The organism is Micromonospora sp. NPDC047527 (assembly GCF_040643015.1).
In the GTDB taxonomy this organism is placed as follows: Bacteria; Actinomycetota; Actinomycetes; order Mycobacteriales; family Micromonosporaceae; genus Micromonospora.
In genome coordinates, this window is record NZ_JBEYTK010000001.1 from 1 (window position 1) to 55,289 (window position 55,289).

Annotated in this window: 57 protein-coding genes and 5 pseudogenes (1 of these 62 running past the window's edge); 27 read left to right on the forward strand and 35 right to left on the reverse strand. The window is 67.8% G+C overall.

Annotation, left to right across the window (positions count from 1 at the left end; genetic code table 11):
* Positions 1-182: pseudogene (locus ABZ808_RS00005) on the reverse strand (IS256 family transposase); the annotation flags it as partial.
* Positions 183-255: 73 nt separating this feature from the next.
* Between ABZ808_RS00005 and ABZ808_RS00010 the strand changes: the two are divergent.
* Positions 256-1,347, forward strand: coding sequence for an IS630 family transposase (locus ABZ808_RS00010; RefSeq protein ID WP_356998593.1), 1,092 nt, complete (start codon positions 256-258; stop codon positions 1,345-1,347).
* A 376-nt stretch (positions 1,348-1,723) separates the two neighbouring features.
* On the opposite strand, the gene ABZ808_RS00015 is transcribed toward ABZ808_RS00010, so the two are convergent.
* Positions 1,724-2,404, reverse strand: a complete 681-nt coding sequence (locus ABZ808_RS00015) for a Shedu anti-phage system protein SduA domain-containing protein (RefSeq protein ID WP_356998595.1) — start codon at positions 2,402-2,404, stop codon at positions 1,724-1,726.
* 132 nt (positions 2,405-2,536) lie between these two features.
* On the opposite strand from ABZ808_RS00015, the gene ABZ808_RS00020 reads away from it, so the two are divergent.
* Positions 2,537-2,734, forward strand: coding sequence for a transposase domain-containing protein (locus ABZ808_RS00020; RefSeq protein WP_357002676.1), 198 nt, complete (start codon positions 2,537-2,539; stop codon positions 2,732-2,734).
* Between the two features lie 70 nt (positions 2,735-2,804).
* Positions 2,805-2,903: a transposase domain-containing protein gene (locus ABZ808_RS00025; protein ID WP_356998599.1), complete on the forward strand. Its 99-nt coding sequence runs from the start codon at positions 2,805-2,807 to the stop codon at positions 2,901-2,903.
* A 31-nt stretch (positions 2,904-2,934) separates the two neighbouring features.
* Here the strand turns inward: ABZ808_RS00025 and ABZ808_RS00030 are convergent, their stop codons facing one another.
* The 7 genes from ABZ808_RS00030 to ABZ808_RS00060 all read right to left on the reverse strand — a co-directional run bounded on the left by ABZ808_RS00030 (position 2,935) and on the right by ABZ808_RS00060 (position 11,052).
* The gene (locus ABZ808_RS00030) at positions 2,935-4,350 is read right to left on the reverse strand and encodes a phosphotransferase (protein ID WP_356998602.1); all 1,416 of its coding nucleotides are present in this window, start codon (positions 4,348-4,350) and stop codon (positions 2,935-2,937) included.
* Positions 4,351-4,359: 9 nt separating this feature from the next.
* Entirely contained in the window at positions 4,360-4,845 is a 486-nt protein-coding gene (locus ABZ808_RS00035) for an adenylyltransferase/cytidyltransferase family protein (RefSeq protein ID WP_356998605.1), read from the reverse strand.
* Positions 4,842-8,684 (reverse strand): SUMF1/EgtB/PvdO family nonheme iron enzyme, encoded by a 3,843-nt coding sequence (locus tag ABZ808_RS00040; protein ID WP_356998608.1) that lies wholly within the window; start codon positions 8,682-8,684, stop codon positions 4,842-4,844. Before ABZ808_RS00040 ends, ABZ808_RS00035 begins: the two co-directional genes overlap by 4 nt.
* 652 nt (positions 8,685-9,336) lie before the next feature.
* Positions 9,337-10,056 (reverse strand): DUF2637 domain-containing protein, encoded by a 720-nt coding sequence (locus ABZ808_RS00045; protein WP_356998611.1) that lies wholly within the window; start codon positions 10,054-10,056, stop codon positions 9,337-9,339.
* Positions 10,053-10,442, reverse strand: coding sequence for a hypothetical protein (locus tag ABZ808_RS00050; protein ID WP_356998614.1), 390 nt, complete (start codon positions 10,440-10,442; stop codon positions 10,053-10,055). The genes ABZ808_RS00045 and ABZ808_RS00050 overlap by 4 nt, the downstream gene beginning before the upstream one ends.
* Positions 10,439-10,693, reverse strand: coding sequence for a hypothetical protein (locus ABZ808_RS00055; protein ID WP_356998616.1), 255 nt, complete (start codon positions 10,691-10,693; stop codon positions 10,439-10,441). Before ABZ808_RS00055 ends, ABZ808_RS00050 begins: the two co-directional genes overlap by 4 nt.
* 125 nt (positions 10,694-10,818) lie before the next feature.
* Positions 10,819-11,052, reverse strand: a complete 234-nt coding sequence (locus ABZ808_RS00060; RefSeq protein ID WP_356998618.1) for a hypothetical protein — start codon at positions 11,050-11,052, stop codon at positions 10,819-10,821.
* Positions 11,053-11,175: 123 nt separating this feature from the next.
* Between ABZ808_RS00060 and ABZ808_RS00065 the strand changes: the two genes are divergently transcribed.
* The 6 genes from ABZ808_RS00065 to ABZ808_RS00090 all read left to right on the forward strand — a co-directional run bounded on the left by ABZ808_RS00065 (position 11,176) and on the right by ABZ808_RS00090 (position 13,556).
* Entirely contained in the window at positions 11,176-11,334 is a 159-nt protein-coding gene (locus tag ABZ808_RS00065) for a hypothetical protein (RefSeq protein WP_356998620.1), read from the forward strand.
* A gap of 23 nt (positions 11,335-11,357) precedes the next feature.
* Positions 11,358-11,804: a major capsid protein gene (locus tag ABZ808_RS00070; protein WP_356998622.1), complete on the forward strand. Its 447-nt coding sequence runs from the start codon at positions 11,358-11,360 to the stop codon at positions 11,802-11,804.
* A 64-nt stretch (positions 11,805-11,868) separates the two neighbouring features.
* Complete coding sequence (locus tag ABZ808_RS00075) at positions 11,869-12,102, forward strand: hypothetical protein (RefSeq protein ID WP_356998625.1); 234 nt, start codon at positions 11,869-11,871, stop codon at positions 12,100-12,102.
* Positions 12,099-12,407, forward strand: a complete 309-nt coding sequence (locus ABZ808_RS00080) for a hypothetical protein (RefSeq protein ID WP_356998627.1) — start codon at positions 12,099-12,101, stop codon at positions 12,405-12,407. The genes ABZ808_RS00075 and ABZ808_RS00080 overlap by 4 nt, the downstream gene beginning before the upstream one ends.
* A 138-nt stretch (positions 12,408-12,545) precedes the next feature.
* Positions 12,546-12,878 carry a hypothetical protein gene (locus ABZ808_RS00085; protein WP_356998629.1) on the forward strand — a complete coding sequence of 111 codons (333 nt, stop codon included), beginning with the start codon at positions 12,546-12,548 and terminating at the stop codon, positions 12,876-12,878.
* A 480-nt stretch (positions 12,879-13,358) separates the two neighbouring features.
* Positions 13,359-13,556, forward strand: coding sequence for a hypothetical protein (locus ABZ808_RS00090; protein ID WP_356998631.1), 198 nt, complete (start codon positions 13,359-13,361; stop codon positions 13,554-13,556).
* Here the strand turns inward: ABZ808_RS00090 and ABZ808_RS00095 are convergent.
* The 3 genes and pseudogenes from ABZ808_RS00095 to ABZ808_RS00105 all read right to left on the reverse strand — a co-directional run.
* Positions 13,543-14,064, reverse strand: coding sequence for a hypothetical protein (locus ABZ808_RS00095; RefSeq protein ID WP_356998634.1), 522 nt, complete (start codon positions 14,062-14,064; stop codon positions 13,543-13,545). The genes ABZ808_RS00090 and ABZ808_RS00095 overlap by 14 nt on opposite strands.
* Before the next feature lie 529 nt (positions 14,065-14,593).
* Complete coding sequence (locus tag ABZ808_RS00100; RefSeq protein WP_356998637.1) at positions 14,594-15,163, reverse strand: N-acetylmuramoyl-L-alanine amidase; 570 nt, start codon at positions 15,161-15,163, stop codon at positions 14,594-14,596.
* Positions 15,164-15,532: 369 nt separating this feature from the next.
* Positions 15,533-15,781: pseudogene (locus ABZ808_RS00105) on the reverse strand (inositol monophosphatase family protein); the annotation flags it as partial.
* A 200-nt stretch (positions 15,782-15,981) separates the two neighbouring features.
* On the opposite strand from ABZ808_RS00105, the gene ABZ808_RS00110 reads away from it, so the two are divergent.
* Positions 15,982-16,662, forward strand: coding sequence for a hypothetical protein (locus tag ABZ808_RS00110; RefSeq protein WP_356998640.1), 681 nt, complete (start codon positions 15,982-15,984; stop codon positions 16,660-16,662).
* 409 nt (positions 16,663-17,071) lie between these two features.
* Here the strand turns inward: ABZ808_RS00110 and ABZ808_RS00115 are convergent, their stop codons facing one another.
* Both ABZ808_RS00115 and ABZ808_RS00120 read right to left on the reverse strand, forming a co-directional pair.
* Positions 17,072-17,371, reverse strand: a complete 300-nt coding sequence (locus ABZ808_RS00115; RefSeq protein ID WP_356998642.1) for a DDE-type integrase/transposase/recombinase — start codon at positions 17,369-17,371, stop codon at positions 17,072-17,074.
* A gap of 221 nt (positions 17,372-17,592) precedes the next feature.
* Positions 17,593-17,928, reverse strand: a pseudogene (locus ABZ808_RS00120) (hypothetical protein); the annotation flags it as partial.
* Positions 17,929-18,165: 237 nt separating this feature from the next.
* Between ABZ808_RS00120 and ABZ808_RS00125 the strand changes: the two are divergent.
* Both ABZ808_RS00125 and ABZ808_RS00130 read left to right on the forward strand, forming a co-directional pair.
* The gene (locus ABZ808_RS00125) at positions 18,166-20,385 is read left to right on the forward strand and encodes a hypothetical protein (RefSeq protein WP_356998644.1); all 2,220 of its coding nucleotides are present in this window, start codon (positions 18,166-18,168) and stop codon (positions 20,383-20,385) included.
* Positions 20,386-21,354: a hypothetical protein gene (locus ABZ808_RS00130; protein ID WP_356998646.1), complete on the forward strand. Its 969-nt coding sequence runs from the start codon at positions 20,386-20,388 to the stop codon at positions 21,352-21,354.
* A 165-nt stretch (positions 21,355-21,519) separates the two neighbouring features.
* Here the strand turns inward: ABZ808_RS00130 and ABZ808_RS00135 are convergent, their stop codons facing one another.
* The 5 genes from ABZ808_RS00135 to ABZ808_RS00155 all read right to left on the reverse strand — a co-directional run bounded on the left by ABZ808_RS00135 (position 21,520) and on the right by ABZ808_RS00155 (position 25,714).
* On the reverse strand, positions 21,520-22,386 hold the full coding sequence (locus ABZ808_RS00135) for a transposase (RefSeq protein ID WP_356998649.1): 867 nt from the start codon (positions 22,384-22,386) through the stop codon (positions 21,520-21,522).
* Between the two features lie 83 nt (positions 22,387-22,469).
* Positions 22,470-23,359, reverse strand: a protein-coding gene (locus tag ABZ808_RS00140; RefSeq protein ID WP_357002678.1) for an IS5 family transposase whose coding sequence is annotated in 2 segments (ribosomal slippage) — positions 22,470-23,020 and positions 23,020-23,359 — 891 coding nt in all. Because the reading frame shifts where the segments join, the coding sequence is not laid out codon by codon here.
* 50 nt (positions 23,360-23,409) lie between these two features.
* Positions 23,410-24,090 carry a GPP34 family phosphoprotein gene (locus tag ABZ808_RS00145; RefSeq protein ID WP_356998652.1) on the reverse strand — a complete coding sequence of 227 codons (681 nt, stop codon included), beginning with the start codon at positions 24,088-24,090 and terminating at the stop codon, positions 23,410-23,412.
* Entirely contained in the window at positions 24,087-24,806 is a 720-nt protein-coding gene (locus ABZ808_RS00150; RefSeq protein ID WP_356998654.1) for an ABC transporter permease, read from the reverse strand. The genes ABZ808_RS00145 and ABZ808_RS00150 overlap by 4 nt, the downstream gene beginning before the upstream one ends.
* A gap of 26 nt (positions 24,807-24,832) precedes the next feature.
* Positions 24,833-25,714: an ABC transporter ATP-binding protein gene (locus ABZ808_RS00155; RefSeq protein WP_356998657.1), complete on the reverse strand. Its 882-nt coding sequence runs from the start codon at positions 25,712-25,714 to the stop codon at positions 24,833-24,835.
* A 107-nt stretch (positions 25,715-25,821) separates the two neighbouring features.
* Between ABZ808_RS00155 and ABZ808_RS00160 the strand changes: the two genes are divergently transcribed.
* On the forward strand, positions 25,822-26,964 hold the full coding sequence (locus tag ABZ808_RS00160; protein WP_356998659.1) for a histidine kinase: 1,143 nt from the start codon (positions 25,822-25,824) through the stop codon (positions 26,962-26,964).
* Positions 26,961-27,563 carry a response regulator transcription factor gene (locus tag ABZ808_RS00165; RefSeq protein ID WP_356998661.1) on the forward strand — a complete coding sequence of 201 codons (603 nt, stop codon included), beginning with the start codon at positions 26,961-26,963 and terminating at the stop codon, positions 27,561-27,563. Before ABZ808_RS00160 ends, ABZ808_RS00165 begins: the two co-directional genes overlap by 4 nt.
* Positions 27,564-27,676: 113 nt before the next feature.
* Here the strand turns inward: ABZ808_RS00165 and ABZ808_RS00170 are convergent, their stop codons facing one another.
* From ABZ808_RS00170 to ABZ808_RS00185, 4 genes are all read right to left on the reverse strand, one after another.
* Positions 27,677-28,078, reverse strand: a complete 402-nt coding sequence (locus ABZ808_RS00170) for a DUF4260 domain-containing protein (RefSeq protein WP_356998664.1) — start codon at positions 28,076-28,078, stop codon at positions 27,677-27,679.
* A 465-nt stretch (positions 28,079-28,543) separates the two neighbouring features.
* Positions 28,544-28,684, reverse strand: a complete 141-nt coding sequence (locus tag ABZ808_RS00175; RefSeq protein ID WP_356998667.1) for a CDGSH iron-sulfur domain-containing protein — start codon at positions 28,682-28,684, stop codon at positions 28,544-28,546.
* A 2-nt stretch (positions 28,685-28,686) separates the two neighbouring features.
* Positions 28,687-28,968, reverse strand: coding sequence for a (4Fe-4S)-binding protein (locus ABZ808_RS00180; protein ID WP_356998670.1), 282 nt, complete (start codon positions 28,966-28,968; stop codon positions 28,687-28,689).
* A gap of 39 nt (positions 28,969-29,007) precedes the next feature.
* Positions 29,008-29,316 carry a GNAT family N-acetyltransferase gene (locus tag ABZ808_RS00185; protein ID WP_356998673.1) on the reverse strand — a complete coding sequence of 103 codons (309 nt, stop codon included), beginning with the start codon at positions 29,314-29,316 and terminating at the stop codon, positions 29,008-29,010.
* A gap of 363 nt (positions 29,317-29,679) precedes the next feature.
* On the opposite strand from ABZ808_RS00185, the gene ABZ808_RS00190 reads away from it, so the two are divergent.
* The gene (locus ABZ808_RS00190; RefSeq protein WP_356998675.1) at positions 29,680-29,931 is read left to right on the forward strand and encodes a hypothetical protein; all 252 of its coding nucleotides are present in this window, start codon (positions 29,680-29,682) and stop codon (positions 29,929-29,931) included.
* A gap of 134 nt (positions 29,932-30,065) precedes the next feature.
* On the opposite strand, the gene ABZ808_RS00195 is transcribed toward ABZ808_RS00190, so the two are convergent.
* Entirely contained in the window at positions 30,066-32,222 is a 2,157-nt protein-coding gene (locus ABZ808_RS00195; protein WP_356998678.1) for a hypothetical protein, read from the reverse strand.
* Between the two features lie 573 nt (positions 32,223-32,795).
* On the opposite strand from ABZ808_RS00195, the gene ABZ808_RS00200 reads away from it, so the two are divergent.
* Positions 32,796-33,326: a hypothetical protein gene (locus ABZ808_RS00200; protein ID WP_356998680.1), complete on the forward strand. Its 531-nt coding sequence runs from the start codon at positions 32,796-32,798 to the stop codon at positions 33,324-33,326.
* On the opposite strand, the gene ABZ808_RS00205 is transcribed toward ABZ808_RS00200, so the two are convergent.
* A complete protein-coding gene (locus tag ABZ808_RS00205) occupies positions 33,235-34,947 on the reverse strand; it encodes a carboxylesterase family protein (protein WP_356998683.1) in 1,713 nt (570 codons plus the stop codon). The two genes, ABZ808_RS00200 and ABZ808_RS00205, sit on opposite strands and share 92 nt — an antisense overlap.
* A 1,129-nt stretch (positions 34,948-36,076) precedes the next feature.
* Here ABZ808_RS00205 and ABZ808_RS00210 point away from each other — a divergent pair.
* The gene (locus ABZ808_RS00210) at positions 36,077-37,060 is read left to right on the forward strand and encodes a hypothetical protein (protein ID WP_356998686.1); all 984 of its coding nucleotides are present in this window, start codon (positions 36,077-36,079) and stop codon (positions 37,058-37,060) included.
* Positions 36,969-37,331 carry an EamA family transporter gene (locus ABZ808_RS00215; protein ID WP_357002680.1) on the forward strand — a complete coding sequence of 121 codons (363 nt, stop codon included), beginning with the start codon at positions 36,969-36,971 and terminating at the stop codon, positions 37,329-37,331. Before ABZ808_RS00210 ends, ABZ808_RS00215 begins: the two co-directional genes overlap by 92 nt.
* A 41-nt stretch (positions 37,332-37,372) precedes the next feature.
* On the opposite strand, the gene ABZ808_RS00220 is transcribed toward ABZ808_RS00215, so the two are convergent.
* Entirely contained in the window at positions 37,373-38,200 is an 828-nt protein-coding gene (locus tag ABZ808_RS00220; protein ID WP_356998688.1) for a helix-turn-helix transcriptional regulator, read from the reverse strand.
* Between the two features lie 132 nt (positions 38,201-38,332).
* On the opposite strand from ABZ808_RS00220, the gene ABZ808_RS00225 reads away from it, so the two are divergent.
* Positions 38,333-39,061 carry an Atu4866 domain-containing protein gene (locus tag ABZ808_RS00225; RefSeq protein ID WP_356998691.1) on the forward strand — a complete coding sequence of 243 codons (729 nt, stop codon included), beginning with the start codon at positions 38,333-38,335 and terminating at the stop codon, positions 39,059-39,061.
* 26 nt (positions 39,062-39,087) lie between these two features.
* Positions 39,088-40,425, forward strand: a complete 1,338-nt coding sequence (locus ABZ808_RS00230) for an amidohydrolase family protein (RefSeq protein ID WP_356998694.1) — start codon at positions 39,088-39,090, stop codon at positions 40,423-40,425.
* A gap of 347 nt (positions 40,426-40,772) precedes the next feature.
* Here ABZ808_RS00230 and ABZ808_RS00235 read toward each other — a convergent pair whose 3' ends face one another.
* From ABZ808_RS00235 to ABZ808_RS00250, 4 genes are all read right to left on the reverse strand, one after another.
* Positions 40,773-41,840, reverse strand: coding sequence for a glycoside hydrolase domain-containing protein (locus ABZ808_RS00235; protein ID WP_356998696.1), 1,068 nt, complete (start codon positions 41,838-41,840; stop codon positions 40,773-40,775).
* A 314-nt stretch (positions 41,841-42,154) separates the two neighbouring features.
* Positions 42,155-43,219, reverse strand: a complete 1,065-nt coding sequence (locus tag ABZ808_RS00240; RefSeq protein ID WP_356998699.1) for a PHB depolymerase family esterase — start codon at positions 43,217-43,219, stop codon at positions 42,155-42,157.
* Between the two features lie 342 nt (positions 43,220-43,561).
* Positions 43,562-44,281, reverse strand: coding sequence for an ABC transporter permease (locus tag ABZ808_RS00245; protein ID WP_356998702.1), 720 nt, complete (start codon positions 44,279-44,281; stop codon positions 43,562-43,564).
* Between the two features lie 26 nt (positions 44,282-44,307).
* Positions 44,308-45,189 carry an ABC transporter ATP-binding protein gene (locus tag ABZ808_RS00250; protein ID WP_356998705.1) on the reverse strand — a complete coding sequence of 294 codons (882 nt, stop codon included), beginning with the start codon at positions 45,187-45,189 and terminating at the stop codon, positions 44,308-44,310.
* A gap of 107 nt (positions 45,190-45,296) precedes the next feature.
* On the opposite strand from ABZ808_RS00250, the gene ABZ808_RS00255 reads away from it, so the two are divergent.
* The 5 genes and pseudogenes from ABZ808_RS00255 (at position 45,297) to ABZ808_RS00275 (ending at position 50,226) form a co-directional block, all read left to right on the forward strand.
* On the forward strand, positions 45,297-46,451 hold the full coding sequence (locus tag ABZ808_RS00255) for a histidine kinase (protein ID WP_356998709.1): 1,155 nt from the start codon (positions 45,297-45,299) through the stop codon (positions 46,449-46,451).
* Positions 46,448-47,050, forward strand: a complete 603-nt coding sequence (locus ABZ808_RS00260; protein WP_184684924.1) for a response regulator transcription factor — start codon at positions 46,448-46,450, stop codon at positions 47,048-47,050. Before ABZ808_RS00255 ends, ABZ808_RS00260 begins: the two co-directional genes overlap by 4 nt.
* A gap of 137 nt (positions 47,051-47,187) precedes the next feature.
* Positions 47,188-47,330: pseudogene (locus tag ABZ808_RS00265) on the forward strand (class A beta-lactamase); the annotation flags it as partial.
* A 367-nt stretch (positions 47,331-47,697) separates the two neighbouring features.
* Entirely contained in the window at positions 47,698-49,197 is a 1,500-nt protein-coding gene (locus ABZ808_RS00270; protein WP_356998712.1) for an alpha/beta hydrolase, read from the forward strand.
* A 378-nt stretch (positions 49,198-49,575) separates the two neighbouring features.
* A complete protein-coding gene (locus ABZ808_RS00275) occupies positions 49,576-50,226 on the forward strand; it encodes an NAD(P)H-binding protein (protein ID WP_356998715.1) in 651 nt (216 codons plus the stop codon).
* Between the two features lie 87 nt (positions 50,227-50,313).
* On the opposite strand, the pseudogene ABZ808_RS00280 reads toward ABZ808_RS00275, so the two are convergent.
* The 5 genes and pseudogenes from ABZ808_RS00280 to ABZ808_RS00300 form a co-directional block, all read right to left on the reverse strand.
* Positions 50,314-50,553: pseudogene (locus ABZ808_RS00280) on the reverse strand (N-acetyltransferase); the annotation flags it as partial.
* Between the two features lie 226 nt (positions 50,554-50,779).
* Positions 50,780-51,451: a hydrolase gene (locus ABZ808_RS00285; RefSeq protein WP_356998718.1), complete on the reverse strand. Its 672-nt coding sequence runs from the start codon at positions 51,449-51,451 to the stop codon at positions 50,780-50,782.
* A 29-nt stretch (positions 51,452-51,480) separates the two neighbouring features.
* Entirely contained in the window at positions 51,481-52,338 is an 858-nt protein-coding gene (locus ABZ808_RS00290; protein ID WP_082377653.1) for an NAD(P)-binding domain-containing protein, read from the reverse strand.
* A gap of 259 nt (positions 52,339-52,597) precedes the next feature.
* Positions 52,598-53,263: a GPP34 family phosphoprotein gene (locus ABZ808_RS00295; protein WP_356998721.1), complete on the reverse strand. Its 666-nt coding sequence runs from the start codon at positions 53,261-53,263 to the stop codon at positions 52,598-52,600.
* A gap of 49 nt (positions 53,264-53,312) precedes the next feature.
* Positions 53,313-54,152: an alpha/beta hydrolase gene (locus ABZ808_RS00300; protein ID WP_356998724.1), complete on the reverse strand. Its 840-nt coding sequence runs from the start codon at positions 54,150-54,152 to the stop codon at positions 53,313-53,315.
* Between ABZ808_RS00300 and ABZ808_RS00305 the strand changes: the two genes are divergently transcribed.
* Together ABZ808_RS00305 and ABZ808_RS00310 are read left to right on the forward strand one after the other, a co-directional pair.
* Positions 54,151-54,369: a hypothetical protein gene (locus tag ABZ808_RS00305; protein WP_356998727.1), complete on the forward strand. Its 219-nt coding sequence runs from the start codon at positions 54,151-54,153 to the stop codon at positions 54,367-54,369. The two genes, ABZ808_RS00300 and ABZ808_RS00305, sit on opposite strands and share 2 nt — an antisense overlap.
* 90 nt (positions 54,370-54,459) lie before the next feature.
* On the forward strand, positions 54,460-55,289 hold the 5' end (the start) of the coding sequence (locus tag ABZ808_RS00310) for an AAA family ATPase (RefSeq protein ID WP_356998730.1). Its footprint extends 2,092 nt past the window's final position; only the first 830 of its 2,922 coding nucleotides appear in the window; it begins with the start codon at positions 54,460-54,462; the stop codon falls past the right edge of the window.

The window sequence follows — 55,289 nt, forward strand, 5'->3', positions numbered from 1 at the left end:
ATCTCCTCGTTCAGCGCCGTCTCCAGGACCGTCTTGGTCAACTGCCTGAGCAGCCCATCCGGGCCGGTCAGCGACAGGCCCTGCTCCTTCGCGGCCCTGACCAGCTCGACGGCGGCCTTCGCCTCCGCCGACGGCTCAGGCCGCTTCTTCCGTCCGGTCTGGTCGTTCAGTGTCGCGGTCATCACGGCACCCTCCTCACCAGGCACAACGCCCGGCAGGTCAGGCCGGAAACACCTTTAGATCCACAGACCCTTGGTGGCGAGTCGGGGACGGCCGAAGGCCGAGTTGGTGCTCAGTGATGCCGAGCGGGAGGCGTTGCTGAGCTGGTCGCGGCGGGCGAAGTCGGCGCAGGCTCTGGCGTTGCGGTGCCGCATCGTGCTGGCGTGCGCGGATGGTTTGTCTAATGTGGAAGTCGCGGCGCGGTTGGGTGTCGCCAGGCCGACCGTGGGTAAGTGGCGCTCGCGGTTCGTAGCGCGCCGGCTGGAGGGACTGGTGGACGAGGACCGGCCGGGCCGGCCGGCGTCGATCACCTTGGACCAGGTGGAAGACGTGGTAGTGACCACCCTTGAACAGACGCCCCGCAGCGCCACGCACTGGTCGCGGGCGTCAATGGCCGCACGGTCGGGACTGTCGAAGTCCACGATCGGACGGATCTGGCGCGACTTCGGGCTCAAGCCCCACCGAACCGACACGTTCAAGCTCTCGACGGACCCGCTGTTCGTGGACAAGGTTGTCGACGTGGTCGGGCTCTACCACAACCCGCCGCAGCGGGCGGTGGTGCTGTGCGTCGATGAGAAGTCCCAGATGCAGGCCCTGGACCGGTCGCAGCCGGTGCTACCAATGATGCCGGGCATGCCCGAACGACGCACCCACGACTACGTGCGGCACGGGACCACCAGCCTGTTCGCCGCGTTCAACATCGCCGACGGCACCGTCATCAGCCAACTACACCGCCAGCACCGCGCTATCGAGTTCAAGAAGTTCCTCACCGCCATCGACAAGGCCGTACCCGCCGACCTCGACGTCCACGTGATCTGCGACAACTACGGCACCCACAAGACCCCCGCGATCAAGGCCTGGCTAGCCAGCCATCCCCGCTTCCACATGCACTTCACGCCGACCGGCAGCTCGTGGATCAACCAAGTGGAACGCTGGTTCGGGTTCCTGACCGATCAGATGATCCGCCGCGGCGTCCACAAGAGCGTTGCCGCACTGGAGAACGACACCCGGGCCTGGATCAAAGACTGGAACCAGAACCCGAAACCGTTCGTGTGGACCAAGACCGCCGAGGAGATCCTCGACTCCCTCGCCAAATATTGTCAGCGGATTTCAGGCGCGGGACACTAGAGGTTCAAGGTCAACGGGCCGCCTTGGGCGGCGATCTACAGCTCGACGTGGGCTAACGTGTCAGCTCAAGCAGGAGTAGCGATGAGTCTGGTCGTCCATGGGTGTAGCCCCGGCTTGCGTCGTGCAACGTCGATCTGCAGAACTAGACTCGGGGGGCCGGCCCGCCGTCGGCGCCGCTGGACGAACGCCACGCCAACGGCGGCGAGGAACGCGACCGTCGAGACGGCGCGTGGTCCAGTCACCGACCGGCCAGCCCACGCAGCCCCGGCCGAACTAAAGAGGGTTTATGATCAAATTATATACGCTCCTTCCGCGCATCCGTTGTGCAGCAACGGAAGCGCCATCGCTCGCCCGTCAATTCGATCATGAACCCTCTTCAACTGGTCGTTACGCACTCATCGCAGACTGAGCCGAATCTTTCCCGGAATTCTCGACGCTTCGTCACTTCGCGGGTGAGCCAATCGTATGAACGTATGTTGATCATGTTTTGGGCCATGAGTTGGTTGAGTCTTGGCCGAACGTCGTCGGTTCGGTCGCTCGCACGTCCGATTATCAGCAAGCCAGGGGTTATATAACCCTCGATGCCGATCAAGCCAAGTCCATGCTCCGACCGCGGGCGCCGTGCCATATCCTGGTTATTGCCCAGCCAGCTGCGCCAATCGCTGATCTGGGCAATCCCTTTAGCCAACTGCCTGGCGGGCGTTCCGTCCCGTGTGAACAGTTTCTCCACCCGCGGACTTTCAAGTTCGATCAGCGTCCACTTAACGCCTGTGCTGTCTAGCCGCGCTGTCAGGAAGTCGGGCACGTACTTGCCTGCTAGAGTCACCCGCGGAAGCACCCAGCGGCACTGTGGACCAAGTTCTCCGACGAGCATGGCTGGATGCTTCTCGAGAAAGCCCTGCATGGGTGATTCATCCATGGCTCGGTCGAGTTCGGCCCGATATTCCGCGACTAGGGCATCGTCTACGTCGCCAACCGCATCATGAGCGCACATCTTTCGGTGGCCAGCGCGCCCAAACTCTGCATGGACTCGCCGCTCGTACTCATCCCAATCCATAGCGCTATCCTCCTCTGCGGCGGTTCCCGGATCTAGACTCAATGCCGTTCAGATAGGCCGTGCGTCGAGGTCATCGTGGTGAGCTGACGTGGATAGTGGTGGCCGGTACGGTGGCTGGCCGTGACGTCATCGGTGGCAGAGGCGGGACCGCGGGATCGGCTGACCGACCATATCGAGCTGGGTGTATTGTCGTCGCGGTTCGGTCGTGACCTCCTCGAAGAGGTCCTCAACCGGAGCGGTCGGCGTGAGCAGCGGCCCCGGCGGCTGCCGGCGCACGTGATGATCCGGGTATGTCATCGCGATGGGCCTGTTCTCGGCCGAGTCGTATGACGAGGTGATGCGCCGGTTGGTCGGGAACCTGCGCAGGCTCGGTTCCTGGGACGACAGCTGACAGGTCCCCGTGAAATCGGCGATCACCCAGGCCCGGCAGCGACTCGGGCCGCAACCGGTACGAGCGCTGTTCGAGCGGGCGGCGATGGCGTTGGTGATGACGGCATAGCGCGCAGGCGCCGGCAGCGGCCGTCACGGGATCAGTTTCCGGGGACCCTATGCACCACGACGCCGGCCGCGAGGAGGTAGTCGAGCCCCTTGGTGTCGATGTAGTCGTCGATATAGAGGACCTCGCGCAGTCCGGCCCGGACGATGTGTCGGGCGCATTCCAAACACGGACAAGTGCTGCAGATCATGGTGAGGTCATGCAGCGACATCCCGCGAGCGGCGGCTGACCTGATTGCGTTTGCCTCCGCGTGCCGGGCGGGGCAACGGGGACCATCCCGGTCCAGAACCGCGCCGGTACACCAACACTGACCGTCCTCGGGCCGAAGGTCGTTTATCCCCGCCGTGACTTCGTTGCCATCTGGGTCGAAAATTGCCGCGCCTACCTGCCGCACTCGGCAGGTAGATCCTTGTGCGAGCTCTAGTGTCCGCCGAACCGCGGCCGAGCGAGCGTCGCCGGATCGTCCGGCGGGGTCCATGGCAAGAGCGCGGTACAGCCTCGCGACGTGCTGCCATGCCCTGTGCTCCGTGGTGGCCATGGCGTAAACGTCCCGGAGTGGATCCCGGGCCAGGTCCACTGCCACAGATAAATCCGTGACGACCTCGGCCCTGACTATGTTCGCCCGGAACGCTTCGACTGCTAGTGTTGAGCGTTGCACTCGTGCGTAACTTTCCATCAGTGCAGCGGTGAAGACATTGGCCCGTTCGCCGCTCACGACGGAGGATTTTACGAAATCGTATTCGGCAGCGCCGAGCGTGCTGTGTTCGAAGTCGACTAGGGCCACCAGGCGGGGTACGGGACTGGTATGGACGATGATGTTGTCCCACCCGAGGTCGCCGTGCAACAGCACCGAAGGGCGGCGCTCAATCGACGCTGACCCCCACCGCACGACCAGCACGTTTTGGTCATCCGTCAGCACTCCTACGGCCCGCGCCTGATCGGCCAACTGGGCGAGCGAAGTGCTGCGCTGTCGGGGGATGCGTCGTATCCGCCGGTCTTCCGGCGATGCGCTCAGCCGGTGGGCAAGTGCGTGCAGACGATCGAGCAGGATGCCTGTCTGCGCCCCGATGGACGCGACCTGGTCCATGGTCAGCAGGTTGATGACTTCGTCCAACGGCGTGCCGTCCACGCCGGTCATGACGACATATGAGATCGGTCGATCCGCGGCCAAGTCGTCGGCGCCGCCCCATGCGACCGGCTCCGGCACCCCTATGTCGGAATGGTCGTGCGCAAGCGACATGACCGAGAACTCCGCGGCGGCCCGCTGTTGATGTCGGTCACCCGAATATATTTTGATAACGTATCGACGCTCCCGGCATGTCAGCCAGTATTTGATGTTGGAGATGCCTCGGTTGATCCTCTGGACATCGTTGCCGACGAAGTCGGGAAACACCGTCTGGATGATTTCCGCCACTGTCTCTTTCTCACGTGGCATGAAGCGTGTGAACATCAGCTGCGGTTATGTATATGGGACGGGACGCGTACGGTCCGCGTCGCGCAGTCGGCCGATGATTAGGGACGTTGAAATGCCAGGCGTGTACGGGACAATACAGATCCTGCCCCCGTAGCTGGCGACCACACCCGCCTCTGGGCCGCGCATGACATCTGCCTGGTTGTCTTTGACGTACACGTCGGGGCGGATTTGCCGCACGAGACCTACGGCGTTACTGTCCGGGCATTCCACCGCCGCATCCACGATTCTGAGGGCACCGACGAGGCGGACTCGATCGACGAATGGAAAGAAAGGACGGCCTCTGCCCTTGTACGCGCGGATGTGCCGATCCAGGTGCACCCCAACGACGAGGACGTCGCCGTGCGTCCGGGCGTTCTCCAAGAATGTGATGTGGCCGGTGTGGAGCAGATCGAACGCGCCGTGTGTAAAGACGATCGAGCGACCCTCCTGGCGGTGGGCTGCGCAGAGGTCGGCGATGTTCTGAGTGGTCATACGATATGCCTTTCGTCGGGCTCACTGATTACACACCGGAAGCCCACGAGGTGGAATTGGCTGCTAATGAAGCTGCGGTGTCTCGCAGCGCCACGCACCCAGAGTCGGTCGGCCGCCCAGCCTCCGCCCTTGCACACCTTCAATTTGAGCCGCTCGTCGAACCAGCTGTCGACCCATTCCCACACGTTCCCGCCCATGTCCCAGCACCCCACCGGGCTAACCCCCCGCGGGAAGGCGTCGACCGGCGTGCTGCCCCCGAGATTCAGATCATCGGTGTTGCAGGCGCCGGAGTCCCACTCTTCCCCCCACGGGTAACGCCGCCCATCCGTACCGCGGGCGGCGCGCTCCCACTCCAGCTCAGTCGGCAACTCCTTGCCCCACCAACGGGCATACGCCTGGGCATGGCCGAAGTTCAGGTTCACAGCGGGGTGCTGATCCGTGTCCTCCGGGAAGGTAAAATTGGGATCGAACTCCTGATACTCCGCGTTGGTCACCGGAAAGACGTCGATCAGGAACGCGCCAAGCCGCTCGGACCGTCTCGGGACTTCGCCCTCGAGACGAGACGGATCGATCGAGTAATGCGATATCAACTGCTCGATCTCCTCGTGAGGCGTCCCAGCGATGAAGGGTCCCGCCTCCACGGCTACCATTCCCTCCCGCGCCCGGGCCCTGATCGCCGATACCGCACGGCGGCTAAACGCTGCGTGGCCAGCGTCCCCTGTTGACGCCAGATGTGTGAGGCGGCCGAACAGGTGAGGATTCCCGTGTGTCCGCAGGACTGCCAGCGCCTGGTCGGTGAGGGCCGCGAGGCCGAGGTAGCCAATGGCATACGTGCAGAGCTGCAGCGAGATCCGTCGGAGTCGCGTTTCTTCGAGGGCCTGTCGAAGAAACTCCTCAGTCCGTCCGTTGCCCAGGTTGAGTCCCAGCCATCGCTCGAGGTTCATGTCGTTCTGGATCGAGCAGAGCAGGCCGTAAGCGGCCTCCTCGCCGGTCAGCTGAGGGCCGATGTGAGGGAGTTGCTCGTCGACGATGCGGAACCGGTCGGCGTCCATAACCGTGCCGTGTCGTTGCCATGTCTCCAGTTCCTGACCCAGGAGGTGCAGCGCCGCCTTCTGCTGGATCTCGGCGTCCGCGAGCCAGCTCCTGATCTCATGGGCCAGGTAGTCGTGGGTTAGCTCGAATCTAGTCCCGTACGCGTCCTCCACCCGTCTCACCAGCCGGTCGTTGATCAGCCGGCCAAGGACGTCGTCGATGTCCCGCTGGCTGCGCCGGAAGCGGTGTTCCATCGTGTCGATGGTGATGCTGTCCTTCGTACCGTGCGACGTGACGAGATGCTTCAGCACGACAATGGCGAGTGAGCGGCGCCGGTGCGGCAGCCGCCGGATGACCTCGTTGGTGTAGTCGCCGAGTACCCCCCGGGCGCCACCAAGGCGGTCATAGGCTTGCGCCGGTATCACGCCGCCGGTCGCCAGGCCAGCCAGTTGGTCGCACACAATCTGCAGCTGCGGCGGCTCGACGCCTTCGAACGTCAAATCGGACACGATTCGCTCGGCCAGGCCTTGCTCGTAGGCGAGCCCGCACTGCTCGGCGGGCTTCACCACGGCGTCGAGCGCCTGCGTGGAGGTCAACGGAAGCAGCCGCAGGTAGCTACGGAATACATCGGGCACATAGTTGTCCAGCCCGGAGACCAGCGGCAGGTAATCCTCGCGAATGGACAGCAGGAACTTGATCGGTACGTACGGATTGGCATGCAGCAGGCCCAACTCTCGTGCGAAGTCCGCAATGACTTCCCGACCGTGGTGCACGAAGAGTTCCTCGAACTGGTCGAACGCGATGATCAGCCGCGCATCACGCCTCAGCAACTGCCGCGTGGCGAGATCGTCAACCGGTTCGCTGCCAGTCACGGAACCATCTTCGGGCAAGCAAGATCGCACCGTTGCCCGCAGTGTCTCCACGGGCTCCTGGATTAGCCGAGCCGAGGCGAACACAAAGCCGTGCGCCCGGGCTAGCGGGCGGAGCCCGGCGTTTATGAGCGAGGTCTTGCCAGTGCCGGACATGCCGTACAGGAGCGTTAGACGACTCGAAAGGATTTTCGAGAAGAGGTTGCGACACTCAGCCTCCCGGCCGAAGTAGATCTCGGCGTCGTCTTCCTCGAAGTAGTCCAAGAACTTATAAGGGCGGCGGTTTGGCGGCTGTCGCCGAGCCACGTTCGCGGCTGCAACGGGGACGGCCGAACCGGCGAGGCGTACAAGCAGATCCGTGACACCGTCCTCCCGTACAGGGACGACTCGCAAGTCCTCGCGGTAGGGCGTGTCCGAGGACGCGGTGTCGCCTCGCGCTAGCACCCAGTTGGCAGCGCCGCGCCGATCCAGCGGACGGATGAGCGAGGTGTACCAGACGGCGAGGTCGTCGGCGAGGCCGTCGTACCCCACGAAGGCGACCGTGCGGGTGCTGAGCAGCGTCGTCAGCGCGCTGCTGGAAGCCCAACGGGACAGACACTGTCGCTCAACATCCTGCCGACTCAGCAGGAGATCGTCCGGCTCGTCGAAAGAGCCCGCCAGGCTGACGTAATACTGCGACTGCGAAGACATTTCCTCTGGCGCATCGCGTGGGCGGTCGATTACTTGCCAGCCGGACGCACGCAGAACGGACTCGACGGCCGGATCGGGGTGCGTAGCGAGGAGGATCTGAACGGGGGAGGTTAACACCTGCCGAAGCGCCATGGGCAACGGTTGTTGTCGTTCGGCCAGGGCAGCACGGACCTCTGCGACAAGGTGCGAGCGGCCGAAGCGATACGCGAAGTGTTGCAGGAGTTCAAGCTGGCCGAGGCCGCCACCGAGGAGACCGCCGGAGGTCGTAAGGATTCGGTCAAGCCGCGCCCGGACCCGCTGGGCCGCTGGCAGCAGCGCGGGCCCGACGAATACGACGAGACCTGAACCGTCCAAGCTGGCAGGTCCGCCAAGCACCTGGCCGGTCGCGTCGGCGCCTTTCAGCGCGTGTGCTCTGTGTAGGTAATGCTCACAGATGATCTGCACGAGTTCCTTGGCCGTGCCGGCGAGGTCGCGTCGCTCGCCGGTGAGGTGCAGCCCACGTGCTCGCAGTAGTTCGAGCACCGTGCGGGGCATACCGTCGTGTGCAGAAACGTGTGACTCGTAAATCGGGACGCCAGGGATGTGCCGTCGGGCCGACCGTTCGATCTCATCCAGCATGTCGTCGTCGCGCATGGCTGCGGCGTTCAGTACGAACAGGTCGGCGTCGAATCCAAACGGCTCCTGGCCGTCCGCCACCGAGGGGGCCATTCCTGCCGGTTGCCGGACGACGTCACAGCCTTCTCTGCCCAACCGGTTGGCTAGTTCCTCGACCAGCACGCCGCTCGTCCGAGCGCTGTGGAGTAGCCGTACTCGTGCCCACGACGTGGGCATGAAGGGTGCGGATCGGGCCATGTCGCCGTCTCCCGCACCTGGCTCGATCGACTGGCGCCTGTCAGGGCTGGTGGTCCGGGACATATTCCGCCCGGGGCCCGTCACCTTGTCGAGGACGTCCACCAAGGTCAGATACTCGCGCCGGATATGTCGCTCACGTTCCCGGCGAATCGCCAGGTCCAGGTCGAGGCAGTCGAGGCAGACCTCGACGATGCGCGCGACCATGGCCCCGTCTGGGGCGCGTGCACGCTTACCCAGTTCGAGATCCGAAAGGGCCGATGTACCGAGGCCAATCTTGGAGCCAAGCTCCTGGAGACTGAGGCCGGCCCCCTCGCGCAGGCGGCGAAGTGCGCCGCCGAAATCGCGCCGCAGGTCGGCGGCGAGCGATCGGCCTTCTTCTCCTGCTCTGTCGGTCAAGGAAACTCCTGTGGCTTCCGCCGCTGTCCGTTGTCGTCCGCAGCGTTCCTGCGAAAAGGGCTGGTGGCGAGCCGCTGAGCTGCGCAACCTTTGCGCTCGTCCATCGCTTTCCGCAGTCCCATCGGGTGGACGCCCCGCGGCTGGATCGTCATCCACATCAACCGTTCTTGGAGGTGTGGCATGAAGACTATGGAATTGGTGGCGACAGCGCTACAAGCGGTGTCCGCCTGCCTCTCCGCACTGCTCACTGCGGTGCAACTGCAGCGGTTCATTCACCAGAGTCGCAGTCCCAGGGACGAATGACGTCTCAGTGCCATCTGAACGGGTGCGCCTCCAGGTGCGCGCCGACGCGGCTGCGGAACCGCGTGTCCGAGGGCTGCCGTCGGGCGGTAGCCGAAGGCGAAGGTGTCCCAAGCGGTTATGGACGCCCGGCAGACGCCCGGGCGCCCACAACCGTCGGACGCTGCATGCCGGTCGGCAGGTCAGGGCTGGCGTAGCGGTGGAAGCGGGTAGGTCGCTTCGATGATCGACAGGCACACCCGATGTGGTGGCGCAGATCTTTTTGGTGCCACCGGCAGGATTCGAACCTGCGCTTCCGGCGGGGCGGCGCCGATCGCTACCACTCCGTGCTCGCTGAAACCTCCAATCGTTATCAGAGGTTGACGGCGGATTCGGTGTCGGGACCGGTAGCGGATGCGTTGCCGTTGGACGTCAGTAGGCGACGGACATGCCTCTCGGATACGCCGGCCTCTCTGGCGATGTCCGCGGGGCGTGCGTCCGGACGTTCTGCCAGCATTGTTGCCACAACGTCCGCCGTCGGACTCGAACGGCGACGACGGCGGACGCCGTGTGACGCATCAGTAGGCGACACATCCTGGGCGAGAGGGTCCGGCCCATCGGCGGGATAGGGCGCCGGCTCGGCAGGAGCTGCGAGCGATTCTTTCAGGGGAACGGATGCAGGGTCGTCGGTCCGGTCGTCCGTGTCGCCGTCGTGCGTAGCCGGGTTGGATGGTTTGGCACGGGAGAGCATCTCGACCACGAGCAGCATTGCCACGGCGGGCCACGCTGCGACGATGCGCGCGCCGATGGTGGGTTGGGCGGCGGCGATGTTCGCCGCGACGCTGGCCGCCACACCTGCCATGAATGCGATCCGCGCTGACCAGCGGACACGATGCCCGTTGTGTTTGTCCTCGACCATCGCGGCGGATGCCACGATGAGCATCCCGTCGACCGAGAGTGGCAGGACGTAGGCGACCTCTGGACGTTCTCCGTACCGGAGCGCGACGTGGACCATGTGACTCCAGGAGGACCACGCCGCGATCGTCGCGACGGCCGCCGTGCTGACATTCCGGGCGACACGGGTTGGTGTCATTGGTCCGCCTCGACCCGCAGCCGCCGTCCGATGGTCCGGACCTCCTCGACGTCCACCGCCGGACGTCCGCCGATGGTCAACCGGGTCTGGATGTCGGTCCATTGCAGCCACCTCCGGACCACGTCCGCCGGGTCCAGCCCGGTGGCGGCGGCGATGTCCGATAGGTCCGCTCCGGCGCGTAGCGCGGCGTGGATGGACATCGGCTGCCACCGGGTCCACCACGACACGACCGCTGCGGCGAGCGCCAACTCCGCCAGCACATCGTCCAGTCTCGGTACCGCCGGCCGCCGGGTGGCGTGATCGTGCAGGTCGAGGAGCACCCGGAAGGGATTGATCCGCTCGGCATCGATGTAACGGATCGGCGGCCGATCATGTTCGTCCGTCATCGCCGCTTCCCCTCGGGGAGGAAGGCGTTGAGCATCGAAACGGTCCGTACGAAGGTCTGATACGCCTCCGGCTCGGTGACGAGGCTGTCGGTCAGCGAGTCATGTAGGTGAGCGACAAGCTCGATCACGAACTGCGATCGCACCGCCTTCGGCGTCGACCAAGTCAGCGCCTGCCAGAGCGCCTGACTGAACGGATCACGTTCGCCCAGACGGGCGAGCATGGCATCGAGCGAGTGGGGTTCACGGGTCATCGGGAACCACCCCGACTCCGTGACCTGCCCAAAGGCAGGGGCAGCGGATCACCGGCGATCGTGGCTACCGGGTTCGCATGGTGATGCCTCCGGCCCACCAGCGATCGTTGCTCGGATCTGGTGGTTCACGTCGCCGCCGAAGCAGCCTGCAGGCACTGGTAGACCTCGAGGTCATCGAGCCTGTCCATGCGGACGTAGACGTGCTCAACCGCGGGCATCGGAAACTTGCTCGGCTCGACGTAGAAGCGTGTCTGAGGCAGCTTGACTACCGCCGGCGGGCTGCCGTCGGCGACGACCTCCACTGGCATCAGTCTCCCGTCGATCGGTCCACCCAGAAACCACGCCTCTACCGCCGCCATCCGGTCATCATGCCGAACGTACCGAGTCTGGGGCAGCACGGCTTTTCGGCGTTCCCCATGCCTGAGAGATAGGGATTACGTTCAAGGCCGGAGTCGATGGCCGGACTGTGGCACGGGGGACGGATGACGTATTGGCTGAACCTTTTCACCGTCGAGACCTGGTGGGAGTTCAAGGACGCCGGCGGAACCCTGTCGGGATTCAGTGGCCGCCGTTGGAACACCGCTCAACGCCTTCAACCCGGCGACCGGCTGCGACCGATTACCGGTACCGGTACCGGCTGAGCCGCCGGCAACTGCTGGAGTGCGTGGCGCCGCTGTGGCTGATCGACTGGATCCGGGCGGACATGAGCCGCCGGGCCGGCGTGAACTACCTCGACGTGACCGACGAGCAGATCACGGCGCGGTTCACCCGTCGGCATCTGCGGCCGCAGCTCGTCTACGACTGGCAGGACGGGTACGCCGACGTGGGCGGCAACGGCCTCGGCGGCAGCGCCGCCCCGGGCCAGTGGCGGGGCACCGCGGACCTGCTGATCTACGCGCCAGGCACGTGGGTGAAGGGCTCCAAGCCGATCATCGACCTGTCGGCGGTCTACGACAGCACGAAGCTGAAGGACAACGAGTACATCGCGCTGTTCACCGAGCAGGCGATGCTGCTGGTGAAGCGGTGTTTCGTGTCCTACAAGGTGAGCGTGCCGCTGTGCCCGACGGGCGTCACCGGCCGCACCGTGGCGTTCGACTGCTCGGCGGTCTGAGCTACCCGTTTGACGGGGCCGCGCCCAGCTGGGGCGCGGCCCCCCGCCACGGAGGAGATGACGGGTGACGCAGCCCCTGGTGTATGTGGACGCCTCGGCGACGACGCTGTACCGCTTCGGGCTGTTCGCGGCGGCCGCCGTGGTCGACCCCGCCGACCAGCGCGAGTTCCAGGCTGGGGTGGAGTGGGAGCCGCAGCGCGGCGACGCGCCCGCGCCGACGAGCGCGGCGACGGCCTCGGACCCGGCCCGCGCGCCGATGGCGCTGCCGGACGGCGTGCCGTCGGTGAAGTCGGCGTGATCCGGCTGTACGCCGGCCTGACCGGCCGGTCGGTGGCCCGGCCGGACCTGCTCGACCGGGCGCGGCGGGCGATGGGCCAGGTCGAGCAGCAGTCGCTGGAGCACTACGTGTGGACCGGCGAGGCCGGGAGCGAGGAGTTCCTGGCGGCGGCCGACACGGAGGTCCTGGCGGGGTCGGACGTGGCGCCGGTGCCGCTGGAGGAGGGCGTCGGCCGCTGGAGGCGCACATCGCCGACCGGGCCGGCGTGCTCGGCGTGCTGTGGGCGCCGCGGTGGACGTCCGGGTGGTTCCAGGGCAAGGGCCTGACACGGATCGAGGGTCCGCGCATGGTCGCGCCGCTGGGCGACAAGGCGAGCCTGGCGGTGTTCCGGAAGCGGCTGCTGTCCACCGACGACAGCTTCGACTTCACCGACGCCATGGGATCTTCACGCACGTGTGTGAGGAGTGGTCCGGCCGCCCTACTGGATCGGGCAGCGCCTCCTGACCCTGGCGATCAAACGCTGGCCCAAGTTCCACGGGGCGATGCTGCTACCCACCGGCCGGGAGCCGCTGGACCTGCCGCTGCCGTCGCTGCTGGACGTGATCTCCGCCTGGTGGGTGGACGGCGGCACCGAGAAGGACGTGGCGGGGTTCCGGCAGGCACTGGAGGCGCCACCGGCCACGGCGGAGCTAAAGAGCCGGTCCTTCCTGGGCTGCACCTCGTTGAGCATGGCGGTATGCGCGCTGACGGCAGGCATTGGAGCAGAAAGCCCGGTCGCTGCGATCGCGCGGGTTTAGAGGTCGTCCGCATCCCGACCGCGCACATAATCTCGGCAACCATTCCACATGAAATGGGATCCGATACTCCCGCCTGAACGCGCGTGCGAGGTGCGCCGGCAGCACTGGCTCTGGCAGACGCCGGGCCAACGTGTAGATCAAGCTGTAGAGCCTCATCATGCCCAATGAAGCATTGACATTAATACTGGCGCGTCGGCGGGCCCTGTAGTACCGGCGCTGGCGGCACTTGTCCGAGCAATACCGGCGGTCTCTCCGGCTGCGGTCTGGAAGCGGAGCCCGACAAATCTGGCACTGGCGCTCAGTAGCCGTCACGGCCACAGCGTAGAGCGTTACGGCTAAATCTCACGGCTGTCGGCCTTCGTGTTGCCGTAACAAGGCGCGACGAGCATTGCCTACCCCGTGGTCCTGTCGAGATAAGTGGGCAGACCCATCCGCGTCGGCCTCCACGATTCCTTTGAGAGCCACGACGGAAGGAAGTCGATGAACCTGCGCACTTTGGTGATCTTGGCGGTGAGTGTAGGGGCCGGAATCGGTCTGGGCAGTGTCACTTCGGTGGAGGTTGGATTCTCCGGCGCCCTCGGGATTGCGACGCTTCTTCACGCGCTGGTTGAGCCGAAGACGGTCGAGAATCCGGACACTCCGGATCGTGTCGCAAGCAGTCGGCTCACTGACCGCTGACCGGGCGATCGTCGAGCACTGATGGGACGCGGGTGTCAGGCACGTCGTCGGGTTCGCCTGCGCGCCGTGCAGCATGGAGGGCTCCGTAGAGAAGGAAGGTGGCCGATCCGGGCCGCCCTCCCTCCAATCTGGGATCAGCGAAACCATCGCCCCGGAACAGTGTGCTGACCGGCTCGCGCCGGGGCGGCGGCGGCGCCTCGCCCGCCGGCGCCGACGCCAGGAACGGCAGGTATCGGCGGAGGAAGTCGTCGACGCCGGGGATCGCGAGGACGCGGGTCACCGCGGCCGCCACGGCGAGGGCCTGGGCGACGAGCGGCACGGCCTCGATGCCAGCGGCGGCGGCGATCGTCGGCAGCAGCGACAGCAGGGCGATCACGGCGGCGAAGACGGTCCGGGCGACGGCCCGCCACGGGTGGCGGGTCTGCGTCGTGGGGGCGAGCTGCTTCGGGATGCTCATTGTCTGTCCCTCTTCGGGATCGGGTCGCACGCACAGGTCCAGCAGCGGCACGCACACGACGGCCGGGCTGGGTTCGGGTTGGGCGGCGGCGGGCCGGACGCTGGTGGCCTGGGTGGGCCCGGCGGTCCGGATGGACCGGCCGGGCCGGGAACCGGCGCCGGGCTGACGCCTCGACCCGGCTGCCGGCCGGCTGGTCGCCGCCGCCCGGGCCGCCCGCCGGCGGGCGCGTCGACGGGCGCGGGTCGGGGGCGGTGCAGCCGTACCGGCGGCGCAGGTCCTGCACCGGCTCGTCACGGGGCGTGAGCCGGTCCAGGACGACGCACAGGTCGCGTCGGGTCTGCTCCAGCCGGGCGTCCCGCGCCTTCGCCTCCGCGGTGGCCTGCGCCCGCCGCTGGGCCAGGTCCCGCTCCAGCGCGGCGACCCGCCGGTCCATGGAGGCGTCGGCCAGGTTGTAGGCGATGGTGGTGGCCGCCGCCGAGCACAGCAGCGGCAGCAGCGCGTACAGCGCGAGCAGCCGCGCCAGCCGGCGGCGGTCCCTGACCACCTCCGGCTCGGCGGCGCCCGCACCAGCCGCTGGGTGTCAGCGTTGGGGCTGGTCACCGTCCGACCTCCAGTCGAGCTGGTCTGGGTCGAGGCTGGCGGCGAAGACGCCGAGCCGCAGCCGGGCGTACATGTCCTGATAGCGGGTGAGCTCCTGCTCCAGGAACTGCACCCGCTGCTCCAGGTACTGCAACCGCTCGTCGACCCGTTTGTCGAAGTTGGCTTCCCGCTGCACATCGGTGGTGCGACGTGTGCCGAGCAGCGCCAGCAGCGCGGTGACGAGCGTCGCCAGGACGGCGAGGACGCCCATCGTCACGCTGATGCCTGAGACGTCCTCCTCGTAGAGCCACTTGAAGGCGCTGCGGGCGGCGTCGGAGACGTCCTGGCGGCCGGCCTGGTCCTTGCCGATGATGCAGACGCCGATGTTCTCGGTGTTGTGGCCGGCGCAGTGCGCGCCGAGCGTCGTCCACCCGCGGCCCTCGTAGAGCAGGCCGGTGACGCTGTTGATCAGGAAGTTGTAGCCGATGTCCGACCAGCCCTTGACCCGCATGTGGTGGTCCTGGATCTGGCGCGGGGTCTGCGTCGCGCTCGCGGCGGAGTAGTGGCCCATGAACCCGGTGCGCTTCGATCAGGGCACGGTGGAGCGGGACTCGGGTGGACGGGCGCCCCATTCGGCGCGGCTGATGATGTCCACTGTGCGTCCTCCCGGCAGCGTGGATCGGTCTGTCGGGGGACAGCGGCTCTTACGGTAGCGGTTGGCGGAGTACTGGCGCACTTCTGTCAGCCAGCGTCGTCTTGAGCGAGCGCTGGAGACCGACTCGACAAACGATGCGACGGTGAACGCTCGTTAGCCTGCGTTCTGTTACCTCCACCGAGGGGCGGTGAGAACCGGCAACATCCGGTCGAGCACGAAGCGGAGCAGTGGTCGGCGCGCGCGTAGGGCTTCGAGCTTCTGTTCGTCGTCGCGGGTGTCGTTGAGTTCGACTAGCCAAATGCGTCCGTTCCCGCCGGTTCCCGTGCGTCCGCTTTCCTCTCCCACCACGAGGTCGTCCGGCCGGGCAGCGTGCAAGACGTCGAGGATGGCGCGCTCTGCTTCGATGTCGGCCGTCGTGGCGAAGTCTCCGGCAGACTTCTCGAAGCGTGTCAGCGATGACCCGTAGTGCGAGCGCACGATCGCTGCGCCGGCTTCCGCGGCTTTGATGACCAGATCTCGGTCGGTGATCGACATGCACGCACGATAGATGCCGTCCTGGCTACATTGCGCGCCTCGATCGGATATCCGGATCTGCCGCGAACAGCGCGCTCGTCGGGCAACACGGCGGCGCCGTCCGTACGGCCGCGCGAAGCGCTTCGAGCAGTCACCGACCCCTGGTCCCTGGCCCCTTCCACGGCCGGCGTCCTGCCCGGCACCGCGCTAACCTGCCGCGCATGGTTTACCGCGTCGGGGACGTGCTGCGCATCTCCTGCCCGTTCACGCCAACGGTTGCCATTGGCGTCGACGAGGCGTACGTCAGCGTCCGCTGGCCCTGGTGGGAGATCGACCCGGACGCGGAGGGCTCGTGCTGGAACGGCGTGGTGGCCCTGGGCCGTGCCGATCCGGACGAGCTGTACGTAACCGACCCGCCTGCCCTGCGCCTCGCACCCGGTGATACCTGTCGGGTCGGTATCCCGGCGCGGATCATCCACGTCATCGAGGTTCACGAGTACGATCCGCCGCAGGAGACGGGCTGGCTGCCCCGCCCGGGCCTGAGCCTGCTCGTCCTGCGCGCCGGTGAGGCTCCGGATGCGGCATCGGAGTTCCAGGGCACGAGCATCGAGCCCGGCGGCGGTGTTCCGTTCACGCTCGAACTGCTCTTCCGGCCGTACGCCTTCCTGAAGGCTGGCGACGACGTCGCTGACGCCGATGGTCGTGCCTGGCGCTTCGACGGTCCATGGACCTGGACCGCTTACGACAGCGCTGGCGGCGTGCCCGCGTGGCCCCTGACCCTACTGACCGGCGGAGTGGATCCGATGGCCGTCGCGACGGCGACCGCTACCGGATCCCACGAAGCCGAAGCCAGCCGCTGGCGCCGAGCGGCCGGCATCCAACACGAAACCTCGCCCCGCTGAACAAGCCACAGCGCCGGAGCTATCCGCAGCCCGGCTCAAGCATCCGAACCTGCCGCTGAGAAGGCGCGGCGATCCGTGGGCGTGCTCCCCGATCGGCCTATGCGGCTGCGGGAGCCAGCACTGGTGTCAACCTCACGAGCGGTCGGCGGTCGGCGGCCCCGGTGCGAGCCCGGTCTAGTGGGAGCAGGTTGGGCGCAGCGGGGTGCCCGGAACAGCCTTGAACTGCGTACAACTGCATCGAACGGAGCTCAACTGCACCCGCCCCTGCCTGCGGCTCCACGCTGCCGCAGGTCAGAGTCAGTGCGGCGTCCTGATTCACACCGAAGAGGTCGGAGCGCCTGCCATGATCGTCCGGTTGCTGGATTGCTCAGCTATGCGGCCAGCCACGAAGCTATGGAAGTGGCAACTTTCATACTGACGTGGGACGGAAGCGAGTCGCGGTGATGGCCAGCCGGGACTTCATCCGTGAGTCGATGCAGTAGCCGACGATCCGGTTCGACCACATGTCCTTGATGGCGCAGAGGTAGAGCTTGCCGTCGCCGGTGCGGTGTTCGGTGATGTCGGCCAGCCACAGCCGGTTCGGGCCGTGGGCGGTGAAGTCGCGTTTGACGAGGTCGTCATTGACCGGCGGCCCCACCCTTGGACCTTGCCGCGCTTCTTGCGTTTGCCGAAGGCGCTCCACCAGCCGTTGTCCGAGCAGATCTTCCATGCGGTTCGCTCCGCCATGGCCTGTCCGGCGTTGCGGGCCTCGTCGACCAGAAACCGGTAGCCGAATTCCGGGTCATTGCGGTGGGCGTCGGCCAGGGCGTTCGCGCGGTGAGCGGCGACGAGTTCGGCGTTGCCGACCGGCTGGGCGAGCCGCCGGTAGTAGGGCTGACGAGCGATGTTCAATACCCGCACGCGGACGGCGCTCTTGGACCAGGCGATGCCGCCGCGGTGGGGGTTGCGGGCGCGGCCGTGTGCTGATGGACAGGGCACGTGGTCGGCGGTGAGTCCCTCGGCAATGGCGAAGAGACCGAGACCGGTGAGGAACTCGGTGAAGATCCGCCCGACGATCGGTTCGGTCTGCTCGTCGGGCGTGAGGCCCTTGAGGCGTTTGCCGTCGGCCGCCTTGGCGGGGTTGGGGTGGGGTCCGAGGTCGCGGAGGGTGTAGCCGTAGGGCGGGCGTCCACCGAGGTAGCGGCCTCGAGGAGGGTCTGGGCAGCCATCCCCTGCCAACCCCGCCCCACCAAACCGATCACCGCTTGACGAAACCCATAGGGACACCCCCCCCGTAGCAAAGCAACGATCGCCACCACAGAGGCCGCTAGGCTCACCGACCTAACCGGCGTTACTACCCCGGGCGAAGGTCACTGTCCTCCCGCGGGCGCGTCGTATAGGACGAGGGTAGCGGTCTCTCGGCGACCTGAGTGTCCGTTTCATTACTCACCATTGCATCGATGGGGCTCGTTCGCTTGGCTTATTCCCGCCATCACTGCTGACCAACAAATGGGGGAGCGACATATGCGTGGTTTCACGCGCCTGCGCCAGCGTGGGCAAAAAGGCCTCATCCTCACCACCGTCGCGGTCGTCGCCGCACAGGTCTCCGTCACGGCACCCGTGCGAGCCGAGGAGCGCGACTGGCGGGCCGAGGTCGCGGCGATCCCGACCACGCGGTACACACGCGACGCAAAACTGTCGATCACCGAGACCGAGGCGGCGGTCCGGTCGCACCTGGATGACCTCGGAAAGCGCCGCTATGAACCGGTCCTCGCCGACCTGCGCACCCGTTATTTTGATGGTGCCCGGCTCACCACCGCCCAGGACGGCGCTACGGCCTACGACAACCTCGCGCACCTGTCGTCCTACCTGCACAGTCGCGTCGGAAATGGCGACGTGTTCGTCGACGCGCTGGTGGGAGAGCTGTCGACGGTTCGTCTGCTGGCCGACGCCGCCGTCCAGGACGCCAACGCGACGATCGCACCGTTCCGCGCCATCGTTCCGCCGCCGCCGGCACCGTCGGGCCTCGAGCAGGCGTTCGGCGACCTGGAGTCCGGCCAGCGGTGGCTGACGAAGGCCGACGACCAGCTGCGCAAGGCCAACGCCGAGCCGGCCACCCGGCACGCGTCGAAGGCCTACGACAGCGCTCGCAACGTCCTGACCCGGTTCGGCATCACCTACACCGGCGACCGGGACGGCGACGGCATCGAGGACGGCGTCGAGCTGCGCTTCGGCGCCAGCCCGCTGCTCGCCGACTCCGACGGCGACGGGCTCACCGACAAGTTCGAGATCTACGGACTGACGCCGTGGACCCTGCCGAACAACGCCGACACCGACGGCGACGGCGTGCCGGACGGCCAAGAGGACCAGGACTCCGACGGCCTGACCAACCTGCGCGAGCAGGAGTTGGGCACCTCGCCCACTGAGAGCGACACCGACGGTGACGGCGTAAGCGACGGCATCGAGGTCAGCCGCGGCACCAATCCGCTGGTCGCCGACCCGCGCAACGACCCGCCGCTGGGCGGCGGCGCGCCGCCGATTGTGCCGACGCCTAACGAGACTGACACCGACGGTGACGGGCTAACCGACGTTGCCGAGGGTGAGGCGCTCACCGACGAGAACAACGTCGACAGCGACGGTGACGGGCTCTCTGACGGCGCCGAGGTCAACGACTGGGGCATCAACCCGCTCAACCCGGACACCGACGGCGACTCGCTGCGGGACGACTACGAGACCGTGCACGTCGAGGACCAGGGTCTCGACCCGAGCCGCCCGGACGAGCAGGTCAGCAAGTGGACCTACGTCACCGACTTCCTGCTGGGCATGTTCGCGGGCGACTTCTCACCGCGCGACTCGATGGCCTGGCTGTCCGGCAACCTGTGCTCGGGCGGGCTGAGCGCGATCCCAGTCGTGGGCTGGATCCTGGGCGGCCTGGCCGACCTGCGTGACACCATCGCCGGGCTTATCCAAGGCGACTGGGTCAGCGCCGGGCTCAGCATCCTCGGCGTGGTGCCCTACGTCGGCGATGCGATCGCGATCCCCGGTAAGGCCGCCCGCTTCGTGGTTCGTTTCGCCCACCGGATCGACGACACCCTGCGGTTCGTCACGAAGTACGACAAGATCCCGGACGCCGTCAAGGACGTGGCCCTCGACCTGATCCTGGGTGCGACCTACGACTACCTGACTGCGGGCGACGACACGCTCGCCGCCCGGATCCTCGCCGCCAAGTCCCGCTTCAGTGACAAGGACATCCGCGACCTGTCGCGCGGTGATCGCACGAAGTGGAAGGACATCGAGGACGCCATGAAGGCGCCCAACCATACGTCCGGCGACCCCATTCCTGCTCAGTACAACTGGCGGGACGGGGAGAACGCGGTGGCCGCCCTGCTGCAGGGCTGCATCAAAAACGTCAAGGTGCTCACGCCGGGTTACCCGCGCGCGGGCTCCAAGTGGCGCAAGCCGGACTGCATCGAGCAGGACCCGACCACCGGCGACGAGGTCTTCCACGAGGTCAAGACCGGCGTGCCGACGTGGACCGAGAGCCTAATCGACGAGTGCCTCAAGGACGCCTGGATCCTGACGTCGGCCGGCAAGGCGGCCCACGGTCACCAGAACGTCACGAAGGTACACTGGCACTTCGTCGCGCACGCGGGCTTCAACAGCATCGGCATCCACCCGCCGCTGCTGCAGTGCCTCAAGGACAACAACATCGAGTTCACCATCCACGCACCGAGCGGACCGTAGATGGAACTGGGCATCATCCCGGATCGCACCGAGCTGAGCAGGGCGGCCACGGTCGCCCTGCTCAGCCCCGTCCTGGGCTACCAGCCCGACCTGCGTGAGCGGGTGGCCGAGGGCGACTACGCCGAGCTGACCTGGACCGGCGACCGGATCAGCACGCAGTGGTTCATCCACCCCGGCCGGACCGGGATCGGCGAGCTGGTGGTGTCCGTCTTCGACCGGCATTCGATCGACGACGCGGCCGCGTTCCGGGCCGAGCTGGCGCCGATCGTCTCCGCGCTGCGGGAGCTGGCGCGCACCGCTGACGCCCGGCTCGTCGTCGAGGAGGGCGACTTCACCGACGCCCCGCTCGACGTGATTCTCGACCACGTCGCGCCGGACGGCGTCCTGCCACCGGGAATGGTGCGCGGCACCGTCACCGGCACGCCGGAGGAGTTCCTCCACCGCTACCTGGCGGCCGGAGACGGCCGTCTCAGGTGGCTGCGCGACGAGTCGGGGGTCGACCTCGACTTATCGAGGGACAGTCTCGCGGCGGTGTGGGACTGGGCGCTCGGCAGCCTCCAGCCGCGGCCAGTCGGTGCGCCGATCGAGAAGGTGGCGACCGGCAGCGGCTTCTTCCCGCGACCGACGAACGCGGTCCTGCCGATGTGGTACGGCCGTCACGCGTCGATGGCGCCCTCGGGCTGGTCCGACGACTCGCTGCGGATCATCGACGCGGTTGCGTTCTATGCGCTGGAGTGTGTCCGTCACGCGGTGCCGGGCACGGCGTGGCGCGTCGGCCACGAGGCGGAGTGGGGCTACCGCTACGAGGGCCTGCCGGTGCTGGGCGGCCGGGGTGCCGACCTCGAGCCCGTCCACGAGCTGATCCCGCTCGCCGGCCGGCTCTACAAGCAGCTCCGCGGGGACCCTGTCGTTGCCGCCGGCGCAGATCTTAGCGGCTGGTACGACGCTGCGGTCGGCGCGCGCGGCTAGAACGCGATCACCGGCGCTGTTGCGTTGGCGGATCGGTGGTTACGCCGAGCTGCGTCAGTGGGCACTGGTCAGAACGCGCAACGAAGTAGACCCGCTGACCGACGCTACCGAAGCCCGCCGCCCGAGAGTCGTAACGCGAACGTTTGCTGTCCCACCGCGCGTGGCTCAATCGAGCAGGAGGATCCCGCGCAGGCGTGCCCAGACCGGTAGGAAGCCGTCACTGGATAAGATTTCTGCTCGGCTCATCCTGCGCGGGGCGGTGCCGGTGTTCGCGCGGCGGTCTGCCTCCGCACGGGCGCATTCGGGTTGGGTCTGCGCGATCCAGCCGGTGACCACCGTTGGGTCGGCTCCGGCGTCGAGGGCGGCCCGGTAGCGCTCCAACTTGGCGTCGCGGGAGTCGACGAGGGCATCGCGGGCGGTCTTGTCGTCCCAGTCGATGACCGGCTTGCCGGTGCTGCGGTAGTCGTCACCGCCCGACAGCACCGCCCGTAGCCGCTCGGCCAGGTCACCGTCGGCGGCGGCGAGCAGACCCCGGATCGCTGAGCGGATCAGCGTGATCGTGTCCATCGTCGCGACCGCGTCATACAGGGGCGTGGAGTCCGGGACCCGCCGCCGGCCCACCAACCCCGCGGACCGAGCGGCGTCCAACGCCACCTCGAAGATCCGGTCCGGGCGGTCCGAACGGCGCAGCCGTTCCCGCATGTCGACCAGCACCATGTGGGCGAACCCCACCCGGCCCGCGCCGTCCCAGCCTCCCACTCCGGCGGCGTAACGCCAGCGGGCGTCGAACGTGAACCGGTCCACCGCCTCCCGGTCCGACAGCCCTTCGAGGCGTTGCAGCACCATCACGGTGGCCACCACCGACGGCGGCACCGACCGGCGACCCACCGCAGCGAACAGGTCGGTGAACAACCCATCTGGGAACAGCGTCTCCCGATGCTCGTGCAGGAACGCGAAGATCGAGTTGGCTGGTGACGCTTCGTCGCAGAATCGGCTCACCGGATCCAGCAGGTCCAGCTGCTGTGAAGCCACACCCAACGCCACACCAGCAAACTACCTGAAATAGATAGAAAACGATGGCCGCCACACCGGTGGCAGCCATCGTTTAACACCAGTCACCCTGGGGCGTGTCCTGTCGATGATGGAAGCCAAATGGTGGCCGCGATCAGGACGAGGCTGGCGCGGTAGAGGGATGCGCGTTTGGCGTAGCGGGTGGCCAGGTCACGCCATTGCTTGAGCCGGTTGAAGCAGCGTTCCACGACGTTGCGCTTGCGGTAGACCTGTTTGTCGAAGGCTGGTGGCCGCCCGCCGGCGCTGCCCTTGGCGGCACGGCGGGCCACGTGATCGCTGCGTTCGGGAACGACGTGCCGGATTCCCCGTTGCCGCAGGGCACGTCTGGTCGAGTCGTGGGCATAACCCTTGTCCGCGATCAGCACCTCCGGCCGCTTACGAGGCCGACCGGGTCCGGGCTCGTTGACCCGGATCGCGTCGAGCAGCGCCAGCAGTTGGGGGTTGTCGCCGGCCTGGCCCGGGGTGAGCAGGATCGACAACGGCCGGCCGCGTCCGTCGACGGCGAGGTGGATCTTCGTGCTCAGCCCGCCTCGGGAGCGGCCGATGGCCTCGCCATCTTGCGCACCAGGTGTCGCCGGACTTGTCGGGGAGCCCCTTTTTTGCGGGCGCCAGCGGCATGCTGGTGCGCCCGCACGATCGACGAGTCGATGCTGATCGTCCACTGCACCGGTGTGCCGTCGTCATGCACCTGCGCCGCGGCGAGGATCCGATCCCAGGTGCCATCGGCGGTCCACCGACGCAGCCGCTCGTGGCAGGTCTTCCACGGGCCGAAGCGTTCCGGCAGGTCACGCCACGGCGCACCCGTGCGCAGCTTCCACAAGATCCCGTTGATCACCTGACGGTGATCCCGCCACCACCCCCGCGCACCACCCGGCTCCGGCAACAACGGCGCGATCACCAACCACGCCTCGTCAGTCAGTTCACCACGACGCACCACCGGCACATCGTCAACGATCAACCACTACAAGATCGGCAGGACACGCCCTAGCCCCGAGGAAGCACGGTGATGGCCACGATGGCGCTGTTGACGACAATGGCCGTTACGGTGCGGGTCACGGCTGCCCCAGCGGCGTCGGCGCCCCAGTTGCCCTGCTCGAGTTCCTTGGCTCGGCTGATCACCGGTGACGTCCACGGGATCTCCCGGTGAAACTGCGGGAGAGTCCCGCTCGCCGAGAGCAGCGCCGCGAGCGCGGCGATCCGGGCTTGCGGCTCCGCGCCGTCCACGAGGACCCGCCGAACGTCGGCGAGCAGGCGGGACCGACGTTCGGTTCTGCCCTCGCGCAGGGCCGTGGTCCGGAACAGGCCGAGCACCTTACGCGGCTCCTGGTCGATGTCGCTCCGCGCGATGAGCCGCTCCAGAACCGGCCCCCGCAGCGGGGGACCGATCGCGGCCAGTGCCGTCTGCACCCCTCGGGGTTTCTCGGCGAGGTAGTCCCACGCCGGGCGCAGGAGGCCCTCCGACGGCGGGTGACCCGCCACGCTGCTGACCCGCCCCCGGTCCGACGTGGTCAGGTGACCGCCGAGGGCGAGGTCCGCGAGGACGGCTCCGCCGAGGACGTAGAAGAGGGTGTTCTCGCCGGCGATGGTCCCGGATGCGGGTTGGAACAGAAGCAGGAGGAGATCCTCGACGAGGGTCGGGGCGTCCGACCGGGGTTCGGTGGTCATCGGCGGGGCTCCCAACGGAAGAGGCGGGTGGCGAGGGTGACGGCGATGACGACCCAGCCGAGCGTGGGCGCGAGCAGGAGCAGGGAGTCGATCACGGCGACGCCGCCGTTCCAGGCGTTCATCGTCAACTCGGTGGCCGCTCCGCCGGGCAGCAGCCGCTTGAGCCAGGCGAGGTTCTCGGTGCCGGAGATGCCGACCCAGCTGGCCACGGCGATCACACCGAGGGTAACGGGCAGGGTGGTGACCTGGGCGTGTTCGGGGGAGTTCGTCAGCCCGGCCGTGGCCAGCGCCAACCCGATCATCATGGCCACGGTCGCGAGAACCGCCACCACCAGCAGTGCGACGTTGTCCGGCCCGCCGGCGACCACGGCCAGGGCGGTCAGGATCGCTGTCACCTGCACCACGGTGAGCAGGAGTACGGGCAGCAGCAGGCCGGCGAGGATGCCGGCGTCGCCTTCGGCGGTGGAGCGCAGTCGCTTGAGGAAGAGGTTCTGCCGTCGGGAGGCCAGCGTGGTGACGGCCGTGGCGTAGAGCCCGAACGCGGTGATCGTGAACATCACGATCGCGGCGATGTAGCCGAGGCTGCCGAGGGCGGCGTAGGTCTCGTGCTGGCGGACGAAGTACGCGCTGACGACGACCGGGATGATGAGGCTGGTGATCAGTACCAGCCGGTTGCGGAAGATCTGGATCAGTTCGCTGGACGCGATGGACAACACGGTGATGGGCCTCTCGGAAGAACGAATCAACTGTTGATGGCGCGGAACACGTCGTCGAGCCGGGTCGGTCCCGCCGCCAGGTCGCGCAGATCCACGGCGTGGTCCTGCGCCCAGCCGAGCAGAAGGTGCAGGTCCTTCTGCAGTTCGAAGGACTCGACAGTGACCTTCCCGTCGGCGTCGACGGCCGCCGGCAGCGGTAGCGGCGGAACCGGCGCGGCAAGGGAGAAGCGGATCACGCCGGGGAGGGTGCGGATCAGCTCGGAGACGGTGCCCTCGCGGTGGAGAGTGCCCTGGTGCATGAGCCCGATCCGGTCGGCGCGCTGCTGGGCCTCCTCCAGGTAGTGCGTGGTGAGCACGATGGTGGAACCGTTCTCCCGCAGCCGGTCCACGGTCGCCCAGACGGCGTCGCGGGACTGGATGTCGAGGCCGGTGGTCGGCTCGTCCAGGAAGATCAGCTCCGGGGTGCCGTAGACCGCGGTGGCGAAGTCCAACCGCCGCTTCTCCCCGCCGGACAACTGGGACACCTTGCGTCCGGCGCGACCGGTGAGGTCGACCACGTCGAGCACCCGATCGACGTCGTCGGCGCGTCGGGTGAGCCGGCCAATCAGGCCGACGGACTCACGGACGGTGAGGTCCGGGGAGAATCCGCTCTCCTGGAGCATCACGCCCATCCGGGGATGTACCGCCCGGCGGTCGTCGGGCCTGTGCCCGAAGACGCGTACCGAGCCAGAGGTCGGCTTCCGGTGGCCCTCGACGACCTCCAGGGTCGAGGTCTTCCCGGCTCCGTTGGTGCCGAGCAGTGCGTAGAGCTCTCCGGGCCGTACCTCGAAGGAGAGATCCTTCACGGCGTGGAAGTCGCCGTAGGTGAGGTTCAGCCGTTCGACTTCGATGACGGGTGTAGTGGACATGCACCAATGACAGCGCGGACACGGCCGGCCCGTCAGTGGCGCCATGTCATCACCGCATGTGACGTGGTGTCACTGGTCGTGGCACCTGGCTGCCCGATACTGGTGTGGTGACCGTGAGATCGCCGGGCTTCACCGAGTCGACGCAGGGAAGGCTGCGACGGCTCAACCTCGCCACGTCCCTACCGCCGGTCGTGGTCGCCGCGGTGGTCCTGGTCTACACCGACGCGGATACCTGGTGGCACCTTGTCGTCCTGGCGCCGGGGGCCGTGGCGGGCTTGGTGGCCTTCGAGCGGTGGACGGCCAACGACCTGGCGCGGGTGGCGCTGCCGTGCCTGGTCGTGGCGGGAGCGGTGTGGCCACTGGGGGTCCTGGTGACCGGCAGTCCCAACGCCTACTGGGGGTTCTGCGCTGTGGGCTCCCTCGCCCTGCGCGAGGTCCGGCGGCACCGGAAGCTGGCGGTGGCCGGGCTCTTCACCTACGTCGCCGCCGTCGGCGGGGCGCGGCTGCTGGTGCAGCGGGACGACGTCGGTCACGTCCTGGTCACCTACGTTCTCATCCCGACCGTCCTCACCATCGTCGTGACGGTCTTCACGATCGTGGGCGAGCGTTTCTACGACCTCATCCGGGAGCTCGAACAGACCCGGGAGCGGGAAGCGGAACTCGCGGTGGTCCGCGAACGCGTCCGCTTCGCCAGCGACCTGCACGACATCCAGGGCCACACCCTGCACGTGGTGAAGCTGAAGATCGCCCTGGCGCAGCGACTGCTGCTCCGCGACACCACTCGGGCGGAGAAGGAGCTGCGGGAGACGTACGCGCTGGTCAGCGACACCATCGCGCAGACCAGGGAGCTGGCCTACGCGCAACGGCGGCTCAACCTCACCGCGGAGATCGAGAACGCGAAGAACCTGTTCGAGGCCGCCGGCATCCGGGTCCGCGTGACCCGGGAGGCCGAGGTCGATGCGCGCGCCAACGAACTGCTCGGTCAGGTGCTTCGCGAGACGACCACCAACATCCTGCGGCACGCGCAGGCCACCCAGGTGCAAATCACGCTCTCCGAGTCGAGCATCACCATCGTCAACGACGGCGTCACCGCCACCACGCCGCCCGAGCTCAGGGGACTGGCGGCACTCCGGCAACGGGTGGCGGGCGACGGAGGAGAGCTGACCGTGGAACAGCAGCAGGGACGCTTCCGCACGGCGGCGACGTTCCCCGCCGTGCGCGCCAGCGCAGAACGGAGTGACGGCCGATGACCACCATCGTGCTCGCCGACGACGAGGCGCTGCTGCGTACGGCCCTGGCCGCGCTGCTGCCGATGGAGGGCGACATCACCGTTCTCGCCGAGGCGCAGGACGGCCGGACGGCCGTCGAAGCCACCCTGCGGCACGAGCCCGACGTGCTGGTCATCGACCTGGAGATGCCGGGCGTGGACGGCCTGGGGGCGGTCGCCGACATCCGGCGCACGCGCCCGGAGCAGGTGGTTCTCATGCTGACCCGGCACGCCCGCCCCGGCGTGTTGCGCAAGGCGTTGAAGCTCGGTGTTCAGGGCTTCGTCAGCAAGTCGGCCGAGCCGGCGCACATCTCGTCCGTCATCGCCACCCTGCACGCGGGCAAACGCTGGATCGACCCGGACGTGTCCGCGCTCGCCGTTACCGACGACAATCCCCTCACCGACCGTGAGGCCGACGTCCTGCGGGTCACCGGCGAGGGCTACTCGGTCGCCGACATCGCCGCGCGCCTGCACCTCTCGCCGGGCACCGTCCGCAACTACCTCTCCAACGCGATGCGCAAGACCCAGACCCGGACCCGCCACGAAGCGGCCCGCTACGCCCGCGAACACGACTGGCTGTGACCAACGGGCGATCACGCCAGATCAGCATGGAATCTGTCAACGCCGGCTGAATTATCACGCGGCGCCGACGACAGCCTCCCGGAACCCATCAGGCTCCTGATCCTGGATGTCCGTCAAAGCGGGTCAGGCCCTCTGGCCTTGCCGATCAAGCCGAGGTGGGTGTGCTCGAATCCTTCGGCCGTCTTGAGGCCGTAGCCGAGGCCGCGATCGACGGCGATGTGGAACACCCAGGCAAGGGCCAGAACTCCGAGCCAATTGATCCGGTCGCCGAACCCGGCCGCGGCCACGGCTACCGCGCCCAGCGCCACCGGCAGCGTGTAGGAGTGCGCCAGGTTGTAGCAGAAGGCCCCGAGGCGTGGCCCGCGCAGGTAGCCGAGCATGGACAGGTCGAAGACGAGGAAGAGGGCGAGCAGCGACCACCACGGGTACCCGGCGGTGACGGTCACGACGACGGCGAGAGCCGCGACGACGAGGCCCTCGACGCGCTGCACTGCGACCGGACTCAGATACGGCATCTCACACCTCGGTGTCGATCAGGGACACGGGTGGGTTGTTTTCCCGTCGCTGGCTTGACCTCGGAAAGAGGATAGGCCGGCGGTGACGACCTCGTGCTCCATTACGGACAACAGCTTCGTCGAAGGCGACCAGCCGCCCCGGGGGGCCGGCCCGATGGGGGTAGTGGGTGAAGGTCGACATCATCACGTCGGCGAAGGCGTCGCCGTGCAGGGCCTGCAGCATCGGTGTCGGCAAGGGCGTCGCGTCTGGTCTCGCTGCTGCTGCTGCTGCTGCTGCTGCTGCTGCCCGGCCGGTTGGGTCAAGCGGTTCGAGCAGCGAGGCTGGGTCGAGCGATCTCCCGACCCGGTGGGCCGCCGCTACACTCTCGCCGCCCTCACCGACGCCGGTTACGACATCGTGGCTTGACGTGCCGTGTCCAGCGGCGACGTCGAGTCCGGGTCGTCCGGGTCGACCTCGGTAGCGGGTCAGCGCTGCGGTGTCTGACCGCAGGGCTGACCCGCGTGGTCGCAGTACGGCTGAAGACGGCTCTGCCCGCAAACACACAGGAGGGCCCTGGTTTCGGCGCGCGATCCTTCCGGCGTGTGCACGCTCAGCTCGCCGTGCACGATCAACTGTTCGACGAAGTTGCGGTTGATCTGCGTGGGCCGGTCCCAGTCTCGGCCCCGCCGCCCACGAGTTCGTACTGCAGTGCCCCCGAGGGGCAGCGCCGCACCACTTCGGCCAGGCGCTCGGCCTCGGCACCGTCGGGCCGGATCCACGGGCGCTGGCCCGGGTCGAAGACCTCCGGCAAGCTGCGGACGCACTCGGCGGCGTGCAAGCAACGCCTCGCCTCGAACGTGACAGTGATCTTCTGGCCCTCGTACGCCTTCTTGTTGGTTCCGCTGCTCATAGCGGCCTCCGTCGTCGCATCGTCGCCATGCTCGGCCGTTCAGTCACTGACCCTGCTGTGGGCCTGGTACACCAGGTCCTGATACTCGGGGTGCCTGGCGATCCACCCCGCGATAAACGGGCAGGTGGCCAGGACCAGCAGGTTCGCGGCGCGTGCCTCGTCGAGGGCGGTGCGGGCCAGTGCTGCCCCGACTCCCCGGCCCTCGTACTCCGGCGAGACCTCAGTGTGTACGAAAGCGACGAGTTCCGTGGTACGGATGTACTGCGCAACGCCCGCGACCTTGGACTCTCCGTCGACGCGGGCCTCGTATCGCTTGGCCTCGGGGACATCACTCACTCTTACTGCCATGTGTCATCCATGTGTTCTTAGCGTGGATCTCAAACCACGCGCGGTTCGGTCTAGTTGATGTGTCACTTAATGTCACCGGCCTCCTGGCCGACCCGTTATCAGGACTCAGTGGACAACGCGCCGCTGGACGTCGCCAAGTTGTGCGGGCGCTCCCATCTCCGCGTCGTCTCGCTGAAACGCCGCGATCCCGCGGTCACCACCCAGTATGCGTCAGCAACCGGGCGCGACCAGTGACACTGCGTCACACGCGGTGGTGACACGGCGCCACTACCGGATCGGCTGTGTACGCGCTTCAAGAGGCCTGTCCACCAACCAGTCATCGAACTCGAACGGCTTAACGTCATCTACAGCAGCACTCATCCAGTGAAGGAGGTGATCGGCGACGAGATGACCAGCGGCCTGCCGGTCGACTCGGCCCGTGCGCACGGCTGGCTGGCCCGCCTCTGCGCGATGCCCGAGCTGCGGCCGTACTCCCGGGTGTTGAACCCTCTCGTAGTTTCGGGGAATTTCCTGTGCGTGCTCGTTGCCGTGCCACTCGAATCTCGGGTTCGCACCGCCGCCGCGGCCCGACGCACCCGGGATCGAGGCGCCCACGGAGCACCGGCGGGCTCATGACGACAACATCGGACGCCGCCTCGTGCGACGTCGTCCGCTCGATCGGTGACCGGCACTGCGCGGCTCCTTCGGTCCCCGTAGGCCGGTGGAACCACACTCCGAAGCGCCTGAGGTTCGGCGACGGCTACACCATCTCAGCCGATTTGAAGCCGCTCGGACAGCTCGCAGACCGCCGCCTCGTATCGGTCGTCCGTCACGCACGGCTGATGACCGCACATCGGCGGCCACACAGTGTCACGGCCTTGGGCATCGAGATCCTGCGGATCCCGAAGCCGGCGGTCCACCTCGGACTGCTGCCGCAGCGCGTCGTCACCCCCGCGTCCGGACGTGAAGATCCAACTGCCGATGGGATCGGTGTCACGCCACAAGTTCACCCAGCGCCAGCCCAACCGGCGGCCGGCCTCACTCAGCACATCCCTGCCCACGTACGCCGGGAACAGCGTGCTGTAGAAGCGTCTCAGCGGGGAGCCGTGCGTCAGCAGGGCAACCCTGGAGAGCACGGACGGATCCAGTTGCAGGACGCTCGCTAGAGCGAGTACCGACCCATGGCTGTGCGCCGCCACCAACACGTACCTCCCTTGCCGGACCAGCATGCTGATACGGCAGGCGAGTTCGGGCACGGCGCGCTCGGCGTAACACGGTGGGGCGAAGGGGTGAGCGGCACGCGGCCAGAACATCCCGAGGTCCCATAGCATACCGATGTAGCGATGAAAAGTGGTCGTACGGTCGGCGAACAGCCCTCCGAAGAACAAACCGACGAACAGCAACGCCATCAGGTAGCTCCCCAACTGAGTGCCCGCACTGACGAAATCGGACGGCAGGCTGACCAGGCCCTCCACGGCGACGCTCGGCTGCAGCTCGTCCAGGGCCAGAGCTGTGAAACCCAGGCTCAGCGCGACGAGGCAGCAGTAGGTCAATCCGAGCGGACACAGTCGCTCCGTGAATTGCGCCCGGGCGATTGCGTCGCGCACCTGTGCCCGCCGTCGGGCCGTCCTCGCATCTGCGTCAGGAAAGTCGCGCGCGACGATGCCGTCCGCTGTCCGCCGTCGGTGCCTCCGCGTGAACAGCACCATCACCGCACCCGCGACCGCTGCGCCAATGACCGACACGAAGAACCCGAACATCGTCCACTTGTATGCCAGAACAGGGCTGGTGGGCAGCACGTCGGGGGTAGGCAGGTCGCGGTCGAGGTAGTCCGATACGCGGTAGTTGAATTCGGTGGCGAAGCTGATGGCCAGTCCCACCGCCAGACACGCGAACAGCGGCGGACCCGCCCAGCGCAGCCTCCTAAGGCTGCCCTCCCGACCAACCAGTGCAGCGATCCCGAGCAGCGCGAGCAGGACGCCCTGCGTCCCGAAGAGCAGGACGACCGCGACGTCGTGGCCGGGCAGTCCGTTTTCGGCGGGCCACTCGCTGCGGTCGAACGCGACCCGCCCGATGACGGCGATCGTCACCACCACGGCAGTCGACCGCAGAGCATGGACCACCCCATCGACCACCGGGGTGCCGGCTACGGCGTCGATTACGGAAGGTACGCACAGCAGTACGACAATGGCGACAAGGATGAGCACGGCGCAGAACGTGAGCAGGACGTTGAGGAGGCTCGGTCCACGCGCAGCCCACAACGCCGCAATTAGACTGAGATCGAGCACAGCGAGACCGGCCGCCACATGGATGGAGCGAAGTCGCGCCACTCCCGGCGTGGCGTTATGTGTCCCGATCGCGCCCAGTGCCGTGTCGGCCGGCTCACCCGTAGGTGGGATGAAGTTGTCGTACCAGTGACCGCACCGGGAGCCCACCAGCCACAACACCCAGATCGCGGCGACGGGTACCAGCGCTAGCAGTGCAATGCGCAATCCGATCGGTTGACCGCCGAGCCAGGACAGCCAGGTCCGGCCCCCGAGGCAACTACCGAGGGACATGCACTTGCAGGCGAGCAGGTCCAACGCCACGCCGACGAAAGACAAGACGTACAGGGCCGTGAGGCTCAGGCCGACAAGCCTGCAGCCTACCCAGACCACACCGCCGCTGACCTTCGCCCTCGGCCGCATCCATGCCGCCGCGTTGCATGCCATGAACGGCAACAGCAACACCAGCGACAGCGTCCTCGCAGCGGCTCCGCTCCGTAGTTCGCTCCACCGGTATGTCTCCAACACCACGCCGCAGGCGCCTCGGGAGTCGCCATAGCCTCTGCGGGGCCGGTAGAAGCCGCCCTTGCTATCGCCGGCGACCCGCTGCACGTGCGGCCGATCCAGGATGTCATCCGCGCCGGCACCCATCACGCCGTGCACCCGCAACTCAACGACGTCACCCGGCGGGTGGCACCCACCCCGTGCACGGCACGGCGATGATTCCGGCATTCCTACCTCGCAGGCTGGGGACAGACCTCGGAGCGAAGCGCTGGCCAGCCGCGTATACCCGAACGGGCCCATTACAGACGGGACTGCGTAGGTTTCCGTGTTGACCTGGGTGTGGTCCGTTGGACAGGACGTTGATCCTGCCCGGGAAGGACCGCGCCGCCCGTAAGCGCTTGTTGTAACGGCGGTTCGAAGCCCGCTGGCTGCGGTTTGTCCCCGGGCATCTGCCCGGGGCGTTTCCGTACCTGCCCGGGCAGTCCGGTTACAACAAGCGGTTGCGGGCGGCGGTGCCGCTGCTCAAGCGAGCGATCCGCGTGGTCGCGGCGGACACCGACCTGTGGACCGACGCCACCTGGGTGCTCGACTCGACGCCGGTCGAGCGTGGCCGGTCCCGACCGACCGTGAAACGCTCGGACCTGGCCGGGTGGGCCGGCTACGGCTACTGCGCCTCGCACTCGCGGTTCCTCTGGGGGACTGCGGCTGCATCTGATCTGCACCCCGGCCGGCTTGCCGATCACCTGGGCCCTCGCGACACCGAAGGTCGACGAACGTCAGGTCCTGATGGCTGTCCTTGACCACGACACCGACCTCATAGCCGAGCGTCCAGGCCTGCTGATCGTCGCGGACAAGGGATACGTGTCCGCGGAGTTGGACCGGTGGTTGGCAGAGCGTGGGGTGCGTTTGCTCAGACCGTCGTACCGCAACCGGGCCCCACGCCCGGACGAGCACCTGCTGAAACCTGTTCGACAGCTCATCGAGTCCGTCAACGACACGTTGAAGGGCCAACTCGACCTCGAACCGCACGGCGGGACGCAGCATCGCGGCACGCGTCGCGCAACGCCTCCTCGCGATGACCGCCGCGATCTGGCACAGCCGGACCACCGGCCAACCCCTGACCAGGTCCCTGATCGCCTACGACCACTGACCCGACTTCGGACTTACTCGTCTAGGGGATTGGCCCGTCGTAGTCCATCCAGAAGTCGACGGCGTCGGGGCGTGGGCGGGGTGCCATCCCGCTGCCGCCAGCGAACTCCATGACGTGGTCGGGCGCTTGCTCGACCGTCGGCCAGGGCGGCAGGCCTGGTGCGTTGGGGTCGCCGGTGCGGACAAAGTTGACCCAGTACGCGCTCATCTGGTCGCGGAGCCGGTAGTCGGCCTCCGTGTAGTCGGCGGCGCTGTCGGCGCCGAGGTTGTCGTATGCGTACGCGACCTCGGCGCCGTGGTAGGCGCCGTACTTCTCAAGCCCCTTCTCGGGAGGGATGTGTGAGAAGAAGTAGAGGTAGGCGTCCGACTCACCCGTCTGCGTCTGCAGTTGAGCCCAGCGCCGCATGGCTCGGGTCATGATCTTGTCGGTTTGGGCCCGTAGGAGCGACTCGAGAACCTGGTCCGTTGTCTCCCCTGGATACAGATCGAGGAACCGATCCGCATCCTCACCGTATGTCTCGCGTGCGGACGACCGGTACTCGTCGACGTCCGTGTCCGGTGGGCTGGCCAGCGCGAGCGAGGCCTCGTCCGCGTTGCTGCCGACCAGGGTCGGCACGTCCAGTTGCTCCCCGGACGCGTAGATCTCCGCCGGCGATCGCTCGAGTACGTGGCCGTCGACGGAGGGCTGCCAGTGCGCATCGAGCGCGCCCGCCGCGTCCAGGACGCGCTCGACGGGCATTCCGCGCATCTCCTCGATGGTCGCCCCTCCCAGTTGCTCGCTCAGGCGGCGGCCGGCATCCTCTGCCGCCTCGCGTGTGTCCGTCTGGTCGCCGCGCTCGGTGTTCCCCGTGGTGCCCATGCACGCTCCGCTGCCGGCGATGATGCCGTCCATGAGGTCTTCGGCGAGCGGTGTCGCACCTAGGATGCAGACGCTCTCGCCCCCGGCGGATTCGCCCGCGATCGTGACCTGGCCGGGGTCGCCGCCGAATGCCGCGATGTTGTCGCGCACCCACGCTAGGGCGGCGATCTGGTCGAGGATCCCGTAGTTGCCCGACGCGTCGTGCGCGGACTCGGCGGACAGTTCGGGATGGGAGAGGAAGCCGAGTACCCCCAGCCGGTAGTTGACGGTGACGGTGATCACCTGGCCCCGGGAGGCGAGCGCCTCGCCATCGTAGAGGGGGAGGGCGCCGGAGCCGGTCGCGAAGCCGCCGCCGGGGATGTAGACGAGCACGGGAAGGTCCTCCGAGGCGGGTGTCGTGCTCCGCCAGATGTTGAGGGAGAGACTGTCCTCGCTCACGGGATACGGATTGAGGAGCGTGCCTTCCAGGGGCACCTGCACGATCTGCGAGAGCGCCCGCGTGACGAACGTGGAGGTGCCCTGAACCGGAACGGCGGAGAACCGGTCTGCGGTGAACACGCCCTCGCGCGGCTTCAGCGGCTCAGGCGCACGCCAACGCAGATCCCCCACCGGAGCCTGCGCATACGGGATACCCGCGAAGACCTCGACTGTGCGCTCGTCGTTGTAGACGCCGGCGATCGGCCCCTGCTGCGTCTGCACCGGCCCGGACGGCGAGCGGTCCTCGCCGCCTGCGATGCGGGTCTGCGGCGGTGGATAGGCGACCACTGCCGCCCCGAAAACGAGCGTCCCGGCGAGCAGCCACGCACCTATCTGGAGCAGCGCGTGCCCTCGGGCCCACGAGCGCACGGTCGCACCGAGCACCACGAGCAGCCCCACGACAAGTACCCAACCCCACCACGGACTCCGGTTGAGCCACGCGAGCACGAACGCGATAGCCGTCAGCGGGAACAGGGGGATCCAGGGGCGGAGGGACCTCGCAAACCGTCGGCGCCCACCAACCCTGGCACCCTCCTGGACGGCACCGATTGGGCGCTTTTGCTGCTCGCTTCCCACTCTTCACTCCTGTTGCTGAATTCAGAACCGACACATGTTCGCGCGAAGCGCTTCACTGGCGGGCACACAGTGACGCGTCGCCTATCAGCGGACACCCTGCCCCCGGAACAGGGTCAAGCGCGGCGTCGCAGCATTCGACAGCGGGGGATTCACGAACGGCGCAGCGTTCGTCCGACGGTGCGCGATGGTCATCGGCGGGGTTTCCAGTCGTCGTAGGGGAGGTTCAGCCGGTCGACTTCGATGACAGGTGTAATGGACATGTACCCATGACAGCGCGGGCGCCGCCGACCCGTCAGTGGCGCCATGTCACGACCTCGTGTGACGTGGTGTCACTGGTTGTGGCCCGTAGCCGCCGGATACCCGACTTCGGCCCCGGCGAACGCGTGCTCTTGGCCTACCACCAGGGGAAGCTCTCCCGTGACGACGCGGTGCGGTATGGCCTGGGCGCGGTGCGTTCGCCCCGGTCGGTGCCGGTGCACCTTCGACCGGCCGGGGCCATTCACGACCCGCGGCGACATCTGACGTACCTACCGATCCCTGCGGGCAGTGCCCTGACCAGGCCCCTCAGGCTGGTGGCCTCTTCGGCGAAGCCGAAGAGGTCTCACCACCACAGCTGGACGTACGTGAGCTTCAGAGTTGCGCTGAGTGTCATCGGCGGTGGGGCAATGGATCGTGTCGTCCCTCGGACACAATTTAGTACATGATCCACTTGGGTTTGCCTGAGCGACCAGGCCCGTCCGTCCGTTCACGGCTGAGACACTGCCGGACGTCGTCTTCAGCGTCCCTTGACTTCTGAGCGGATCGGCGTGCCTGATGCGGGGGCCGGCGGCGAGCAACGACAGTCAACGATGAGGGCTGACCGCTGGTGTTGTCGCCGGACGAGCATGCACCGGGCCTCGTTGCCTTGACGAGGCCGATCTCTGCCCTTCTGCCCGACGGATAGCATCGCGCGATGCAACCGACCTACGTAACTTTCGCCCAGAAACCGGCGTCGACCGCGAACGCCGTCCTGAGCATCAACCGCGGCACCGAGGCCGGGGGACATCTCAAGCTGGACGCCGACGGCTCCGTGGAGATGACGTTCGATGTTCCGGCATCGGACGCCAACGGGGAAGCCACCCTGGGGATCGTGGCGCTGGTGTCGAAGCTGGGCAGTGCCGTCGGGTTCGCGCCGTTCGACATCACCGTCAACGATCGGTGCCTGGTGCACGGCTGGCACATCCCGGGAGGGGGAGACCTCTTTCAGCAGATGGACTTCGCCGTACCCGCCGGCCGGCTGCGACCGGGTGCGAACAAGCTCCGACTGGCCAGTGCCGTTGACGCCCGCAGCATGCTCTGGCTCAACCGGATCACCATCGACGCGGTGTTCGACCGGGGCCGGTCCGCGCGGGCCATGGACCAGCGCGAGGCCGAGGAACCGGTGCTCCGGTACTCGACCCGCATACTGCAGGCCATGGGCGGCGCGTGGCAGCCCGGCCCGACGGTCATCGCGTACGTGGACCGCGGCGAGCAGAGCCTGCTCGCAGACCTCGCCTGGGCAGACGCTTCCGGCGCGGAGTACGCGGTCACCTTCACCGCCGAACTGGACGGCTTCTACGGCTGGTGCCGGCCGGCTGGTGCGGAGTCGCCGCACGAGTTGCGCGGCTCGCTGACCGGGCGGTGGCGGGCCGATCACCCCGACGCCGGCATGGCGAAACACCGGTACCACACGGAGGAGGGATGGGGCGGCGGCTGGTACCGCTCGAACGGGATCACCTTCGCGATCGGTGCCGACTCGTTGCCATTGGCCAGGGCGAGCTGGCGGGACAAGCGCGGCAACACCGGGACGGTCGCGTTCACCGGCCCTGGCGACGCATTCGTCGGCACCTACCAGCGGGTGCGCGAGGGCGCCATCGGCTACCGCGGCCGCTCGCCCGCACCGACCAAGGGCGAATAGCGTCGTCGCCACCGGAGCCACCTTCCACCTCACCTACCGGGAGATCGCCGCCGAGGGCGCCACCAACACGGCGACCGTCGGCTATCTGCTGCCGGTGGTCTCGGTGGCGTTGGGGGTCATCGTGCTCGACGAGGCCTTCGGCCTCCGGATCGCCATCGGAATGGTGGTCGTGCTCGTCGGGGTCGGTCTGACCCGCCTACACAGCCGGGCACCGGCACCGACAGACGTGATCCGTCGCCTTCCGCGACAAGAACAGGACGTACGCCAGTGACCCCACCCAGATGGAGTTCGCCGGCGACCTGACGGAAGGCCTCACATGGGCCAGTTGCTGGCGGCCAGCGTGCCCAGCAGCCGAAGCGCCTCAGCGCTTCGGCTGCGCGGCTCCGCGCGGTACACGATCAACTGCTGGCCGGCTGCGCCCCGCACGTCGAACGTGTGATACGACAGCGTCAGTTCGCCCACCGCGCCGTGCCGGAACCTCTTCGTCTCGTGCGTCTTGCCCTGCACGTCGTTGCGCGCCCACAGCCGGCGGAACTCTGGGCTGGCCGCACCCGCCTCCTGGACCAGCTCCCGCACCCGCCGGTCGTGCGGGTCATGACCGAGGGCCAGGCGCAGGTTCGCCACGCACGCCTCGGCGGCTCGCTGCCAGTCGACGAAGAACGTGCCGCCAGCCTGGTCCAGGAAGGTCATCCGGACGATGTTGTCCGCCTCGGCGAAGTCCGCGTAGAACGCATCCGCCAGCGCGTTGCGGGCCAGCAGGTCGAGCCGCCGGTCGATGACCACCGCCGGAGTGTCCGGCCAGGCGTCGAGCAGTTCCCGCAGGCTCTGCTCGACCCGGGGCCGGGCGGGACCCGGCGCGCTGCCGGGCGATATGTCCGCCAACCGGAAGAGATGGTCGCGGGCGTCCGGTCCGAGGTCCAGCGCCCGGGCCACAGCGTCCAGCACCGAAGCTGACGGGTTGCGCTCCCGTCCCTGCTCCAGACGGGTGTAGTAGTCGACGCTCACCCCGGCCAGCACCGCGACCTCCTCGCGGCGCAGCCCCGCGACCCGCCGGACGCCGCTGGACACGAGGCCGACGTCGCCCGGCGTGAGCCGGGCACGCCGAGCGGTGAGGAACGTCCCGAGCGCGGTGGTTGGCATGCCACCAACGGTAACCAGGCTGGCTTCGACCAGGCAGGGTGCGCCGCACCCCGGTTACGCCCGGTCTGGTTGCCGGCCCCGATACGTCCGACGGTGGGAGGACCAAACCCCAACCCCTTTCGGAGGTACGTCGTGAGCATCCCGATGCTCGACGAGGCGGTGCTGGCGAGGATCACCGCGAATACCGGTGACCGGCGTCGCCCACTGATGTTCGTCAACGCCACCATCCACACGCTCGACCCGGCGATTGGTGACCTTTCTGCCGCTGACCTGCTGCTCGGCGGTGAGGTGATCGTCGGAGTCGGGCCGGGCCTGCACACCGCCGCCGAGGACGACGGCGCGATCGTCGTCGACTGCACCGGACTGACCATCGTGCCGGCGGTCATCGACGGTGCCGCCGTTGCCGGCCTGCGCGCCAGCCCCGCCAACCGGGTCGGCGCGCTCACGCCCGGTAACCCTGCCACCTTCGCCGTGGTCGCCGCCCGGACCTCGGGCGCGTCCGCCCTGGAGATGATCGTCTGGCGTCCAGAACAGGCAGCCGCGATCGTCGTCGACGGTGAGATCGCGCTTGTCAATGGCCGCCGGCTCACGCCCGCCCCGATCGAGCCCGAAGTCCGCCCGCGGTCGGAGCAGAGCCCGTACCTCGGCATGTGGATCGACGAGAGCGGCTTCGTGCACCAGGAACTCACCGCCGGCGGCCGGTACGACGAGACACGGGGTGGACGGCCACACGCGTACCAGGGGTCGTTCTGGATCGACGGCGACCGGATCGTCTACCACGACGACCTGGGCTTCTGGGCGTACGGCCTGTTCACCGACGGCGTGCTGCACCACGCCGGATATGTGTTCCACCGACAGTGACCACACGTAGCGAAGGAGGCACCCCAATGCTGTTGTTCACCGGCGGCACGGTCGTCACGATGGACCCGCGAATCGGCGACCTGGAGCGAGGTGACGTGCTGGTAAGCGGGGACCGGATCGCCGCGGTCGGCCCCGACCTTCGGTCGCACCCGGAAGCGGCGGGCGCCACCGTGATCAACACCGCCGGTCGGATCGTCAGCCCCGGATTCGTCGACACCCACCGGCACGCCTGGCAGGCGCAGTTGCGCCGCAGCATCCCCGACGTGACCGACCTGGGGGAGTACGTGATGTCGACGCTGGCCAGGGTCGCGCCCGCATACACGCCGCACGACATGTACGTGGGCACCCGCCTCGCCGCTCTCACCGCCCTCGATGCCGGCATCACCACGATGCTGGACTTCTCGCACAACTCCCGCACGGCGGCGCATTCGGACGCGGCGATCCAGGCGCTGGTCGACACCGGCATCCGGGGCGTGCACGCATCGATGGGGCCACACTTCGGCGACTGGGACCGCCAGTGGCCCGGCGACCTGGAACGCCTGCGTGGGGCGTACCACGGGGTGAACGACGGCCTGGTGACGCTGCGCCTCGCAGCGCTGGCCACCGATGAGATCGCCGGCCCGGCACTGGCCTACGGGCCGGAACTGGCGGCCGTCGCCCGCGATCTCGGCCTCGGTGTCAGCATCGACGCGGTGTTCGGCGCGCCGTCCTCCGCGGCGATCCTGCGCTGGGCTGCCGACGGCCTGCTCGACCCGGGCCTGACCCTCATCCACGCCACCGGCCTCACTCCGGACGCGTGGCGGGCGATGGGCGACGCCGGCGTCACCGTGTCGCTGGCGCCGACCTCCGACGCGCAGATCGGTCTGGAGACGGCGGTGCCCGCGATCGAGGAGGCGCTGGCCGCCGGTATCCGGCCCGGGCTCAGCATCGACGTGGAGGTCGCACTGGCCAGCGACATGTTCACCCAGATGCGAGCACTGCACGCGATCCAGCGCATGCGTGCGGTAAACGCCGCCTACGGCACGGACACCGTGCCGTACCGGATCACCACCCGCGACGTGCTGGACTTCGCCACGCTGCAGGGGGCCCGTACCAACGGACTCGGCGACGTGACCGGCTCCCTCACCCCGGGCAAGCAGGCGGACCTGCTGGTGGTCAGGGCCGATGACATCAACACGATGCCGCTCAACGACGCGGTCGGCACCTTGGTGCTCGGGGCGGACCCCCGCAACATCGAGACCGTCGTGGTGGCCGGACGGATTCGCAAGGCGGACGGGCGCCTGGTCGGCGTGGACCTGGACGAACTGCGCCGGGAGGTGACCGCGTCCCGCGACGCGATCCTGGAGGCCGTCGCCTCGGAGTGATCCGCGACTCGCGGCGGACGCGCCCGGCCGGGGAACGACCGACGCCGCGGGCCGGGCCACCACCCGACCCGCGGCGCGCGCGGAGTCGGCCGCCGTTGACGCCCAGACGCTCGGCGTGGCGAAAGAACACTTCTAGTCGCCGGGGACGATCACGATGTCGCCGTGAATGCGCCGTGATAGCGCCTGGGCCGACCGTTGGCGCAACGGCTGGGCAACTACGGAAGGAGCCGCACTGTGAACGCGCAGGTCCGTCTCGACATCGTCACCCCGACACCGGATCACCGGCAGACCGCGCACCATCGCCGGCAGACGGCCCGGAATCTAGGGGCACCGACCAGTGAGCGAGCTCAGACCCGGGTGATCCGCACCGCGTCGGCGACGACCAATCCAGTGCCACTGGTCCAGCGGCTCACACCGACCTTGTTGCCCGTGCCCGCAGCCAGGGTGAATACGCCGATCGAGACCCACCGACCGCCGTTGATCCGCTGGTTGACGGACACGGACCTGCTTCCGGTGGTGGTCGCCACGAGATAGGGCGTCTGGTTGTTGTAGCCGGCGTCGGCGGGGTACCACACCGAGATCTCGTAGCTTCCGGTCGTTGGGATGGTCGACCGGTACCAGGCGACGTCGCTGAACGTCACTGGACTGGTGAACCGGTAGTCGGTGCCGAACCGTTGGGCGGAGTAGGCCGACGTGCCCCAGTCGCCGCCCGCCGTGAACCCTCCCGAGGTGCTGTTGTCGATGGTCGCGGCCCACTGCTGCGGCGGGGTCTGGGTGACTGCCACGTCGAGGTAGTTGCGGTCGATGTTCATCGTCACGCCACCCCACGTCTCGGTGACATTGCCCGCGTACTGGTGCAGGCGCTGGTGGTTCGCGTAGTGACCATCGGCGCAGTAACTTCCGGCGTCCGTGTCAGCCACGCCGTTCCACCAGGCGATCCAGATCTGGTCGAGTCGCGTGTAGTTCGGGTTGTCGTACGCGTCGCAGACGTCCTTGATGCCGGAGTTGCCGCTGGAGTACATGCCGGCGAGGTACCCGCGTACGTGCAGTTGCTCGATCCAGCCGGACAGGAACGACAGCACGGCAGCCCGGCACGACGTGTTCGACGGGTACTGCTCGATGTCGTTGTAGATGGTGCTCGCACTGCCGATGCCCAGTGCCTGGGCGGCAGTCGCGGCGCTGTTCGCCGCGGCGACGCCCTGTGACCGGGCGGTTGTGGGATCGGCGGACATTTTCGGCGCGCGGGTACCGCACGGCGCCTGGTACCCCAGTTCGATGGGGAGTAGCCGCCATCCGTTACTGGTCTGGTTGGCAACCCAGGTCGCGGTGAGGTTGGGCTGGGCGCAGGAGCGGCTGTCCCCGCTGATGTAGATGCCGATCGCGCGGTAGGGCGAGCTGGTTCGCCACGCGTCCATCGCGGCCTGTGACGGGGCGGTGCAGGTGTCGAATCCTCGGCCGGTGAAGGTACCGGGTTGCGGGCCGGCGGCCGACAACGTCACAGCGGTCGGCGCTTGCGCGAGCGTCGCGGCTCCAGCAATCGGGGCGTTCGGCGCTACGAGTCCCGCGGCAACGGTGAGACCCACCAACCACCCGGCAATGGTTCTCATCGTCGCCACCTCCTGAAGAAGAAAACCTAGCCGGGATACGGGCTGCACGAAGGATTTCTACCACGAATCGATGGGTGGCAATAGAGTGGCATGGCGTGCCGCCGCCGGTTCCCTTGTGGTCCTCAGGCCATTGGGTGTCGCTCGGCGAACCTCCAGACGATCTCACTGGCGTCGGGGCCCGCGTGATCGGTGTAGCGGCCGTCGCCGTCACGGCCCGGCCAGGCGTGCCCCATGTCCTCGACGCGGTACGACTCGACGACCGACGAGCCGTCCGGCGCGGTGATCGTCGTGTGCGTGTACGCGTGCCGACCCGCAGTGGCGGGCACGGAGACGGTCTTCTCGGTCAGGTCGAGGCTGTCGTTGGGCAGCCCGTCGTCGACGAGGTCGCTCACGATGGTCCAGTGTTCAACGAGTCGGGTGGCGACCAGGGGCGGCACGACCTCGTCGCGCTCGCCCTGGATGACCAGCAGTGGCACCCGCCGGGCGTGTTCGCCCATCTGGGCCCGCGCCTGACGTGCCGTGTCCAGCGGCGATATCGAGTCCGGGTCGTCGGGGTCCACCTGATCGAGGCCGTATTCGCCGCCGGCGACCGAGGTCGCGGTGGCGAAGACGTCGGGGTAGGTCACGGCGAGGATGATCGCGGTCCCCGCGCCCGACGAGGCGCCGGCCACGTGCACCCGCGCGGGATCCGCGTGGTATTTCTCGACCACCTGCCGGGCGACACCGGCCAGCAGCGCAGGTTCCCCGGTGCCTCGTTGCTGATGCCGTGGGCGGGTGGAGTTCCAGCAGGCGATCAGGTTGCGGGAGATCAGTTGTGTGGGGTAGACGACGATGAAGCCTTTCCGGTCGGCCAGGCTGTTGAACTGGGTGGTGGACTTCATGGAGTTCCATCCGTAGCCGGTCATCGCGCAGCCGTGGATTGCCATGACGACCGGCAGCCGGTTCGTCCCGTCGTGCTGGGGCGGAAGGTGGACCTGGTAGCGCTGCGAACCGGCGTCGCCCTCGTAGACGTGATTGCGGTCGTCCTCGCCCATCTGCCAGGGCAGGCCGAGCTGAAGAGCTTCGACGCCGACGGTGACGGCGGCCACCGCGGTGGCGAGGGCGCCGAAGACGATCCCGAGCCACCGCCGTCGCCGCGGACGGGTGGGCTGGACGTCGGCATCGGGTGCGGGAAGTGGGGCGGGCACGCGGACCTTCTTTCCAGTACGGGGGTACGTGTCAGGCGGATGTCGTCGCGGTCGACAGGTCCGGAGAGTGCTGTCGTGGCTTCACCGCAAATCTGACATCGAGGTGAGATACGGGTCCTGGCGGTGCTACGCCGCCCGCTCACGCGGAACACGACTCGTCCCGAGCGTTGGGGCGTACCGCCCTCGATCCACTCGGGAAGCTCCGTCCACGACCTCGGACCCACGTCGCCGACGTCGAGGCGCCCCGCCCGCAGTTCCGTCGCGAGGAAGCCCATCCCGGCCGAGAGGGCTGGCTCGGTGCCGAGGAAGAAGAGGTGTCCGAATGCCCTCGGGGTTCGGTGTTCATCGGCGGGGATCCCAGCGGAAGAGTCGGGTGGCGAGGGCGACGGCGATGACGACCCAGCCCAGGGTGGGGGCGAGCAGGGGCAGGGAGTCGGTTACGGCGACGCCGCCGTTCCAGGCGTTCATGGTCAGTTCAGTGACCGCGCCGCCGGGCAGCAGCCGCTTGAGCCAGGCGAGGTCCGCAGTGCCGCTGATGCCCACCCAACTGGCCACGGCGATCACGCCGAGCGTGACGGGCAGGGTGGTGACCTGGGCGTGCTCGGGGGAATTGGTCAGGCCCGCGGTGGCCAGGGCCAGGCCGATCATCATGGCCAGGGTCGCGAGGACCGCCACCACGAGTAGGGCGCCGTTGGCCGGTTTACCGGCGACCATGGCCAGCGCGGTCAGGATCGCGGCCACCTGCACCATCGCGATCGCCGTGGGGGGCAGCAGCAGGCCGGCGAGGATGGTGGAGTCGGCGGCAGCGGTGGACCGCAGTCGTTTCAGGAAGAGGTTCTGGCGCCGGGAAGCCAGGGTGGTGACGGCGGTGGCGTAGAGCCCGAACGCGGCCACGGTGAACATCACCATCGCCGCGATGTAACCGAGGCTGCCGATGGCGGCGAAGGTCTCGTGCCTGCGGACGAAGAGGGCAGAGACGGCCACCGGGATGATGAGGCTGGTGATCAGCACCAGCCGGTTCCGGAAGATCTGGATCAGTTCGCTGGACGCGATGGACAACATGGCGGCACTCCTGTCGATGGGACGAATCAGCTGCTGATGGCGCGGAACACGTCGTCGAGCCGGGTCGGCCCGGCCTCCAGGTCCCGCAGTTCCACCGCCTGGTCCTGTGCCCACCGCAGCAACAGGTGCAGGTCCTTCTGCAGGGCGAAGGTCTCGACCACGGCCTTCCCGCCGGCGTCGACGACGGCCGGCAGCGGCAGCGACGGCACCGGCGCGGGGAGGGAGAAGCGGATGACGGCCGGCAGGGTGCGGGTCAGCTCGGCCACGGTGCCCTCGCGGTGGAGGCTGCCCTGGTGCATCAGCCCGATCCGGTCGGCGCGCTGCTGCGCCTCCTCCAGGTAGTGGGTGGTGAGCACGATGGACGCGCCGTTCTCGCGTAGCCGGTCCACCGTTGCCCAGACGGCGTCGCGGGACTGGATGTCCAGGCCGGTGGTCGGCTCGTCGAGGAAGATCAGCTCCGGGGTGCCGTAGACGGCGGTGGCGAAGTCCAGCCGTCGTTTCTCGCCGCCGGAGAGCTGGGACACTCGCCGGCTGGCCCGGTCGGTCAGGCCGACGACGTCGAGCGCCCGGTCGACGTCGTCCGTACGTCCGCTGAGCCGGCCGATCAGGCCGACGGACTCGCGGACCGTGAGGTCTGGGGAGAATCCGCTCTCCTGCAGCATGACTCCTATGCGGGGACGGACCGTGCGGCGGTCCTGCGGGTTGCGCCCGAAGACGCGTACGGTGCCGGATGTCGGCCTCCGATGTCCCTCGACAACCTCCAGGGTCGAGGTTTTCCCGGCCCCGTTGGTGCCGAGCAGCGCGTAGAGTTCCCCGGCACGCACCTGGAAGGAGAGGTCTTTGACAGCGTGGAAGTCGCCGTAGGTGAGGTTCAGCCGGTCGACCTCGATGACAGATGTGGTGGACATGTACCCATGACAGCGCGGACGCAGCCGGCCCGTCAGTGGCGTGGTGTCACGGCCGCTTGTGACGTGGTGTCACTGGTCGTGGCCGCTGGCCGCCGGATAATGGGAGGGTGACCGAACGAGCGATGGGCTTCACTCAGTCGACGCAGGGGCGGCTGCGCCGGCTCAACCTAGCCACGTCGCTGCCGCCTGTGGTGTTCGCCTCGGTGGTTCTGCTCTACATCGACACGCGTACCTGGTGGCACGTCGTCGTCCTGCTGCCGGGGGCGGTGGCGGCCCTGGTGGCCTTCGAACGGTGGACGGCCGGCGACCTGTCCCGGTTCGTGCTGCCCTGCGTGATCGTGGCGGGCGCGGTGTGGCCGGTGGGGGTCCTTGTCACCGACAGTCCGAACGCGTTCTGGGGTATCTGCGTCGTGGGCTCCCTCGCACTGCACGTGGTCCGGCGGCGTCGAGGGCTGGCGGTGGCCGGGCTGTTCTCCTACGTCGCCGTGGTCGGTGCGGCACGGCTGTTGGTGGAGCGGGACGACGTCGGCGACGTACTGGGTGTCTACGTCCTCGTGCCGACCTTCTTCACCGTCGGGGTGACGGTCCTGACGTTGGTGGGCGAGCGGTTCTACGACCTCATCCGGGAGCTCGAGCAAACTCGGGATCGGGAGGCGGAGCTGGCGGTGGTGCGGGAGCGCGTGCGGTTTGCGAGCGACCTGCACGACATCCAGGGCCATACCCTGCACGTGGTCAAGCTGAAGATCGCGCTGACGCAGCGACTGCTGCTCCGCGACACCGAGCGGGCGGAGAAGGAGTTGCGGGAGACGTATGCGCTGGTCAGTGACACCATCGCGCAGACCAAGGAACTCGCGTACGCCCAACGGCGACTCAACCTCACCGCGGAGATCGAGAACGCGAAGAACCTGTTCGAGGCGGCCGACATCCGCGTGCGGGTGACCCGGGAGGCCGAGGTCGACGCCCGCACCAGCGAACTGCTCGGCCAGGTGCTGCGCGAGACGACCACCAACATCCTCCGCCACGCGCAGGCCACCCAGGTGCAGATCATCCTCGCCGAGTCGGGCATCACCATCGTCAACGACGGGGTGACCACCACCACGCCCCCCGAGCTCAGGGGACTGGCGACACTCAGGCAGCGGGTGGCGGGCGACGGAGGCGAGTTGACCGTGGACCAGACGGACGAGCGGTTCCTGACGGCGGCGGTCTTCCGACCCGCTCGTGCTGGCGTGGCCCCAACGACCGCGGGGGAGGACGACCGATGACGACGATCGTGCTGGCTGACGACGAGGTCCTGCTGCGTACGGCCCTGGCCGCGCTACTGCCGATGGAAGGCGACATCACCGTTCTCGCTGAGGCCGAGAACGGAGAGAAGGCCGTCGAGGCCACCCTGCGGCACCGGCCCGAGGTGCTGGTCATCGACCTGGAGATGCCTGGCATGGACGGTCTCGACGCGGTCGCGCAGATCCGTCAAGCGCGACCGGAGCAGGTGATCCTCATGCTGACCCGGCACGCCCGCCCCGGTGTGCTGCGCAAGGCGTTGCGGCTCGGCGTCCAGGGCTTCGTCAGCAAGTCCGCCGAGCCGGCCCACATCACCTCGGTCATCGCCACCCTGCACGCGGGTAAACGCTGGATCGACCCGGATGTCTCCGCGCTGGCCGTCACCGAGGACTGCCCGCTCACTGACCGCGAAGCCGACGTGCTGCGGGTCACCGGCGAGGGCTACTCGGTCGCCGACATCGCCGCCCGGCTCCACCTTGCCCCGGGCACCGTACGCAACTACCTTTCCAACGCCATGCGCAAGACCCAGACCCGGACCCGCCACGAAGCGGCCCGCTACGCCCGCGGACACGACTGGCTGTGAGAGCGGCGGCCGGCGGATCCTCGCCGGCATGCAGTTGCTGCCGTTCTCGATGCTGCCCGACGTGATCCGCGCCGCTACCATCACGCCGATCGCCGCGGGATCTGGTACGCGGCGCGCTCGGCCTGCACGGCGACACCACCCGCAACGACATCGCGGTCATCTGGTCGCCGGACCGCGCGCCTATCGTCCTCGCCGTGCTGTCCAGCCGGACGACAAGGACGCCGACTACGACAACGCCCTCACCGTCGAGGCGACGGAGACGTTGATCGCCGGATGGTGAACGGGTCCAGTGGGACGCCTCGGAGGTGAGGCCGGGGGCGACCTTGACGCATGCGCTCCAGGGCCACCTCGGAGGTGTCCGCACTCGGGACTCGACCCAGGGCAGGAGGTCGCCGCCTCCCCGTTCCTAGCTGACGTCCGCGCGGGAGATTCAGCCTACTGACGTGTCGGAACGCGGCCAGTGCCGCCACGTCACACGTGGCGGTGACGTGGCAGCACTGACGCGCGGCCGCGAGGGCCGCTGTCATTGAGGCATGTCCGCCTCGGCGGCGGATGGAGGCCCGACATGGTTTGTGACCTGGTTGAGCCAAAGAGGCGCGGCGTCGCATCCGGGTAGGCCACCACATCGAAGAACAGGAGACCTGGACGTGTATCGAAGGCATGGCATCGCCCTGATCGGGATACTCGGCATGATCGGTGCCTTGGCTGCGGTCATCCCGGCGACGGCCGGGGAGTCGACGGCCGGGAGACCGACGGTGGGGTTGCAGTGGGCGGCGTGCCCGCAGGACGTGGTGGTGCCGCCTGCGGTACAGGGACAGGTGCAGTGCGCGAAGGTGCCGGTTCCGCTGGACTACCGCGACCCCGGCGGCACCCAGATCGAGATCATGGTGTCGCGGATCGCGAGCACGAAGCCGGAGAAGCGGCGCGGTGTGCTGATGTTCAACCCCGGCGGGCCGGGCGGCACCGGGCTGGATCAGCCGGGTTTCCTGGCCGGCCAAGGGCTGCCGGCCAGCGTCATGGATGCCTATGACCTGATCGGCATGGACACCCGGGGCGTCGGGCACTCGGCGCCGGTGAGCTGCGGCTTCGTCCTCGGCGACGCCTATTGGGCCAACATTCCGCCGTACGCGGTCGACGACGCGGACGTGACCCGGCACGCGGAGGTCGCCGAGGAGGTCGCCGCCCGGTGCGCGGAGAACGACACCGACGGGCGGCTGCGGCACTTGACGACCGCCAACATGGCCCGTGACCTGGACCGGATCCGGGCCGCGCTCGGTGAGGAAAAGGCGAGCTTCTACGGGGCGTCCTACGGCTCTGCGTTGGGTGCGGCGTACGTCTCGATGTTCCCTAGGAGCACCGATCGGATCGTGTTGGACAGCAACATCGGCGATACCCACCTCGACCGGGACGGCCTGCGGCGGTTCGCGCTCGGCATGGAGCAGACGTTCCCCGACTTCGCGACCTGGGCGGCGGCGCGACACGACTCCTACGGGCTGGGTCGCACTCCACAGCAGGTGCGCAGGACCTACTTGACCCTCGCCGAGCGGTTCGACCGGACGCCGGCGCCCGACGGGCTCACCGGCGAATTCTTCCGGGGCATCACGTTCGCCTACCTCTACAACGAGAGGCAGTACGGGAACCTCGCGCGGACCTGGCAGTCGTACCTGGATCCCGGCCAGGCACCGTCGCAGGCGGAGACGGCGGCGGCGCCCAGCCCGAACGACAACGCCTTCACCGTGTTCCTCGCCGTCACCTGCAATGACGTCCAGTGGCCCAAGGACGTCGCGACCTATCGGCGGGCCGTCGCAGAGGACCGCAAGCGGTACCCGCTCTTCGGTGCGGCCAGCGCCAACATCACCCCGTGCGCCTACTGGAAGTACGAGCCGTCCGAGCCGCCCGTCGCGATCAGTGATAAGGGGCCGCGCAACGTGCTGGTCCTGCAGAACCGGCAGGACCCGGTCACCCCGTTGGCGGGGGGCAAGCTGCTGCGCGAGAAGTTCGGGCAGCGCGCCCGGCTGGTGACCGCCAACCAGAGCGGGCACGGCGTCTACGTGCTGAGCGGCAACGCCTGCGCGCTGAACCTCACCACGTCGTACCTCGTGGAGGGCACGATGCCGGCCAGGGACACGACCTGTCGGAACGACTGACCCGGATCAGGAGTCACCCGAGGGCGCGGAACACGAGGTGTTCCGCGCCCTCGGCGGGGTCGTGGTCTGAACCGACCTGCGATCCGCAACGCTCCAAGCAGCATCAAAGCCTTGCCCCGCAGAGTGCTCAAGTGCTTTTCCTGGGCGTTTCCGATCGCAGCCAGCGCCACGAGTTTCACGCCTGGCTCACCACGGTCGAGCGCGGTATGGGCATCCAGTTCATCTCCTGCGACGACCGCCGATCGCCTGGACCGGCGGTCAGCGCAAGCTCCCCTCGCAGTACGTCTTCCGCGGCACCTGCGCCAACCGCAGGAAGGCTGGGACGAGCTACGCGCGGCGGCACACTGACCGAGCCGATCAGAAGGACTGGGGCACGCAATGAAGGTATTCATCATCGGAGTCAGCGGATCCATCGGAGGACTGCTCGCGCGGAACCTGATCGATCGCGGCGATGAGGTCTCCGGCCTGGTACGTCGCGATGAGCAGAGAGCCGATCTCGCCGCGCGGGGCATCGATGCGCGTGTCGCCGACATCGCGGACATCACCCCCGGCTCCCTGGCATCCATGCTCAGCGGGATCGACGCCGTCGTGTACACCGCCGGGTCGAACGGAGGCGCCAGGGAGGTCACGGCGGCCATCGATGGTGACGGCGTGGTGAAGGCCCTCGAAGCGACGCGTATCGCCCAAGTGAAGCGCTTCACGTTGGTATCGGTGCTTCCCGAGGCCGGGCGGGGCCAGGAATTCGACGAGGACGTGGAGTTCTACTTCGCGGTGAAGAAGCTCATCGACGTCGCCGTGTCTGAAAGTGGTCTCGACTGGCTGATCCTCAGGCCATCGGCGCTTGTCGATCATGCCGGAATCGGGGCGATAGCCCTCGGTCCGGCGCAGCCGCACGACGAGATCTCCCGCGAGGACGTCGCCGCCACCCTGGCGGAACTGCTCCATGAGCCCCGGATCCGCCGGCGGATCCTCGAGCTCACTCAGGGATCGACGCCGATTGCCACGGCGGTTCAGACGAACATCCGCTGACCGGCCCGCGGCGGCGCGGATGGCTGTCGCTCGGCGCGTGACGGCCGTAGCTTCCGTCACGCGCCGAGCGGGCTTCGGAACGATGGTGACATCCGTGCGAATGCTGTCCGCGAGCACCTCGCGGATCAGCAGCCCAGCCAGGCCCCGTCCACCGAACTTCCGGTCTACTTCGGTGTGGAAGACGATTCGCTCGCCATCCACCTTGGGGGAGTCGACGAAGTCCACCCGGCCGACGGGTGACCCGTCAGCAAGGTGAACGGTGTAGGTGCCGATCGGGCGAGCTTTGCTGAGCCTTACCCAGCAGGAGGAGGGGGAGTGGTGGTTCAACTATCTCGGGAAGGACCGAGCAGCTCGTCACTGCGTTCCATCGACTCGGCGAACGACCCGAACCCGTTACCTGACAACAGAATCCGGCACATCCACCACGACACGGACCACGGAGCAACCCGACCTACGGCCGGGCGATACCGGCTACCCATCACCACAACGACTACCACCACCTCGCCCGGAACGCCACAACGAACCAACCGCCAGGCTTAATGAAAGACGGAGGCTAGGAGAACAGGTCACCTGCGGACTGCCCTGCTTCACGCTTGCGGCGGAAGTAGTCGTTGATGATGGTCCGGTACCGGTCAGCGTCCGAGCGGGCCCAGTTCCGCATGAGTTCACAACCGAACGCCAGCGAGGTGATCGGCTGCGCCCCGGCCTGAAGCATGCGGTCGATGGCTGCGTGGTGGGTGACCGCTGAAACGCCTCCAGCGGCATCGATCACGGGGTAGATCTCATAGCCCTCCAAGAGCATGTCCAGGGTTGGGAACGCGAGGCAGACCTCTGTCCACAGGCCGGCCATCACGATCTTCTTGCGTCCAGTGGCCACGATCGCGGCCCGAAAGTCCGCATCCTCCCAGGAATTGACACCTGTCCGGTCGATTTCAGTGATGCCGGGTAGTTCACGGGTGATCTCGTCGACCGTCGGCTTGTGCACGCCCATTCCCACCGCCACGGTGGTCACGACCGTCGGAATCTCATAAGCTCGCGCCAGTTGCGCCAGCGTCACCACACCGAGGTTGATCTCCTCCCGGCTGGCGGAACCGACTGTGGCGTACTGGCCTTCCTGGTAGTCGATGAACGCAATGGCGCAGTTCTGCGGTGTCAACAGGTGGTCGGAATCGGGATCGCGGATCGGTTCAGGATTGATCTTCTTGCTTGTCGGGACAGTAGTCATACGTAATCTCCTCTGGTGGGTCTGCTCGCCTAAGAGCGGATGCTGGCGGCGCGCGAGGTGGTCTTGCGCGTCAGGTCCACGAAGTCGGGTTCGAAATTCGGATCGACATTGACCGCCTCCCACAGTCGCTGTCGGCCCGCGGTGGAGATCGGCAGCAACCTGGCCGGGTCCTCGACGACAGACACCAGCGTGTCGTCGTCCTCCGCAGAGCGACGTAGCGGACGAGGGTTGGCGACGTCCAGAGCACGCTCCACGACCGCTCTCATAGGCCCAGCCGCCATCAACTCCAACGAGGTCTCATAGTCGCGTCCGAGGATGTCCGCGAGGTCCAGCGCCTCGCGTAGTCCCGCCTCCGCAGCCATGATGGCTACGTTGGTGATCAGTTTGTAGTCCACGCCCGCACCGAACTCACCCACGTGCCGGGATCTGCCGAGACCATCGAGTACCGACTTCACCCGCTCGAAATCGTCGGCCGATCCGCCGACCAGGAACGTGATCGCCCGCTCGCGCGCGTACTTCACACCGCCAACGATGGGCGAGTCGAGCACGGCCACTCCGCTGGGCGCCGCCGCGCGGACCTGGTCGACGATTGCTCGGGTGGTGGTCGAGCAGATCAGCACTGATGCACCAGGCTGGGCGCCGGCGAGTATTCCATCGTCACCCAGGTAGGCGGTCGGGATGTCATTCGACATCACGAGGCCGAAGATCACATCAGCGCCCCGCGCCGCTTCTGCGGCCGACGCGACCGCGGTCGTCCCCATGCGCCTAGCTGCTTCGAGCCGGGAGTCCGAGATATCAGATACTCGCACTTGATGTCCGGCAGCGAGGAGATGAGGCGCCAACTGCTCGCCCATGTCGCCGAATCCCACGATTGCGATCGTTGCCATGCATTTAGCTCCTATTCAATAGATCCGTGCCCACGGGTGAGGTGTGGCAGGTCATGGGTCGGCCAGACCGTTGAACTGCGTAGTGAACGTCATGGAACTCCCCGTGGCCGGACATCCCGCACCCGTGAACTGCAGCACCGGGACCGACCGCGACCACGAGTACCAGCAGGACGCCGGAGGCGATCCAGGGCCCTTGCCGCCGCCGGCGAGGCCGGTCCGACCGCGGTCGCTCGGACCTCGAGCGCCTGGTCCAGGGCGGTCATGCAGCGTTCCTTTCGCCGGTCGGCGCTCGCCTGGTGGTAGTCGCCACGCTGGCGGCACTGACGGCAACGATCGCCGCCGCGGTGCGAGTCACCGCGGAGAAGACGGCCTCTGATCCCCAATGGCCGCGTCCGATCTCGCTGGCTCGGGTCACCGTTGCCGATGTCCAAGGCAGCGGCGGCCGCAGCGAAGGCACGGCGCCGCTGGCGAAGAGCAGCCCGATGATCGCCGCAGTGCGGGGATCCGGGGCTTCGTCGTCCGCCAGGACCCGGCGGATCCGCGCTCGCAGCTGCACCGCCTCACGATGTAGCAGGCCGCGGTCCACGAGCCGGTCGAGTACCACCCACCACAGATCGGTGCCGAGCGCGACGAGCAACGGCCGCACCCGCTGGGGCTTCTCGGCGACGGTGTCGTAGGCCGACTGCAGCAGCGGGTCGGGCAGCGGACCCTCGCCCGACGGGGTGACCCGCGGGCCGTCCAGCGCCCCGGAGTTGTCGGTCTGGATCCGACCGAGCAGGGCAAGCTCGGTGAGCACCGCGCCGCCAAGCGCGTCGTGCAGGGTGCCCGCTGTCTGGATGGAAACGCCGTCGTCGTCCATCAGGAGCAGCATGAGGTCGTCGACGATGAGCAGGTCGTCCCGTACCAACGTCAGCTTCTCGCCCATATCTCGTTCCTTTCTCGTAGTTCTCTCCGCGCGGTGTCCTTCCGTCAGCTCAGCCGAGGAAGGTGCGCAGGGCGGCGTTTACCTCGTCGGCGTGGGTCCAGAGCAACCCGTGTGGGGCGCCTTCGATCTCGACGTACTCGGCGTCGGGCAGGCCCTGGCGAAAGCGCCGGGCGGTAGCGTCGATCGGGAGGATGGTGTCGGCGGTGCCGTGCAGGATCAGGGCCGGCTTGCCGCTGGCACGGACCGCCTCGACGTCGGCGCGGAAGTCCTCGATCCAAGAAGACACGACGGCGTAGGCCGCCACCGGCGCGCTGGAGATGGCGACGTTCCAACTGCCGGTGACAGCCTCCTGGCTGATCCGGCTGCCAAGGTTCTCGTCGAGGTTGTAGAAGTCCGAGAAGAACTGCGTGTACCAGGCGTAGCGGTCACCCTTCGCCGCGGCCTCGATCCCGTCGAACACCTTCCGCGGCAGGCCGTCGGGGTTGTCATCCTGCTCGACCAGGAACGGTTCGAGTGAGGCGAGGAATGCCAACTTCGCCACCCGCTGATGGCCGTACCGCGAGACATAGCGGGCCAGTTCACCGGTGCCCATCGAGAACCCGACCAGGACGACGTCGCGCAGGTCGAGCGTCTCCAGCACGGTGTTCAGGTCGGCCGCGAACGTGTCGTAGTCGTAGCCGGAACCTACCTTCGACGAGCGCCCGAAGCCACGACGGTCGTAGGTGATTACCCGGTATCCGGCAGCAAGCAGTTCACGCGTCTGAAGCTCCCAGCTGTGGCCGTTCAGCGGATACCCGTGGATGAGGACAATCGGCTGACCTGCGCCCTGATCCTCGTAGTACAGCTCGATCGGGGTGCTGTTCTCGGTCCCGACGGCGATGAATCCCATGATCGTTTCCCTCCTGTTGTCGCATACCGTGGTGGTGTCGGTGTCGGTGTCGGACGTCGTTGTCGTGGCCCGACGCCTATCGACGGGGCTCGGCGTGGAACTCGCCGTAGGTGACATTCAGTTGGTCGACTTCGATGACTGGGTTGACGGGCATCTCGGATCCTTTCGTCTTCGGCACAAGACTTCCGTCACTGGCGGCGCCATCGCATCGGTGTGAACGCCTTAGCTCGCACCGTCAGCTCACCGTGTCGGGTGCGAGCTGGTCGCTGGCGGTGCGAGTAGCAGGCGAGGGGCGGCCGGTACGCGGTTGACCAGCGATGAAAGCCGTGGGCCTGGGGCCCGCCTCGACCTGCGGCATCCGCTTCGTCAGCCGCTTCGTGTGGAGATCACGGGCTTGCTGCGGCGATCAAGATCAGGAAGAATTGCGGTTCGCGTCGGTGAGAACTACCTAACTCCGGCCCGACGGACCTCAACCAGCCTCGGATGGAACGAAATGACCGACCTTCTCGGCCGGCGCGCGGAGCGCATCGCCATCGAGCACCTGCTCGCCCAGGTTCAAGCCGGACGCAGCGGGAAGCTGGTGGTGTGCGGGGAAGCGGGCATCGGGAAGACCGCGATCCTGGAGTACACCCGTGGCGTCGCGGTCGGATCGGGGTTCCGGGTGGAGCACTCGGTCGGAGCGGAGTCCGAGGAGCAGTTCGCGTTCGCCGGTCTGCATCAGCTGTGCAGGCCGCTGCTGGACCGCGCGGCTCCGCTGCCCGAGCCGCAGCAGGCCGCCCTCGGCGTGGCGTTCGGCCTACGCGACGGGCCTGCGCCGGACCGGTTCCTGGTCGGGCTGGCCACCCTCAACCTGCTGGCCGAGGTCGCCGAGGACGGGCCGCTGTTGTGCCTCGTCGACGATGCGCAATGGCTGGACGAGGCTTCCGGGCAGGTGCTGGCGTTCGTGGCACGTCGGTTGGCAGCCGAGCAGGTGGCGCTGGTGTTCGCGCTACGCGACGCCAGCACCAGTCACCCGTTCTCCGGATTGCCTGAGCTGAGCCTGGGCGGACTCGGTGAGCCCGACGCCCGGATGCTGCTGACGGCCGCGGTCCGCGCACCGCTGGACGGCCGGGTACGCGATCGGATCGTCGCCGAAGC

What these genes read in the sequence shown, in the direction of transcription:
- ABZ808_RS00015 (WP_356998595.1), bottom strand. Translation starts at nt 2,404, where the DNA reads ATGGATTGGGATGAGTACGAGCGGCGAGTCCATGCAGAGTTTGGGCGC.
- ABZ808_RS00030 (WP_356998602.1), bottom strand. Translation starts at nt 4,350, where the DNA reads ATGTTCACACGCTTCATGCCACGTGAGAAAGAGACAGTGGCGGAAATC.
- ABZ808_RS00035 (WP_356998605.1), bottom strand. Translation starts at nt 4,845, where the DNA reads ATGACCACTCAGAACATCGCCGACCTCTGCGCAGCCCACCGCCAGGAG.
- ABZ808_RS00045 (WP_356998611.1), bottom strand. Translation starts at nt 10,056, where the DNA reads ATGACACCAACCCGTGTCGCCCGGAATGTCAGCACGGCGGCCGTCGCG.
- ABZ808_RS00050 (WP_356998614.1), bottom strand. Translation starts at nt 10,442, where the DNA reads ATGACGGACGAACATGATCGGCCGCCGATCCGTTACATCGATGCCGAG.
- ABZ808_RS00055 (WP_356998616.1), bottom strand. Translation starts at nt 10,693, where the DNA reads ATGACCCGTGAACCCCACTCGCTCGATGCCATGCTCGCCCGTCTGGGC.
- ABZ808_RS00060 (WP_356998618.1), bottom strand. Translation starts at nt 11,052, where the DNA reads ATGGCGGCGGTAGAGGCGTGGTTTCTGGGTGGACCGATCGACGGGAGA.
- ABZ808_RS00065 (WP_356998620.1), top strand. Translation starts at nt 11,176, where the DNA reads ATGACGTATTGGCTGAACCTTTTCACCGTCGAGACCTGGTGGGAGTTC.
- ABZ808_RS00090 (WP_356998631.1), top strand. Translation starts at nt 13,359, where the DNA reads ATGAACCTGCGCACTTTGGTGATCTTGGCGGTGAGTGTAGGGGCCGGA.
- ABZ808_RS00100 (WP_356998637.1), bottom strand. Translation starts at nt 15,163, where the DNA reads ATGGGCCACTACTCCGCCGCGAGCGCGACGCAGACCCCGCGCCAGATC.
- ABZ808_RS00110 (WP_356998640.1), top strand. Translation starts at nt 15,982, where the DNA reads ATGGTTTACCGCGTCGGGGACGTGCTGCGCATCTCCTGCCCGTTCACG.
- ABZ808_RS00115 (WP_356998642.1), bottom strand. Translation starts at nt 17,371, where the DNA reads ATGGAAGATCTGCTCGGACAACGGCTGGTGGAGCGCCTTCGGCAAACG.
- ABZ808_RS00125 (WP_356998644.1), top strand. Translation starts at nt 18,166, where the DNA reads ATGCGTGGTTTCACGCGCCTGCGCCAGCGTGGGCAAAAAGGCCTCATC.
- ABZ808_RS00130 (WP_356998646.1), top strand. Translation starts at nt 20,386, where the DNA reads ATGGAACTGGGCATCATCCCGGATCGCACCGAGCTGAGCAGGGCGGCC.
- ABZ808_RS00145 (WP_356998652.1), bottom strand. Translation starts at nt 24,090, where the DNA reads ATGACCACCGAACCCCGGTCGGACGCCCCGACCCTCGTCGAGGATCTC.
- ABZ808_RS00155 (WP_356998657.1), bottom strand. Translation starts at nt 25,714, where the DNA reads ATGTCCACTACACCCGTCATCGAAGTCGAACGGCTGAACCTCACCTAC.
- ABZ808_RS00165 (WP_356998661.1), top strand. Translation starts at nt 26,961, where the DNA reads ATGACCACCATCGTGCTCGCCGACGACGAGGCGCTGCTGCGTACGGCC.
- ABZ808_RS00170 (WP_356998664.1), bottom strand. Translation starts at nt 28,078, where the DNA reads ATGCCGTATCTGAGTCCGGTCGCAGTGCAGCGCGTCGAGGGCCTCGTC.
- ABZ808_RS00180 (WP_356998670.1), bottom strand. Translation starts at nt 28,968, where the DNA reads ATGAGCAGCGGAACCAACAAGAAGGCGTACGAGGGCCAGAAGATCACT.
- ABZ808_RS00185 (WP_356998673.1), bottom strand. Translation starts at nt 29,316, where the DNA reads ATGGCAGTAAGAGTGAGTGATGTCCCCGAGGCCAAGCGATACGAGGCC.
- ABZ808_RS00210 (WP_356998686.1), top strand. Translation starts at nt 36,077, where the DNA reads ATGCAACCGACCTACGTAACTTTCGCCCAGAAACCGGCGTCGACCGCG.
- ABZ808_RS00220 (WP_356998688.1), bottom strand. Translation starts at nt 38,200, where the DNA reads ATGCCAACCACCGCGCTCGGGACGTTCCTCACCGCTCGGCGTGCCCGG.
- ABZ808_RS00230 (WP_356998694.1), top strand. Translation starts at nt 39,088, where the DNA reads ATGCTGTTGTTCACCGGCGGCACGGTCGTCACGATGGACCCGCGAATC.
- ABZ808_RS00235 (WP_356998696.1), bottom strand. Translation starts at nt 41,840, where the DNA reads ATGGACGCGTGGCGAACCAGCTCGCCCTACCGCGCGATCGGCATCTAC.
- ABZ808_RS00245 (WP_356998702.1), bottom strand. Translation starts at nt 44,281, where the DNA reads ATGTTGTCCATCGCGTCCAGCGAACTGATCCAGATCTTCCGGAACCGG.
- ABZ808_RS00250 (WP_356998705.1), bottom strand. Translation starts at nt 45,189, where the DNA reads ATGTCCACCACATCTGTCATCGAGGTCGACCGGCTGAACCTCACCTAC.
- ABZ808_RS00260 (WP_184684924.1), top strand. Translation starts at nt 46,448, where the DNA reads ATGACGACGATCGTGCTGGCTGACGACGAGGTCCTGCTGCGTACGGCC.
- ABZ808_RS00275 (WP_356998715.1), top strand. Translation starts at nt 49,576, where the DNA reads ATGAAGGTATTCATCATCGGAGTCAGCGGATCCATCGGAGGACTGCTC.
- ABZ808_RS00285 (WP_356998718.1), bottom strand. Translation starts at nt 51,451, where the DNA reads ATGACTACTGTCCCGACAAGCAAGAAGATCAATCCTGAACCGATCCGC.
- ABZ808_RS00290 (WP_082377653.1), bottom strand. Translation starts at nt 52,338, where the DNA reads ATGGCAACGATCGCAATCGTGGGATTCGGCGACATGGGCGAGCAGTTG.
- ABZ808_RS00295 (WP_356998721.1), bottom strand. Translation starts at nt 53,263, where the DNA reads ATGGGCGAGAAGCTGACGTTGGTACGGGACGACCTGCTCATCGTCGAC.
- ABZ808_RS00305 (WP_356998727.1), top strand. Translation starts at nt 54,151, where the DNA reads ATGATCGTTTCCCTCCTGTTGTCGCATACCGTGGTGGTGTCGGTGTCG.
- ABZ808_RS00300 (WP_356998724.1), bottom strand. Translation starts at nt 54,152, where the DNA reads ATGGGATTCATCGCCGTCGGGACCGAGAACAGCACCCCGATCGAGCTG.